Origin of the sequence: Micromonospora sp. Llam0 (genome assembly GCF_003751085.1) — a bacterium.
In the GTDB taxonomy this organism is placed as follows: Bacteria; Actinomycetota; Actinomycetes; order Mycobacteriales; family Micromonosporaceae; genus Micromonospora_E.
Map to the genome: position 1 here is coordinate 3968991 of NZ_RJJY01000001.1, position 57671 is coordinate 4026661.

Here is a 57671-nt window from a genome sequence, read left to right on the forward strand (position 1 = left end):
GCTTCGTCCTCGGGGCCACCGCCGGGCGGACCACGCTCAACGGCGAGGGCCTGCAGCACGAGGATGGCCATTCGCAGCTGCTCGCCGCGAGCAACCCGGCGGTGGTCGCCTACGACCCGGCGTTCGCGTTCGAGATCGCGCACATCGTGGAGAACGGCCTGCACCGGATGTACGGCGAGTCACCGGAGAACGTCTTCTACTACCTGACGGTGTACAACGAACCGATCGTGCAGCCGGCTCAGCCGGACGGGCTCGACGTGGAGGGCCTGCTCAAGGGGCTCTACCGGTACGCGGCGGCACCGCAGGTGAGTCGGGCCGACGGCGGCGAAGCGCCCCGGGCCACGATCCTCGCCTCCGGCACCGGTATGCAGTGGGCGCTCAAGGCGCAGCAGCTGCTCGCCGAGGACTGGGGGGTGGCCGCCGACGTGTGGTCGGTGACCTCCTGGACCGAGCTGCGTCGGGACGCGGTGGCCTGCGAGGAGCACAACCTGCTCAACCTGGGCGGTGAGGCGCGGGTGCCGTACGTGCGCACGGCGCTGGCCGACGCGCCGCAGTCGGTGGTCGCGGTCAGCGACTGGATGCGGGCGGTGCCGGACCTGATCGCCCGGTGGGTTCCGGGCGACTACACCTCGCTGGGCACCGACGGGTTCGGGCTGTCGGACACCCGGCACGCGTTGCGGCGGCACTTCCACGTCGACGCCGAGTCGGTGGCCGTGGCGACGCTGCGGCAGTTGGCGTTGCGCGGTGAGGTGCCGGCCGAGGTGCCGGCGGGGGCCGCCAAGAAGTACGCGATCGACGACGTCAACGCCGCTCCGGTCGGGGAGACCGGCGGCGACTCCTGATCCGCAGCGACCGCGGTCGACGGGCTCCGGCGGGTGACCGCCGGGGCCCGTCGCGTCCGGGGCCGCACCATCTGCGGACCCCGCCGTAGCTGCGGTCGTCGGCGGTCAGCAGACGTTGGTCCGGTCGGCTGCGGTCAGCAGACGTTGGTCCGGTCGTCGGCGTTGGCGGCGTGCCGGGCGGCGGCCAGGTCGGACAGGCGGCCCAGGGACGTCTCCAGATCGGCACCGACCCGGTGCTTGCCGAGGCGCAGCAGGGTCGCGCTGACCTGGCCGGCCGGCCACCGCACGATGGTCAGCCGGACTGCGGTGCCGTCCCCCTCCGGGGTGAGTTCGACCTGCACCTCGGTGCGGGCCTCGGCCCGCAGGCCGGGGCCGGCGGCCCGCTCCCGCCAGGCGATCAGCTTGGGCGGCTGGAACTCGATGACCTCGGCGTCCGCGGCCGCACCGTCCGCCGTGTGCACCCGCATTCGGCGGATGTCGCCGCCGATCACCTCGGCCTGGCGGACACCGGCGAGCCAGTCGGGCAGCAACGCGGCCTGCCCGACCACCTCCCAGACGGTGTCGATCGGGGCCTCCACCCGCCCGCTGCGTTCGATGAGGATCATCTGCCTGCCTGTCTCTGCCTGCTCGTCCTGACAGGCGCAGCCTAAATCACATTCTCCACAAAAGGTGCAGACTTCGCTGTTCACCCAGGGTGCCACCGGACCTGGCCGTCGGGCGGGGATCGGCCGCCCGTAGGCTGGGACCGTGACGGTACGCGTACGCTTCGCCCCATCCCCCACCGGTATGTTCCATGTCGGCGGTGCCCGTTCAGCACTGCAGAACTGGATCTACGCCAAGCAGCACGGGGGCGTGTTCGTACTACGGGTGGAGGACACCGACGCGGCCCGCAACCGCCCCGAGTGGATCGAGGGGATCCTCAGCGCGCTGGACTGGATCGGCATCCGTCGTGGTTCGTACGAGGGGCCGTACTTCCAGTCGGCCAACGCCGGCGAGCACCGCGCGGCGGCCGACCGGCTGCACCAGTCCGGGCGTGCCTACTACTGCGACTGCGCCCGCGCCGACGTGCAGGCCCGCACCGGCAGCGAGTACCGCGGGTACGACGGGTTCTGCCGCGACCGGAGTCTCGACGCCGGGGCCGGGCGGGCCCTGCGGTTCCGCACTCCGGACACCGGCAGCACCACGGTCGTCGACCTGATCCGCGGCGAGCCGACGTTCGAGAACCAGTTGATCGAGGACTTCGTCATCGCCCGGGGCGACGGCTCGCCGGTCTTCCTGCTGGCCAACGTGGTCGATGACATCTCCCAGGGGATCACCCACGTGATCCGCGCCGAGGAGCACCTGCCGAACACCCCCAAACAGCAGCTGCTCTGGGCAGCGCTCGGGGTCAAGCCACCGGTCTGGGCGCACGTACCGGTGGTCGTCAACGAGAAACGCCAGAAGCTGTCCAAGCGCCGCGACAAGGTGGCGCTGGAGGCGTACCGCGACGAGGGGTACCTCGCCGACGCGATGCGCAACTATCTGATGCTGCTCGGTTGGGCGCCCAGCAACGACCGGGAGATCGTGCCCTGGTCGGTGATCGAGGAGGAGTTCCGGCTGGAGGCGGTGAACCCGTCACCGGCGTTCTTCGACGAGCGCAAGCTGCGCGCCTTCAACGGCGAGTACATCCGGGCGCTACCGGTCGAGGACTTCATCGCCGCCTGTCAGCCCTGGCTGACCGGGACGCCGTCGACGCCGGCGCCGACCGGCAGCGGTATCGCGCCGCCGCCGTGGCGGGCGGCCGACTACGATCCGACGACGTTCGCGGCGGTCGCCCCGCTCGCCCAGACCAGAATCGCCGTACTCAGCGAAATCGTCACGAACGTCGATTTCCTCTTCCTCGACGTCCCGGTGATCGACGACGCCGGGTGGGCGAAAGCGATGAAGGACGGCTCAGCCGACTTGCTGGACGCGACGATCGCCGCGTTCGCGGCGCTGCCGGACTGGTCCGCCGAGCCGTTGAAGGCGGCGCTGGAGCAGGTCGGCGCCGAGCGTGGCCTCAAGCTCGGCAAGGCCCAGGCACCGGTACGGGTCGCGGTGACCGGCCGGTCCGTCGGGCTGCCGCTGTTCGAGTCGCTGGAGGTCCTCGGGCCGGAGCGCACGTTGCGTCGGCTGCGTGACGCCCGCGCCCGGCTCGGCTGACGTCGCGACGGTCCGGTCAGGTGGTACGGCGACGGACGAAGAACGCTCCGGCGGCCACCGCGACCAGCAGGACGACGGCGCCGACCAGCCACGGCCACCAGGGTGTGGACTCGGTGGAGCTGGTGGCCTGCGGCGTCGGTGCCGGGGTCGCCTCCGGTGTCGGTTCGGCGACGGTGGGGCTGGGTGCCCCGGTCGGTGACGGATCAGCGGTCGACTCGACACCGACCGTCAAAGTGAAGGTGAGTGTGCCCTTGACCCAGTGTCCATCAGTGGACAACACGTTGTAGTCTACTGTGTACTCTCCGGCGGGGCCGGGACGGAACGGCACACTCACCGCCTTGCCGTCCACTACGGGTGCCCCGGTGGACGCCGCAGCGCCGTCCGGACCGGTCACGCCCAGCTCGGTCTGCTCCTGGCTGAGATTGGCCAGAAAGGTGAGTCGGACCGCCTCGGGGGCCTGCGCAAGCTCCGCGCCGTCAGCCGGATCGCTCCCGGTCAGCACGTTGTGCGCCTGGGCCGGCGATGCCCCGAACAGCACCGCGAGCAGCCCGACGAACACCGCGAGCAACACCCTTGGTACGCGTACCACCCTGTCCCCCAACTGTTGCGATCGCCGGATACGATCGGTCGCCAGACGACGCGCCGGGCCGTCATCGGCCGACCTCCCTGGTTGGTCGGTCACCGGTCGTCGATGGTTCCCGAAAAATCCGTCCAGCGGGTGCAACCGTCCAGGGTCATGCGGAGTCTCTCACAGTGAGGGTCCGCGACCACGCCCGCCGCTGATTACGTCGGGCAGCTATCGGGTAGTGAGCACATCGACTAGGGACCTGACCTCCGCGGGGCGAGGGAGTTGACCATGGGACAGCGGGCAGCCAGCCGTCTTCTAGCGGCCGGTGCGCTGCTCCTGGCATTCGGCACGTCCATGTTGTCGGCGAACCGGGTGTACGCGGCACCACCTGCACCAACGACCGTCACCATCGAAGGTGACGACCTGCCGGAGCCGCTCGCCGTGCACGCCGACACCGACGCCGAGTTGTTCGCGGCGGTGCTCAGCCAGGTCAGCTGGCTCACCGGACCGGGCCAAACCAGTTCCCCGGAGCCGGGTGACCTCGGCCCGAAGTACCTTGTCGTGGTCATGGTGGCGGACGAACCACATCGCGCCTACGAGCTGTATCCGCTGGCCAAAGGCGGTCCCCGCGCGTTCCGACCGGCGGAGCAGCCCGGTAAGGGCAAGACCACGGCCGGCTGGTTCTTCGGCCGGCTGACGATGTCCGAAACATTGCGGGCGGCCGGCGCGCCGCTGCCGGCCCGCCCGGACAGCATCAGCGGTGGCATCGGCGGCGGCGAACGGGTGATCCCGGAGGACGCGCTCAACCCGGGTGAGGACATCGACAAGATGCTCACCGACCTGCGCCAGGTCATGATGCTCAACGCCGCCGTGGTGGTCGGCATCACCCTGGGGATCGCGGGGATCGCCCTGCTGGTACGCCGCCGGACCAGGTGACCGGCTGGGCTGTGCAGGTGACCGGCTGGGCTGTGCAGGTGACCGGCCGGGCTGTGTCAGCACCAGCGGTGCGGCGGGCGTTCCCGACGTACCGCCCGGGAACTTGGCCGGACCCCGAGGTGGCGGTGCGCGCCCGCCCATCCCCGTTGCCCCGCGCAGCAGGTCGACACCGGCCGCGGGTCGGCCGGGCCGCCCCGGTCGGTCCCCTGCCCGGTCAACGTCCGACCGGGTGACGGTTGGTCCCGCTCTCCCGGATGGTCCCGCCCGACGCCATGGTCCCGCCCGACGCCGCCGCTGTGGCCAGCCCCCAGGTACGCCATCACGAACTCCTCACCTCGCACGAGCCGTCCCGAGACGACACCTTGCCAGGTACCGGGCCGGCCGCCGCCGGCCCCCCCGCTCGTGGTGACCACAGGCGGGCGGCCAGCGCCACAGCCGTCACCGCCACCAGGGCGCCGCCGATCACGTCGACCGGCCAGTGCGCGAGCAGCACCAGCCGGGTCGCCGCGATGAACAGCGCGCCGGCTCCGGCGAGCGCCGCCACCAGCAACCGCCCGGTACGCCGTACCCCGGGCCAGACCAGCAGGACGACCGCGAACGCCGCAGCGGCGGCGTTGGTGGTGTGCCCACTGGGGAAGCCGTTGGCCGCGATGGTCACGAAGCCGTCCGCCGGGCGGGGCCGGTGCAGCAGCCACTGCCCCAACATCCAGCTGGCCGGGGCCGCGACGGTGACCGTCGCGCAGAACCAGGCCCGGGGCCGGTCCCGGCGCACGGCGAACAGGGTGGTCGCGGCGGCGCCGGCGGCCAGGAACGACATCGTCGCCGCCAGGTCGGTAGCGATCCGCAGGACCGCCACCAGCGTCGGCCGGTCGGCGGCGTAGGCCCGCAGCCGGTCGGTCACCGGGGCGTCCAGCCGGGCGACCAACGCGGGATCCACCACCAGCACGGTGGTCAGCGCCGCGAGGGCGAGCAGGGCCAGCAGCGGTACGACCAGCGGCGGACGGGCGATCATCCGCACATGTTGGCACGGTAGGCGCGGTCGCGCCCGCCGGCCGTGACACGCTGACGGGGTGGCGACCAAGCGCAACGATGCCGGGCTCACCGCGACCCTGCGTCGTATCGAGCGGTCGGCCGGGGCGCTGGCGACCGCGAGCGTGGCCCGGATGGACGAGACCCTGCCCTGGTTTCGTGAGCTGCCCGCCGACCAGCGTTCCTGGGTGATGGTCATCGCCCAGGCCGGCGTGCGTTCCCTGGTGGAGTGGCTGCGCGACGGCGGCGGCGCGAACGGGAGCCCGCAGGAGGTCTCCGACGAGGTCTTCGCCGCGGCGCCGCGGGCGCTGGCCCGGTCGATCAGCCTGCAGCACACGGTCGCCCTGATCAAGGTCACCATCGACGTGGTCGAGGCGCAGGTGCCGCACCTGGCGGCGACCGGCGAGGAGTCACTGCTGCGCGAGGCGGTGCTGCGGTTCTCCCGGGAGATCGCCTTCGCCGCCGCCCGGGTGTACGCGCGGGCGGCGGAGTCGCGCGGTGCGTGGGACGCCCGGCTGCAGGCGCTGCTGGTCGACGCGCTGCTGCGCGGCGACTCGTCGGACGTGCTGGCCAGCCGGGCCGCCGCGCTGGGCTGGACCGACGCCTCGCCGGTGTCGGTGGTGGTCGGGCGGTCACCGGGCGGCGAGGTCACCGCGGTCCTGCAGATCGTCTACCGGGCCGCCCGGCGGATCGGGGTGGAGACGATCGGCGGGGTGCACAACGACCGGCTGGTGGTGGTGCTGGGCGGGGCGGCCGATCCGGCGGCGGCGACCGGCAAGCTGCTGGACGCGTTCGGCGCCGGCCCGGTGGTGGTCGGACCGATGGTGGCCAGCCTGGACGAGGCGACCGAGTCGGCCCGGGCAGCGCTGGCCGGATACCGGGCGGCACCGGCCTGGCCGGCGGCGCCCCGCCCGGTCGCGGCGACCGATCTGCTGCCGGAGCGGGCCCTCGCCGGTGATCCCGAGGCCCGCCGCCGGCTGCGCCGCGACGTGTACGGAACCCTGGTCCGTGCCGGCGGGGAGCTGCTGGAGACCCTGGACGCGTTCTTCGCCGCCGGGGCCGTGCTGGAGGCGACAGCGCGGGCACTGTTCGTCCATCCGAACACGGTGCGTTACCGACTGCGGCGCATCGGTGAGGTGACCGGACTGTCGCCGTTCGCCGCCCGCGACGCGTACGCCCTGCAGATGGCCCTGGCGATCGGCCGGCTGGATCCCCCGCCGCTGCTGCGGACCTTGCCTGACTGAACGCACTTCCGAGTAACATTTGCGGGCAAAAGACGTGCACATCCGACGATCTTTGTAGGAACCCTCCAACGACGGTAGTGCGGATTGGTATCTCAGCGCACCCAAGTGACCCGTGGGTATCAGGAAGAGTCATAGCCGTGCTCGCCGTACTCTCCCCCGGCCAGGGGTCCCAGAAGCCCGGCTTCCTCACCCCGTGGCTCGACCTGCCCGGTGCCGAGGCCCGCCTGCGGTGGTGGTCCGCGCTCGCCGGGGTCGACCTGGTGCGCCTCGGCACCACCGCCGACGCCGACGAGATCAAGGACACCGCTCGCACCCAGCCGCTGCTGGTCGCCGCGGCCCTGCTCGCCGCCGAGCACCTGCCTGGCGGATCACCGGCCGGACACCGCCGGGGCGGGCTCTACGACGTCGCCGTCGTCGCCGGTCACAGCGTCGGCGAACTCGCCGCCGCGTCGCTGGCCGGGGTTCTGCCCGCCGAGTCGGCCATCACGCTGGCCGCGGTCCGGGGCCGGGAGATGGCCGCCGCGTGCGCGCTGGAACCCTCCGGGATGGCCGCCGTGCTCGGCGGCGACCGGGACGAGGTGCTGGCCGCGATCGACCGTCACGGGCTGCACCCGGCGAACCACAACGGAGCCGGTCAGATCGTGGTGGCCGGAGCCACCGGCCAACTGGAGAAGTTCGCCGCCGAGCCGCCGGCCCGGGCCCGGGTGGCGGTGCTGAAGGTAGCCGGGGCGTTCCACACCCCGTACATGGCACCGGCCGAGCAGGCGCTCGCGAGCGTCGCCGCCGGCATCATCCCGGCCGACCCCACCCGAATCCTGCTGTCCAACCTGGATGGAGCGGCCGTCGACCACGGCCGGGAGCTGCTGCAACGCCTCGTCCGGCAGGTGACCGCACCGGTGCGCTGGGACCTGTGCACGCACACCCTGGCAAACCTCGGTGTCACCGGAGTACTGGAGCTGCCACCGGCCGGCACCCTCGCCGGCCTGGTCAAGCGGGAGTTCAAGGACCGCGGCGTGCCGGAGATCGTCACCGTGAAGACCCCGGACGACCTGCCCGCGGCGCGGGCCCTGATCGCCCGGCACGGGATGGCCCCCAGTCACGAGCCCACCAGGCAGTTCCGGGTCGTCGTATCGGCCAGCGCCGGCACCTTCGAACCGGCTGCCGGACTCGCCGAGGGCGACCCGCTGACCGCCGGTCAGATCATCGGACACGTCACCACCCGGCAGGGTCCGGTCGAGGTCGCCGCGCACGACGCCGGCCTGCTCACCGAATGGCTCGCCCACCACGACGACCCGGTCGCACCGGGCCAGCCGCTGGCCCGGATCAGCGGTTCCGCACTGTGAGCGCGCACCCCGACAGCGCGCCGGGAAAGGCAGCAACCATGACCGGATCGCAGATCGTGGCACTCGGGCACTACCAGCCCTCCCGGGTGGTCACCAACGACGAACTCGCCCAACTGGTGGAGACCAACGACGCCTGGATCCGGGACCGTGTCGGTGTCGTCACCCGCCGGATCGCCGACTCGGAGACCGTCGCCGACATGGCCTCGGCGGCGGCCGAGAAGGCACTGGCCAACGCCGGCCTCACCGCGGCCGACATCGACCTGGTGGTGGTGGCGACCTGCACCGCCATCGACCGCAGCCCGAACGTCGCCTGCCGGGTCGCGGCCCGGCTCGGCATCGCCGCCCCGGGCGCGTACGACATCAACACCGCCTGCTCGGGCTTCAGCTACGCGCTCGGCACCGTCGACCACGCCGTACGGGCCGGTGCGGCACGCAACGCCCTCGTCATCGGCTCGGAGAAGCTCTCCGACTTCACCAACTGGACCGACCGCTCCACCTGCATCATCTTCGGCGACGGCGCCGGCGCCGCGGTGGTCACCGCCACCGGCGGCAACGAGCCGGCCGGGATCGGACCGGTGGTCTGGGGCTCGGTCCCGGACAAGAGCGACGCGGTACGCATCGAGGGCTGGCGGCCGTACATCGAGCAGGAGGGCCAGTCGGTGTTCCGGTGGGCGACCACCGCGCTCGCCCCGTTGGCCCGGCAGGCCTGTGAGCGCGCCGGGGTCGACCCGACGGAGATCGCCGCCTTCGTCCCCCACCAGGCGAACGCCCGGATCATCGACGGCATCGCCAAGCGGCTCGGGATGCCCGACGCGATCGTCGCCAAGGACATCGTCGAATCCGGCAACACCTCGGCGGCCAGCGTGCCGTTGGCGCTGTCGAAGCTGGTCGAACGACGGGAGATCCCGTCCGGCGCCCCGGTGCTGCTGTTCGGCTTCGGCGGTGGACTCACCTACGCCGGGCAGGTCGTCCGCTGCCCGTAAGCTCCTACCGCCCGCTCCGAGGTGGAGCGGGCCGCCCGCCGACCCGGCAGGCATCATTGTTTCAACCGAGAGGAAAGTAGAAAACCATGACCCGTGACGAGATCACCGCCGGCCTCGCCGAGATCCTCGAAGAGGTCGCCGGGGTCAACCCGGACGACGTGGCCGGCGACAAGTCGTTCACCGATGACCTGGACGTCGACTCGCTCTCCATGGTCGAGGTCGTGGTCGCCGCCGAGGAGAAGTTCGGCGTGAAGATCCCGGACAACGAGGTGCAGAACCTCAAGACCGTCGGCGACGCGGTCGCCTACATCGAGACGCAGGCGTGACGATGGTCGACGTCGTCGTCACCGGGCTCGGCGCGACGACCCCGCTCGGCGGGGACGTCGCGGCGACCTGGGAGGCCATGCTCAACGGCAAGTCCGGAGTCGACAAGCTCACCCACGACTGGGCCGCGCAGCTGCCGGTCCGGATCGCCGCCGAGTTGGCGTCCGAACCCGCCGAACGGTTGGACCGGGTCAAGCTGCGCCGGCTGGACCGATCCGAAGCGATCGCGCTGATCGCCGCAGGTGAGGCGTGGACGGACGCTGGGCTGGGCGACGCCGGCGTCGACCGGGAACGGCTCGGCGTCAGCATCGGTTCCGGCATCGGCGGCGCGCTCACCCTGCTCGCCCAGGACGACATCCTGGAAGCCTCCGGGCCGCGACGGGTGTCGCCGCACACCGTGCCGATGCTGATGCCCAACGGTCCGGCCGCCTGGGTCGGGTTGGAGTTCGGCGCGCAGGCCGGCGTCCACTCGGTCGCCAGCGCCTGCGCGACCGGCGCGGAGGCGATCGCGCTCGGCCTGGACATGATCCGGGCCGGCCGGGCCGACGTGGTGATGGCCGGCGGTACCGAGGCCGTGGTGCACGGTCTGCCGATCGCCGGTTTCGCCGCGATGCGGGCCATGTCGACCCGCAACGACGACCCGCAACGGGCGTCGCGGCCGTGGGACAAGGCCCGCGACGGGTTCGTCCTCGGTGAGGGCGCCGGCGTCGTGGTGCTGGAACGGGCCGAGCACGCGGCGGCCCGGGGCGCCCGGGTGTACGCCCGGCTCGCCGGGGCCGGGCTCACCTCCGACGGGTACGACATGGTGCAGCCGCATCCCGAAGGGCTCGGCGCGGCCCGGGCGATCCGGTTCGCCCTCGCCGACGCCGGAGTGTCCGGCGGTGACATCGTGCACGTCAACGCGCACGCCACCTCGACCCCGGCCGGCGACCTCGCCGAGCTGGTGGCGCTGCGCGAGGCGATCGGCGACCACCCGGTGCTGACCGCGACCAAGTCGATGTCCGGCCACCTGCTGGGCGCGGCCGGCGCGCTGGAGTCGATCGCCACCATCCTGGCGATCCGCGACAGCGTCGTCCCGCCGACGATCAACCTGGACGACCCGGACGACCAGCTCGACCTCGACGTGGCAGCGCAGAAGGCCCGGCCGATGGAGGTACCCGCCGCGTTGAACAACTCGTTCGGCTTCGGTGGACACAACGTCGCGCTCGTCTTCACCCGGGTCTGAGCGCCGACCGGGTCACCACGACAGCGGACGGCGCTCCGGCCCTGCCGACGGCGCTCCGGCTCAGGCGGGCCGGAGCGCCGTCGGCGTCTCGTCGACGCGCGTGGTCAGCCGGGGCAGCTGGTGGCGGGCAGGCCGGCCACCGGCACCGGCAACCGGCCGGGCGCCGGTGCGGCACCCCGCAGTACGTCGGCCAGCGCGGACATCGACGCCGGGCTCGACGAGTAGGTGGCCAGCAGCGTCGCGGACCGGGCCTCGGCGAGCAGGTACGGGGTGTCCATGGCAACGGTCACCGCCGCGTCGACGTTCAGGTCGGACGGGCCGTCGCCGTAGCCGACCAGGTGCACGACCGTACCGCCCTGGCCGACCACCTCGACCCCGGCGTCGCGCAACTCCTCGATCAACAGCGTCCGGGTACGCTCCCGGCCGCCCGAGGCGGTGACGGTCACCGGCCCGTCGACCCCGGCGCAGTCCCCCCGCACCTGGGTGACGGCGGCGGCGGCCAACCGCTGGGCTGCGGTGTAGTGGTCTTCGGCGCCGAGCACCGTCATCGGCGGGGTGGTCTCCTCGGCGAGACGCTGCTTGAGGGTCAGCACCCGGGTGACCGCCTGCACGAGTCGCGCCCGGGACAGTGACCCGTCGCGCAGCGCGGCGAGCAGACCCTCGTAGGCGGCCGTCACGTCCGGCGGCATGAGGATCAGGTCGTTTCCGGCGTTGATCGCCGCGACCGCCGCGTCGCCGGGCGACAACGCGCGGGCCGGCGCCATGTTCATCCCGTCGGTGACCACCACCCCGTCGAAGCCGAGTTCGCCGCGGAGCAGATCGGTGAGGACCTTGCGGGAGAACGTCGCCGCCACCCCCGGGTCGACCGCGGCGACGTCCAGGTGCCCGGACATCACCAGGCCGGCACCGGCGTCGATGCCGGCCACGAACGGCGGCAGGTCGCTGGCGGCGAGGGCGTTCCGGTCCTGGTCGAGCACGGGCAGGTCGCCGTGGGAGTCGACAGCGGTGTGGCCATGCCCCGGGAAGTGTTTGAGGGTGGCCGCGACGCCGCCCGCCCGCAGGCCACGGACGGCGGCGGCGACCTGCCCGGCTGCCGCGTCCGGGTCGGCGCCGTACGACCGGGAGCCGATCACCGTGCTGTTCACCCCGAGGACGTCGGCGACCGGCGCGAAGTCGACGTTGACGCCGAGCGCCGCGAGTTCGGTGCCGGCCGCCCGCCAGGCCGCCTCGGTCAGCTCCGGCTGCCCGGCCGAACCGGCCGCCATCGCGCTGGGCAGCAACGTCACCCCCTGGTTGATCCGGGTGACGATGCCGAACTCCTGGTCGGTGCCGATCAGCAGCGGCAGCTTGCCGACGCCGTCGGGCAGCTCGGCGGCGGGCAACCGCCCGGCGGCGTCCTGCAGCCCGGTGGCCAGCTCCCGCACCTGGGTGGGGCTGTCGACGTTGGTGGTGGGTTGGTTGCTGCCGGTCGGGTCGTCGGCCGAGAAGCCGACCAGGATCAGGCCGCCGATCCGGTAACGGTCGATCATCTCGGCCGGGGTGTCGACTCCGGCGAGCTGCTGGTTGCCGGCCGCCGACCCCGGCGAGACCTCGGTCGCGGACGCCCCGTACGCATACGGCATCAGCACCTGACCAACCAGATCCTCGTCACTGAGAGTCGCCGCCAGCCGGGCGGCCGGCGATGTCGTAGGTCTGGCTGTCGGCTCGCCGGAGGGGCCTTCTGGACTGCGGGGACTGCTGGCTTCAGGCCGGTCGCCGGGTCCGGCGCAGCCGCTCGTGACACCGAGGACGGCCAGCAGAACAGAGGCGATGGTTACGCGGGGTGAGGGGAGCACACCGGCCATCCCATCAGGCTACGGTCGCGGCGGCAACCCGTGCCCGGCTGGCGGCAGGTTCCGTGCCCGGCTCACCCGGCCGGATCAGCCGACCCGGGTGAGCAGAGTCACCGGCGCTCCTTCACCGGCGTGCCGGTACGGCTCGAGTTCGGTGTCCCAGGCGGTGCCCATCGCCTTGTCGAGGGCGTGCGCGATCGCTTCGGGGGCCGGCGACGCCGCGATGATCGCCCGGATCCGGTCCTCGCCCAGCTGGATGTCCCCGGCCGCCCCGATGGTGGCCCGAAACAGGCCGCGACCGGGTACGTGCATGAACCGCTCCCCGTCGGCACCGGGGCTGGGTTCCTCGGTGACTTCGAAACGGGTCATCGGCCACTGCCGTAGGGCAGCGGCCAGCTCGGCCCCGGTCCCCGCCCGGCCGGTCCAGCTGCACTCGGCACGCCGCCCGTTCGGATCGAGCGGCTGGGCGGTCCAGTGCAGGTTGACCGGCGCGACGAGGACGCGCGATATCGCCCATTCGACGTGAGGGCACACGGCGAGCGGGGTCGAGTGGACGTATACGACGCCACGCGTTGGCACGGTGACCTCCCGGAGAGCGAGGTGCGTCTTCCCCTACGACCTCGACCACCGGGCGGTGTGACCAATGATGACTGTTGTGACGGGTGGTGCGCCAGTGAATCGGCAAACTGGTCGCGGAAATTGTCGCCGCCCGGCTCCTCGGGTCCGCCCCGCCGCTGGGAATGCCGGGCACGGGTGCCTCGTTGTCCCTGCTGGTCGGCCGGAAACTACGGCCGGGCGCGAGGTGGCCCAGCCGATCTGCGGCCGGCCATCCGGTAAGATGGGGGCGGCGTATGCCCGACACCCTGCGAACCGTTTGTGTGATCAGCCGTACCGCCAGTCCTGTTCGTAGCACCAGCCCTGCCTGTACCACCAGCCCTGCCTGTACCACCAGCCCTGCCTGTACCACCAGTCCTGTCCGTACCGTCAGTCCTGCAAGGGAGTCCCCCCGTGGCGAGCAACACCTCCAAGACCGCGCGCGCGTCAGTCCGCGCCGGCCAGGCCGGTCAGGGTGGTGCCCTGAGCGTCCTCGGCGAGTTCAAGTACCTGATCCCGCTCAACGGCGGCAAGCACGCCTACGTCCGCAACCTCACCAACGGGAAGACCGCTCACCTGCGTACCGACTCGGACGCGTTCGTGGAGGAGATCCGGTCGCTGGCCGGTGCCGGCCACGCCGCGAAGATCCGGTTGGAGATCAACGCGCTGGCGTCCGCCCACCCGGGTCACGGCTGGGAGCTGACCGAGAAGCGGCTCGTCGAGGCCGGGGTCTTCGAGGCCTGAGCATGATCTGACGGGTCGGCGACGACCCGGACCTTGGACGGCCCCGCCGGGCGGCACGCCCGGCGGGGCCGTTTCCGTCGCTGGTGCGGCGGTGGCTGCTCAATCGAGCAGTTCCACCTGGCCGTTTCCGAGGTCGTAGACCCCGCCGGTGACGTCGATCCGCCCGTCCGCGAGCGCGGCGGCGAGCAACTCCACCTGCCGGAGCCGTTGCACGGTCCGCCGCACATGGGCCCGTACCGCGAGGGGCTGCACGTCAGGGTGCCCGACACCGACCTCGGTCACCGCCGGAGCGATCTGCTCCACCAGGTACCCGATGCTGCCGGCCGGGCGACTGCCGGTGCGTTGCGCGCTGATCGTCGACGCCACCGCTCCGCACCGCTCGTGTCCGAGCACGATGACCAGCGGCACACCCAACGCGCCGACGGCGAACTCGATCGACCCGACGATCGCCTGGTCCAGCACCTGGGCGCCGGACCGCCCGACGCAAATCGAGCCGAAGTTCTGGTCGAAGATCGCCTCCAGCGGCACCCGCGAGTCGATGCAGCCGAGCACGAACGCGATCGGATACTGCTCGCCGAGCGCCGCGCTGGCCGCAGCCGCCGACACGTCGTGACCGTGCCGTGGTCGTCCGGTGACGAAACGCCGGTTGCCGGCCAGCAACTCGGCCAGAGCCTCGGCCGGACCGGGGTGATCGGGTGGCGGCGGGCCGGACGGACGCGGTGCCCGGGAATCCGGCATCGGGAACGACGGTGACGACATGGTTGCAGCGTGGCGTGCTACTGGCCGGTCGGGAAAGCAGTTGCGAGTCTTCTCACCGTACTGGTTCCAGATCCGGCCTACCGGGGTATCTCCGAGCCGAGACCGCCAGGGACAGCGGCGGAGGTGACGACGGTGGGCAGGCCTCAAGAGTTCAGCGTCCGGCTGCCGGACGGAGCCGTGCCGCGCGGGCGGTCGAGCGGCCCTCGCGAGGCGGAACTGACCCTCGTCCTGTTGCATGGCTGGACGCTCGACCAGCACACCTGGCACCGTCAGGTCGGGGAGCTGACCGGGACGTCCGGACAGCGGGTCCGGGTGGTCACCTACGACGCCCGCGGTCACGGCCGGTCCACGGCCGCCGGGCTGGCCACGATGACTCTCGGGCAGTTGGGCGACGACCTCGCCGCGGTGCTGCGCCGGATGGACGCCGCCGGCCCGGTGGTCCTGGCCGGGCATTCGATGGGTGGCATGGCGATCATGGAGTACGCGCACCGGCACCCGGTGGATTTCGCCGCCCGGGTCGCCGGGCTGGCGTTCGTGGCCACCACGGCGGAGGGACACACCCACACCGCGTACGGGCTGGCGCCCCCGGTCGCCCGGCTGGTCCGGCTCTGCGAGGTCGCCGGAGCCGGCGTGCTGGCCAGATGTGGCGCCTGGCGACCCCATCCGGGTCTGCTGCAGCCGCTGCGGCCGACCCTGCGGTGGCTGCTGTTCGGCGACACCTGCGACCCCCGGGACCTCGAACTGGCGACCACCGCCGTCGGTCGGACGACGCTACGGGCGATCGGCGGCTACCGCGCTTCGATCGGCGCTCAACGCCGGCTCCGCACGCTGTCGGCGCTCGACGAGGTTCCGGCGGCGGTGCTGGTCGGAGACCGTGACCGGCTGACGCCGCCGATCTGCGCCGAATCGATCGTCGACGCGTTACCCGGAACCGACCTGACGGTCTGCCCCGGGGCCGGACACATGCTGATGCTGGAACGACCGGACCGGGTGACGGCCGCTCTCGTCGAGGTGCTCGACAGGGCGACGCGCTGAAACAGGCTCGGCAGGGCGGAACGTGGTCGCCGAGTGCCCCGGGAGCCGGCGCCGGGCTGGCGCGCGGACGGTAACGTCGTAAGGCTGCCGGGTCAGATCATGTGACGGGGTCACCACGCTCCGCCGTCGCCGCCCGGCGCCGTGACCGTCCGCCGGCGGACCGGCCGCCCTGCCCCGGCCGACCCGCCCTCGCCCAGGAGCCGCAGCGTTGACCGACGCCACCACGTTGGACCAGGAGATCGCCGCCGAGCAGCGGCACGTCGACCGGGTGTACGCCCGGTTGGCGCAGCTACGCCGGGACGCGGTACGCGCCGAGCGGGACGGCTACCGCCTCGCCCGGGTCGGCAACGTCGGGGCGCTGGTGGAGCGCGACGCGATGGTCTTCCACGCGGCCCGGCGGCGGCATCTGCTCGACGCCGAGCACGAAGGGCTGGTGTTCGGCCGGCTCGATCTGCGCGACGGCGCGGTGCTGCACGTGGGCCGGCTCGGGGTGCGCGGTGAGCGGTCCGAGCCGCTGCTGATCGACTGGCGTGCCCCGGCCGCCGCCGCGTTCTACCAGGCGACGCCGGCCCGACCGCAGGGCGTGGTGCGGCGACGCACCATCCAGTCCCGGGGGGAGCGGGTCACCGGCGTCTCCGACGACCTGCTCGATCCGGCAGCCGCGCCGGCCGGGATGCGGGTGGTCGGCGACGGCGCGCTGCTGGCCACCCTGGCCCGGGCCAAGGGACGTGGGATGCGCGACATCGTGGCCACCATCCAACAGGAGCAGGACCAGGCCATCCGGTCCCCCGCCGCCGGGGTGACGATCGTCTCGGGCGGCCCCGGCACCGGCAAGACCGCGGTCGCGCTGCACCGGGCGGCGTACCTGCTCTATTCGGACCGGAGCCGGTTCGCCGGCGGCGGCATCCTGGTCGTCGGCCCGACCGGGGTCTTCGTCGAGTACATCGCCGCGGTGCTGCCCGCCCTGGGTGAGGAGAGCGCCACCCTGAGGTCGCTGGGGTCGCTGCTGCCGGGGGTGTCGGCGACCCGGACGGATCCGGCGGCGGTCGCCGTGGTGAAGGGGTCGCTACGGATGCGGCGGGTGCTGGAACGGGCGGTACGTGACGCGGTACCGGACGGGCCGACCGAGCTACGGCTGCTCTACCGGGGGCAGTTGCTGCGGCTGCGCGGCCCGGAACTGGACGGTGTCCGGGCCCGCGCGCTGCCCCGGGGCGCACGGCGCAACGAGGTCCGGCGGGCCGGTATCGACGGGTTGTTCGAGGCGTTGTGGGCGCAGGCCCGGCAGTTGGTGGCCCCGGCCCGGCTGCCCGGCCAGGCCGAGTTCGAGGACGAGTTGTCGGACCGGGACGATTTCCGGGACTTCCTGCGGGCCTGGTGGCCCCGGCTGCTGCCGCGACACGTGCTGGGCTGGTTGGCCCGGCCGGACCGGCTGCGTCGGTACGCACGGGGCGTGCTCGACCCGGCCGAGATCACGGTGCTGGCCGACGCGTTCGGTGAACTGGCGGACCACGGGCCGACCATCGCGGACGTGGCGCTGCTGGACGAGTTGGACGAACTGCTCGGCCGGCCGCCGCAGCCCCGCCGCCGGCACCGGGATCCGTTCCAGGTGGCCGGCGGGGTCCGTGAGGTGACGACCTTCGCCGACCGGGAGCGGGCGGCCCGCGCCACCGCCCGGGAGCGGCCGGCCGACTACCGGGAGTACGCCCACGTGGTGGTCGACGAGGCGCAGGACGTGTCGCCGATGCAGTGGCGGATGATCGGGCGCCGGGGCCGGCTCGCCTCCTGGACGGTGGTCGGGGATCCGGCGCAGACCGCGTGGACCGGGAATCCGGCCGAACTCACCCAGGCCCGGGACCGGGCGTTGGGGCGGCGGCCGCGGCGGGAATTCCAGCTGACCACGAACTACCGCAACCCGGCGGAGATCTTCGAACTGGCCGCCGGGGTGATCCGCGAGGTCGCTCCGGACGCCCCGTTGCCGACTGCGGTCCGATCGACCGGGGTGGCGCCGCGCCGGGACCGGGTATCTGCGGCGGTGCTGCCGGCTGCAGTCCGCGCCGCGACCGCCGAGATGCTGGCAGCGGTGGAGGGGACGGTCGGGGTGATCGCCGCAGTGGCCCGGCGCGACGAGGTCGCCGGCTGGCTCGCCGAGCAGGCGACCTCGCGGCTGCAGGTGGTGTCGAGCCTGCAGGCGAAGGGCATGGAGTACGACGCGGTGGTGCTGGTGGCCGGTGACGAGATCCGTGCCGAGTCCGAGGCCGGGGTACGCACGCTCTACGTCGCGCTCTCCCGGGCGACGCAGCGGCTGGTCACCATCGACTTCGACCCGGAGTCGATTGCACATATTGCTATGTGAGCATTAGTCTGCTGACGAAACGCCGGGCAACGGAGGGTGGCAGGCGTGGGAGTCGGACACGATCACGGTGCCGGGAGCACCGGCCAGCGACACTACGGGCGCCTCTGGGCCGCCTTCGTCCTGCTGGCGGTCTTCATGGTCGTCGAGGCGGTCACCGCGCTGGCGACCAGCTCCCTGGCACTGCTGTCCGACGCCGGGCACATGTTCACCGACGTGCTCGGCATCGGCATGGCGCTCGCGGCGATCGCCGCTACCCGACGACCGACCGGGGAGCCGCAGCGCACCTTCGGCCTCTACCGCCTTGAGGTGCTCGCCGCGCTGGCGAACGCCGTACTGCTCGCCGGGGTCGCACTCTATGTCCTGGTGGAGGCGGCCCGGCGGTTCGCCGATCCAGAGCCGGTGACGGTCGGCCCGATGCTGGTGGTGGCGGTCGCCGGACTGCTCGCCAACATCGTCGCCTTCGCCCTGCTGCGCCAGGGGGCCAGGGAGAGCCTCAACGTACGGGGCGCCTACCTGGAGGTGCTCGGCGACCTACTCGGCTCGGTGGGGGTGCTGGTGGCCGCCACGGTGATCGCCACCACCGGCTGGTGGTACGCCGACCCGCTGGTCGCCGTCGGCGTCGGGGTGTTCATCCTGCCGCGCACCTGGCGGCTGGCCCGGGCCGCGCTGCGCATCCTGGTGCAGGCGGCACCGGAGCATGTGGAGGTCGACCGGGTCCGCAGCCGGCTGGCCACTGTGCCGGGCGTCTGCGACGTGCACGACCTGCACGTCTGGACGCTCACCCCGGGCATGGAGGTGGCCTCGGCGCACCTGGCCGTGACCCCGTCGGCCGACGTCGGCACGGTGCTGCGGGACGCCCGGACGGCCCTGCACGACGAGTTCGGTATCGAGCACGCGACGCTGCAGATCGAGCCGTTGGCCCCCGCCGACTCCTGTGGACCGGCCGACTGGTGATTAGCGGATGCTTAAGTTTCGTGACCTTACCGCGACGTCGACAGCTACGATCTACGTATATTCCTGATTTTTCTGGACATAACACGGCTATCAATACCGGGACGGCGACCCGGGGAACCGGTAGTCTCGGCCCCGGTCTCCGCTCGGGCGGCGCCCCTCCGGCGCCCGCGGATGCCGTCGCCTAATCGCCGTACGGCGAGCCGGGGAACCACGTACCTGGGGTGCATCCGCGTCACGCGGTAGGGATCTTCCGTCCCGAACCCGTCAGCTAACCCGGTCGGCGGCTGACGGAAGGAATGCACAGTGTCACGCACAGTCCACAGAAAAACCCGATTCGCGTTGTTGGCAGCGTTGACCGCCGCCCTGATGGCCGTCACCGGCACCCCGATCGGCTCGCCGGCCGGAGCCGCCCTGCCCACGAACCGACCCGACCGGGTCGACGACGAGGGCGGCACCGACAGCCTGCGCAAGGAGCTCGATGCGGCCTCGAAAGGCTGGATCGACGCCAAGGCGGCGCTCAACCATTCGAAGGGCCGGCAGAAGAAGCTGTCCGAGCAGCTCACCACGGTCGGTGCCGAGCTGGAGCAACGAAACAGGAACGTCGGGCACATCGTCGACCGCGCGTACCGCAACGGCCGGCTCGGCCCGGTCTCCGCTCTGCTCAACAGCACCTCACCGGAGGGGTTCATCGACCGGGCGGCGGCGCTGAGCGCGGTGACCGCCAACGAGGAGAAGCAGCTCCGCGAGCTGTACCGCACCCGTGACCAGGTGACCAGGTCCAAGGCCGCGATCGAGCATGAGATCCGGGAGCAGCAGAAGCAGGTCACCATCATGGACCAGCGCCGCAATCAGGCGGAGCGGGCCCTGGCCGTCGCGGTCGCCGCCGAGAAGGAGGCGGAGGAGCGGGCGAGGCAGCAGGCGGCGGAGGAGGCCGAGCGGGCCGCCGCCAGCGGATCCTCCGGCTCAGGATCCTCCGGTTCGTCCGGCTCCGGCTCGTCCGGCTCCGGCTCGGCCAGCGCGTCGGCGACCCCGGCCCCGCGCAACGCCAACGGCTCCTGGCCGGCCGAGTCGTGCAACGTCGACGACCCCACCACCTCCGGCTGCATCACGCCCCGTACGCTGCACGCCCTGAACCAGGCGAAGGCTGCCGGCTTCACCCGCTACGTGTCCTGCTTCCGCAACGGCAGCTCGGGCGAGCACCCCAAGGGCCGGGCGTGTGACTTCGCCGCCCAGCCCAACGGCTTCGGTGGAGTGGCGACCGGCGGCGACAAGAGCTACGGCGACAACCTCGCGAACTACTACATCAACAACGCCGACCGGCTCGGCGTGCTCTACGTGATCTGGTACAAGCGGATCTGGCTGCCCAGCAGCGGCTGGAAGACGTACAGCGGCGCAGGCGGCGACCCGTCCAGCGATCACACCAACCACGTGCACCTGTCGGTGTACTGACGTCGCGCATGCGGGGGCGGACGGTCACGTCGGTGGCCGTCCGCCCCCGCACGACCATGATCCGACGACCCCTCCGGCTCGATGGTGATCCCCCGAATCGCCGCAGCGCATTGCCGGAACACGATTCCTGTCAGCATCGATAATCGACGCGCAGGAGCCTCGGGCAGCGCCGAAAGACCGATCGGCATATCGTCCGACGGTCCCTGGCGACCACGCGAGAGCGCTCTATCGACACGCGGTCACATCTGGCTCACGCAGGGAACCTTGCCCCTCCCCTCACCAAGAGAGCGCTCTCACAGAGATATATAGCAGCAACGGCGTAGCTGTCAACCGACCGCCCCGCACCCGTACCGGATGCACGAAACTTCATGTCGGGATATTGACAGAAGCCCGCATCTCTGATGACCTCCTGGCAATAACTCATTAATGGGCGTGAAATTTATCGCGATCGTGGACCGCGCCCTACCCAACCCGGAGGCACCATGAACCTGTCGATCCGTGGCGCGCGAACAGGTCGTACGCCGCGCCGGATCCTGGCAGCCACCACCGTGACGGCGCTGGCCGCCACCGGACTGATCTTCGGCGTACTGCGCACCGCCGACGCCGCCACCGTCGGCGCCGGCAGCTACACCACCACCCGCCCGGCGGGCGCGGCCGCCCCGACCGCCTGCGGCAACATCTCCGCCAACCCCCGGCAGTACGTCACGGGCAACGCCCCGGCGGGCGCGGTGCCGACCAACGACTGGTGGTCGTCGCTGCTGTTCAAGCGGTACGACTGCGCGTACTCCGACCCGCTGCACGCCCACCCGATGTCGGTCCAGCCGACCTCCGGCGGGCTCGGCGTCTCCTACACCACCGAGGCGGCGATCTCCGGCACGTCGACCGGCGTCGGCGAGTACCACTACCCGTACACCCGGGAGTTCACCCTCGGCGTCGCCGGGCTCAACGCCCCGGACGTCAAGGTCGACGGCTGGACCGACTGGACCGTCAGCCCGTACTGGTCCGACGGCGCCCGCACGCTGCGCACCACCGTCGGACACGGGCTGCCGTTCGTGTACGCCCAGGTCACCGGCGGCAACGCACAGCTGTCGTTCCCCGGCACCCCGACGGTCTGGCACCACAGCGGCAGCCGGGTCGGCTTCTCGATGCGCGGCCACGACTACGTCGCCTACGCCCCCAGCGGCGCGACCTGGACCGTCGCCGGGACCACGATCAGCTCCACCCTCGCCGGTCGGGGGTACTTCTCCGTCGCGCTGCTGCCGACCGGCGCCGGCACCAGCGCCGCGCGGCGTACCGCTTTGATGGACAGCTACGGCCGGTACGCCCACTCGCACGTCACCGGCACCCGGGTCAGCTGGAGCTACGACCAGGCCGGCAGCACGGTCGACGCCACCTACAGCTTCACCACCACCGCCCGTGAAGGATCGGCCAGCGGCACCGTCGTCTCGCTCTACCCCCACCAGTGGAAGCACCTCGACGGCGGCAGTCCGATCGCGGAGACCTACGTGTCGGCCCGGGGTCCGATGCGCAACCTGGTCGGCGCGACGTCGTTCCGGACCGCGATGCGCTTCCACGGCGTACTGCCGGAGGTGCCGGCGGTGGCCACCAGCGCCGGTGCCGACCTCGCCACGCTCACCGCCCACCTGGACCAGGCCACGTCCGGCGACCCGCTCGCCAGCTTCGACAACGACACCTACTGGACCGGCAAGGCACTCGGCCGGGCCGCCCGGCTGGCCGAGATCGCCGACCAGCTCGGCCGCACCGCGCAACGCGACCACCTGCTCACCGCGATCCGGAACCGGCTGACCGACTGGTTCACCGCCAGCCCCGGCAAGTCCCAACGGGTGTTCTTCTACGACCAGGCCTGGGGCACCCTGGTCGGCTACCCCGCCTCGTACGGCTCCGACACCGACCTCAACGACCACCACTTCCACTACGGCTACTACATCGCCGCCGCCGCGACGCTGGCCAAGTTCGACCCCACCTGGGCGTCGACCAACCAGTACGGCGGCATGGTCAACCTGCTGATCCGCGACGCCAACAGCTGGGACCGCAACGACCCGATGTTCCCGTTCCTGCGCGACTTCGACATCTACGCCGGCCATGACTGGGCCGCCGGGCACGGCGCGTTCTTCGCCGGCAACAACCAGGAGTCGTCCTCGGAGGGGATGAACTTCGCCAACGCCCTGATCCAGTGGGGCCTGGCCACCGGCAACACCGCGATCCGCGACGCCGGGCTGTACATCTACACCACCCAGTCGGCGGCCATCCAGGAATACTGGTTCGACTCCTCGGACACCAACTTCCCGGCCGCCTTCGGGCACCGGTCAGTCGGCATGGTCTGGGGCGACGGCGGGGCGTACGCCACCTGGTTCAGCGCCGAACCGGAGATGATCCAGGGCATCAACATGCTGCCGGTCACCGGTGGCTCGCTCTACCTCGGCTACCGGCCGGACTACATCGCCACCAACTGGAACGCGCTGGTCACCAACAACGGGGGGCCGCCGACGGTCTGGCAGGACATCCTCTGGTCCTTCCGGGCACTCGGTGACGCCAACGCCGCTCTGACCAGTCTGCGAGCCAATCCCAACTACCCGGTCGAGGAGGGCGAGAGCCGGGCGCACACGTTCCACTGGGTGCGCAACCTGGCAGCGTTGGGCCGGGTCGACACCGGCGTCACCGCGAACACTCCGTTGTACGCGGTGTTCAACCGCAACGGTGCCCGCACCTACGTGGCGAGCAACATCACCGCTTCACCGGTCACGGTCACCTTCTCCGACGGCACCCGGATGACCGTGCCGGCCGGGCGGACCGCCACCACCGGGGCGCATACCTGGAGTGGTGGCAACGCCACCGGCGCCCCGACCAGCCCGAACCCGTCGCCGAGCCTGTCCCCCACGCCGCCGACCTCGCCCACGCCGGACCCGACCACCCCGCCGGTCGCCTCGGACCTGTTCCATCTGCGGTCCGCCGGGGTGCTGAGCAACACCGCCGGGACGAACGCGACGACGGTCACGGTGCCATCGGCCGGCGGCGCGAACTACGACGGCACGCCGCACAACCCGGTCACCTTCCGGGCCTGTGGGTTGACCGGTGCGTACCGGTCGACGGCCACCACGTTCGACCTCCAGGTGGACGCGGGTACCTCGGTCGGTGCGGGTATCCAGGCCCGGGTGTCGTACGACTTCACCGGCTCCGGCAGCTACGGCCGTACGGAGACCTACCACTACTTCGCCACCGACCCGGTGCCCGGCACCGAGTCCTACCGGCAGAGCGCCGGGCTGCGGTCCGCCTCAGGCGAGTTCCGGGCGATGAGCAACGGGTGCGTCCGGCTGGAGTTGTGGAACGCGATCGGTAACGCACCGACCACGGTTCGGGTCGACGCGGCGAGCACCGGTGCCAGCCAGTCGACCCTGCGGGTGCCGTTCCGAATCGGCTGATCCGACCGCTTCAGGAGATCGACTGCCGGAGGAGGAGGAACCCTTTCCCGACGCGCGGCGCCGGGAAAGGGTCCTCGCCGTCGACGATGCCGGACGTGCCGGGGCGACGGAGTCACTTCCCGGATATCCGCCATATCTTGCACAATCCCCCGGAATGACCGACAACTAACAGATCTGGGGCAAAACACCCTCGCTCGCCCTGTCGGTACCGCTGTTGCTGAGGCGGTCGCGGTCGCCGAGCAGGTCCCAGAGCGCGAACGCCGCCTCGACGCTGGTCGGTCGGTTCTCCGGACGCTTGCTCATGCAGGCCCGGCAGAGATCGGCGACGGGACGCGGCAACCCGGCAACCGTCAGCACCGGAGTGGGCGCCAGGGCCCCGGTCCGCACGCCGGTCACCGGCGACCCCGGGCGGACCCCCGGGTACGGCAGCCGCCCGGTCAGCATGTGGTAAAGCAAGACGCCGAGGGAGTAGACGTCATCGCCCGGTCGGCCGGAGCCGGCCACCGTCCCCGGCGCTCGGCCGGCCGCCGACGGTCCCGCCAACCGGGCCAGCCCGAAATCAATGATCTTGGCACCGGACCGGGTCAACATCACGTTGCCGGCGGTGAGATCCCGGTGCACCACGCCTCGCCGGTGGGCCACCGCCAGCACGTCTGCGGCGGTCCCCGCCGTGCGTACCGCGGTGGGCCAGGGCAACGGACCGCCGGTCAGCCGGTCCGCCAGCGACTCGCCGCAGATCAGCTCCATGACGACGTACGACGACGTGCCGCCCCCGGGTAGCGGCAGTTCCCCGACGTCGTAGACGCGAGGCACACTCGGATGCCGCAACCGCTGGGTGATCGCCGCTTCCCGGCGGATGTCATCGCGGGCCCGTTGGTCGCCAGCGGCGGCCGGCGCCAGCATCTTGATCGCGAAAGGCCGGGCCGATTCGACGTCGATCGCCTGGTAGACGACCGACACCCCACCACGACCGATCGGACGAAGAAGGACATAGCGCCGGAGAATGGTGGTACCCACCAGCAACCATGTCACGATGGACCATTTTCCGGTAGGACAGCGCTACCGACAAGATCTACCACCGGGTGTTAACACGGCCCTAATCAGCCGTTCGAGCTGCGGCCGGCCACCACCGACCGGCCGCGAGCTCAGGAAAGCGGCACCTCGCGCTCGACGCCGTCGCCGACGTACGGCTCGGGAGCGCCGAACAGGCCGAGCAGCCCGGTGACCCACAACTGACGGTGCACGAACCGACTCGGCTCGGTCACCACCAGCTTGATCCCGCTCACCTCGGCTGCCTGGAAACCGGCAACCATCGCGCTGATGCCCACCGAGTCGATGAACGTCACCAGCCGCATGTTCAGCTGGATTCGGGTCGGACGGCCGTTGGTCAGCACCGCCTGCACCGCTTCGCGCACCTCGTGCGCGGTATCCACGTCGATCTCACCCTGTGGTGAAATCTCGACCACTGCGCCAGGCAGCGTCGATGTGACAACCGACAGGCTCACGCGAGCACCTCCACTCGCCCATCCGGGCGTCTCGTCAGTACGCGGGCCGCGACCGAGAGTATTCCGGTGCGGGCGTCACCGCCAGCTTTCGCCGGGCCGGATCCGCATCCGACGGGCACAATAATCGCTAACAATCAGACATCCCGCATCATAGCCCCCTGCGCGCTGAGCTACGGCACGGACACCCGGGGCACGATTCGTAGAGGCACGGGCGCCAGAGGTGTTGACCACGAACCTCCGGTGCCCACCGGCCTCCGGCTCCGCACCGGCTGTCGTCCCAACAGTAGCGGCCCGGTACGACAGAAGACAGCCGCAACGGCACGACGACGAGGGGGTTTGCCGCCGACCAGGGCTGGGCACGTGGAGGCAACCGCAGCGCGCCACAGCCCGCCGGGCACTTCCGGCAGCCGTGGCGCTGGAGGAGGTAGCAGCATGTTCGCGACCAACCTGATGGAGCGCCGCCGCCAGCCGCAACGCGTCACCGACCAGGCCTGGACCCATCTGGTCTCGGCGGTCGACTCCGCCGGTGACGCCGCTCGCCTGGCCCGCCGGCACACCTCGAACCTCGCCACCGAGACCGGATCGCGGATGGGCCCGGCCAGCGCAGAGGCGCGGCACCGGGCGCGGGCGGCCGTCGACGCGCTCGCTGGCCGTCGCCGGGCCATGCCGTGGGCGTGGCTCGCCGGTGCGGCGGCGGCCGGAGTGGCCCTCGGCTGGCTGGCCGGGGCGATGACCCGGTCGGTGCTCCGGCCCGGTGAGCGGTCCGACGAGGCCCGGATCGAGTTCGTCGACGTGGACCAGCCGACCGACAGTACCGCGCGACGGTGATCGGCACCGACCACAGTACGGCCGCCAGGGGCGGCGTCGACCGACATCGACGCCGCCCCTGGCCGTGCATCCGCCACCCAGCTCAGTCCGCTGCGCAGCTCACGCCCGCCGGAACCCGGTTACCCGCGGTCCAGTCGGCCAGGAAGCCCAGTGTGGTGCTGGCCCCGGGACCGAGGTCACCGTTCCACGAGACGTTGCGGGCCGTGACATCGTCACCGGTCTGCGTGTGCTGCCCGCCCCAGAGCTGGGTGATCCGCTGACCGTCGGGGAAAGTCCAGGTCACCGTCCAGCCGGTGATCCCGGCGCTGCCGGTGTTGGTCACCCGTACCTCACCCTGGAAGCCGCCCTGCCAGGAGCCGACTACCTGGTAGACCGCCGTGCATCCGCCCGGCGGCGGGGTGGTCGGACCGGGCGTGGGGCTGCCACTCGGACTCACCGACGGACTCGGCCCCGTGGTGGGACTCACCGACGGGCTCGGACTGGCCGACGGGCTGACCGACGGGGTCGGGCCGACAGTCGGTGACGGCGGGGCACCGAGCCGGTCCGCCATCAGGATGCCGCGGCCGTTGGTGCCGAGGTACACCCGGCCGTACACCCGGGGATCGCCCGTGATCGCGTCGCCCATGTTGCCGTACTGATGCTGGTCGTCGTTGATCCGCACCCAACTGGCACCGGTGTCGTCGGAGCGGAACACCCCGGTTACCCCGTCGATCGTGCCGACCAGGAAGACGGCGTGGTAACCGGCCCCGGGTGCGCCCTTGCCGAACCCGACGTTGCGACCGGCGGTGACGCCGGCCACCCGGCTGAACGTGGCACCGGAGTCGGTGGAACGGAACAGGCCGGAGTCGCCGGCCAGCCAGATGTGACCTTCATGGCCGGCGACCGCGGCGAACCGGCCCTGCTCGGCCGGCAGCCCGGTGGCCACCGAGACGGCGAAGCTGCGACCCCCGTCGGTGCTGACATAGAACTGCCCGTCCGCGTAGGCGTAGAACGTCTCGCCGTCGACCCGGTCGGCCTCCACCCGCGCCCCGGCCGGCACCCCGGTGGACGGGCTGAACCCACCGCCGAAGCTGGTCGCATGGTGCACGCCGACGCCGCCCGGACTCCACACCACCGCGCCACCGTCGGCCGCGACGGCGACCGTACCGCCGGAGGTGACGCCGGCGGGCTCGCTGCCGGCGTACCAGTTGGCCCCGGAACTGTACGAATAGGCGATGTGGCTGACTCCGGAGTCACCGTTGCCGACCCGGACCATCTGCTGCGGGTTCAGCTCGGCGTAGTCGATGCTGGTGTTGCCGGAGAGGTTGGGCTGGTCATGCATCATCGCCGGCACGGTGTCCGGGTCGGTGTGCCGGAAGCCACCGATGTCGCCGAGCCCGGAGATCAGGAACGCGTCGCCGGTCGGCGGGCTGACCAGGTCGAGCACCGCGGTCTCCTCCAGGCCCTCGACCATGGTACGGATGGCGACCGTGCCGCCGTCGTCCAGCGCGGTGAGGTTGGTGGAGCCGTAGATGGTGGCACCGGTGCCGTACATGAACCGGTCCGGGTCGTGCGGGTCGATCGCCAACGCCTCGGTCATCCAGCCGAGCTTCGGGGTGACCTCCGGCGGCTGCGGGTTGGCCCCCCAGGACAGCCACGGCGAGTCGCTGATGTCCATGGTGTAGTGGTTGGTCCGGTTCGGATATGCGATGTCGTAGAACGATGTCCAGGTCGCGCCGCCGTCGGTGCTGCGGTAGATGAACGTGTCCGGCCACCACGAACTGTAGCCGGTCACCATCAGCGTGCCCGGGTTGCTTCGGTCCACGCTCAGCCCGGAGTAGCCGTACCAGTTGTTCGCGGTGTCGTCCGACGGCGTCGGGCTGATCCGGGTCCACTCGCCGGTCGCGGTGGCGTACTTCCAGACGTCGCCGTGGTCGCCGGCGTACGGCCCGCCGTTGTCGCTGGTGGCGATGTAGAGCGTGCCGGTGGCGTGGTCGATCTCGCCCTGGTGGGCGATGAAGCCGGTCGGCTGGCCGGCGAGCCGTTGCCAGGTCACCCCGGCGTCGGTGCTGCGGTAGACCGTGTTCTGCAGGTCCGCCACCCCGACGTAGATGTGCGGGGTACGGCTGCCGGCGCTGCCCGTGGCCTCGTCGAAGGTCACCCAGACCACTCCGGGCTGGTGGTCGAGGTATCCGTTCGGGTCGGCGGGATCCTCGGCCCAGTTGCCGGGGTTCGGGAAGCTGGTCACCTCGGCCCAGCTCTGCCCGTGGTCGGTGCTGCGCCACAGGCCGTTGCCGTTCTCGGCGCCGAAGTAGACGACCCGGTTGTCGTTCGGGTCGACCGCCAGCCGCTCCCCCATGCCCCGGCCGGGCATGTTGCCGCCGACCTTGAACGGCAACTCGGTCGCCTGCCAGGTGTCGCCCTTGTCGGTGGAGCGCAGGATCGCGCCGTTGTTCGGATCCCAGTCGTTGGTGTACATGCCGACCGCCGCGTACAGCCGGTTGGTCTGCACCGGGTCGGTGGCCAGGCTGAGGACACCGTTCCAGCCCCAGCGGTCCCAGCCCACCCAGTCCAGTAGCGGGATCCACGACTGGTCGGCCTGGTTCCAGCGGTAGGCACCGCCGATGTCGGTCCGGGCGTAGAAGAGATCGCGTTCGGTCTCGTTGAAGACGATGCCCGGCACGAAGCCACCGCCGTCGATCCGGACGTTGCGCCAGGAGTAGGGGTCAGCGGCGACGGCGCGGGCCGGCGAGGCGACTCCACCGACCATCACCTGGGTGGCGACGGCCATGACGCCGGCGAGCACCACCGCCGCGAGTGTGCCGGCAAGGGTTCTGCGCATGTAACGGGCTTCCTCTCTGCACAGGCAGAAGAATCCTGCGTCGGGTTTGCCGGGGGTGGCCCAGGCCCCCTCTTCCTGCTTGCCGACTCCCGCAACCGGCCGATGTCCAGACGTTCACACACTCCGCGACAGGGTGTCAATAGTTTGGTTGGCAAACAAATAAAACCCCCACCACCGGTCCGTCCGGCGGTGCGCGGCGGCGGTACGAGCGCACCGGACGGCGGCGTCGACAGTAGGCTGGTCGGGTGGGGCAACGGGACCAGCAGGACTGGGCGCGGCAGCGCCAGCGGGCAATCGCCGCCCACGCGGCCGACCAGCAGCGCCGTCGGGCCGGCGAGGCCCAGCAGGCCGCGGATCTGCTCGCTGATTTCGTCGCGACCGCCCGGCGCCACGGAATCGCCGCGCAGCACCTGTCCGCCCAGCCACACCACGGCCGGGGCCGGTACCGAACCGGGCTGCACGGCTGGTATCTGAAATCGGACCGCACCCTGGCCGTCGGTACGGACGGGAACCTCTACCTGTTGACCGTCCCAGCCAGCCTGCGGTCCAGGTTGACCGGCGCACGCGTCTCCCCCACGGAGCCACGGCTGGTGATCGGTGCCGGCGGTCGCGACGGCGAGTCCATCCCGCTCGCCACCCTGCTCGACCGACGGCTCGCCGCCGCTGGCCCCGGACAGTCCGGCTGACCGGGGCCGCACCTGTCCTCGATTGGACATGACCAGGAACTAGTTACTCTCCGCTGTCAAACATAGACTTCAAGTCACTTGCCGTTCCGCTCGGGCCCGGCGGACGGCACCGGTTCCATCCCTTTTCGGCATCCCGCGTCCACGCCGTGGAATGCCAATCTGCGAGGAGTCCCACCATGTCCGAGTCATTCAACGCGGAACGCGACGCCGGCATCACCGAACAGCCGCCGGTGTCCAAGACCGAACGGGAACAGGCCAGCATCGCGCTGGTCCCCGCCACCACGTCCGGAATGCCGCCGACCGCTCAGAGCTTCTTCGCGGTCGTCAACGCGAACGGCACCCTGGCCCGTGGCTTCGGCGCGGTCTCCGCGACCCGTCTCGCCACCGGCACCTACCAGGTGGTCTTCAGCCACAACCTGACCGGGTCGGCCTACGTCGGCAGCATCGGTCTGTCCGGCAGCGTCGGCGCGTCAGCACCGGGTGAGATCACCGTCGTGGGTCGGGCCGGCATCCCCAACGGGGTGTTCATCCAGACCTTCACCAGCGCCGGTGTGCTGGCCGACCGTGGTTTCCACCTGGCGATCCTCTCCTGACCGGCCGGCTCTGTCGATCAGCCCAGAACCGTCGTACGACCGGAACGGCTGCGGGCCCGGACTCGTTCGAGTCCGGGCCCGCAGCTATGGGGATCGTTGCGCTAGCGCACTGGTCAGTTCACGGTGATCCGGACCGAGTCGAAGGCGGGGGTCTGGTTGGCCCGCTCCGACATCGGCAGCCGGTGCGAACCGTCACCGGCCCAGACCGAGCACTGCGCGACACCGGACTGCGGCATGCCCGAAACCTGGATGGTCACCTGGTCCGGCTCGCGACCGCCACCGCCGTCCTCGGTCGCCACGAAGAACTCCGGCGCCGGAGCCGGGTCGGGCGCGACCTCGGTCGACTGCAGCATCCGACACGCGGTGTGGAAGTGACCGCGGGTCAGGCCCTGCTCGTTGAGCAGCGAGCTCTCGACGTAGTAGCCGCCCTGACCCGCCGCCAGGAAGCGGTCCCGGACCAGGTTACGGGTGCTGACCCGGATGGTGAACGGCTCTTCCACGCCGACCTCGCCCGGGAACTCGGTGATCAGCAGCGACGGGTTGTTGGCGGCCGCGCCGACCTCACCGAACTGGGTGTCGACACAACGGTTGCCGACCTGGAAGCCGTCGTGGTCGTCCAGATTGCTGTCGTCACAGCTGTTGGCCAGGATCTCCAGCCCGTTTCCGCCGTCGTTGCCGCCGCCGTCGTTACCGTTGTCCCCGCCGTCGTTACCGCCGCCGTCGTTGTTGCCGGGGCGGTTGACGAGCTCGCAGGTGGCCAGCTCGTCGAGCCCACGCGGACGCGGCGCGACCCGGCCGATGGCGATCGCGATCCGGTCCAGGGTGGCCACCCGCTTACTGGCCAGCGGGCCGAGAATGGCGTTGTTGATGAAGTTCGGCCCGCCCTGGCCAACACTGTTGGCGAGCCGGTTGTTGGCCTCTTCGATCTGCTTCTCCAGCAGACCGAGGTTGCGCTCCACCTCGGTACGCGCCGCAGCGGGGACCTCCGGCAGTTTGTCCGCGACGGACGGACACTCGATGGTCGGAGCCGCGACGAGGGTCGTACCGCTCTCGCACTCCTCGATCGTGGTCTGTCCGTCACCCCAGTGGTGCCGCACCTCGCGACCGTTCTCCCGGGTCACGGTGGTGGTCACGCCGCCTTCAGCCGTGGAACCCGGGCTCGGCGCGACACACTCCGCGGCGGTACGCAGTTGGTCGTTGGCGGAGGAGACCTGGGTGACCGCGACGATGCCCGCGAACACCGTGACCGTGCCCAGGACAGCGATGATGCGTTTGTTGCGGCCACTGACAGTGCGCTGGTTTCGGCCACGCGGGGTCGAACTGCGCCGTTGTGCCGACCTGTACATGGGGGGTTACCTACTCCTTCTCGTCGAGGGCGGCGCGGTTGACAGGCGTCGTCCGGTGGGGCAGCCGTGTTCTGCTAGCTGGTCAAACGGGTGCCTTCAAACGCCCACTTCCATTGCCGGAACGAGTTCGCACCACGTTTACGAGAAGCCACGCTAAAAGTGGGCTCTCCGGGCTGTCAAGCAGCCCGATCCCGTATCCGGGGAGTCTCACGGTTAGTGGAAAATTGGCGGGCGTCCCTCAACCCGCCGACATCATACTTTCGGTCAATGGGCCGGGTTCAACATCGGCTCAAAAATCTTGTTTCAGCAGCTCAGAGCCGCGTGGCGGGCACCGGCCGTATTCACCTCGTTCGACCGACAAGGCGGCTCACGTACCGCAAGCGACCGCCTGGGAACTCAGTGGAATCGCGCCGGGTCGAGCCGATGCGGCAGTGAGAAAATCCACCCGCCGGGCTATCGCAGGGGTGCGCCGCACCGGCGGACCGGTGCGGCGCACGAAAGGGCAGGGGATCGGGCTGATGCGGGTCAGGCAGGCAGGCCACCCACCTGGGTGTTGATCCAGGAGCGGATCGACGGCAGGTCGCCGTAGATCGACGGGCCGGTGGCACAGGTGGAGTTGTTGTTACCGGCGCGGCTGGTGGCACCGATCAGGTACCACCGCCCGGAGACCTTCCGGACCTGCGGACCACCGGAGTCGCCGTAGCAGGCACCGGCGTTTCCGTTGGTGTTGTTGGTACAGATCTCATAGCCGGCGTCGATGCCGAGACACCGGCTGTCCGCCACGATCGAAGTGTCCAACTCGTGGGCGACGGTCGGGGCCGAGCCGCAGCCACGGGGTGCGCAGGTCTGGCCCCAGCCGATGATCCGGGTGGCGGTGCCGACCGCACCGGAGGTGGTCGGGATCGGCGCCGGGGCGTAGCTCACCGAGCTCGCCAGCTGCATCAGCTTGACGTCGATCCGCGGGTGGTTGACCGCGCGGGTCACCCGGACCACCGTGCCGCCGCTGGTCCGGTTGACGCTGCCCACCCGTACCGAGGTCGGGGTCGGGCAGTGCCGGGCGGTGACCACCCAGTTCGACTTGATCAGCGAACCGGTACAGCCGGAGGTGTAGACCATGAACGGGTAGTTCTCGGTGGCCGGACGGCCGTTCACCACCAGGGTGCCGATCTCGTCGGCGGTGCTGGACGGCGGCGCGGCCTGCACCGTGGTGGCCGGCATCGCGAGGCTGGCGGCGGCGAACCCGGTGGCCAGCAGCATCCGGGACAGGAGCGGGAGTGCCTTCATCGTGCGGTGTCCTCATCGTCAGGGGGTACGCGCCGACCCGATGGGCGGCGCGGCGATAGAACAGGTTGTACGGCCTGTCGGACAGGCGCTGCTGGGTACCCGATGCGAACACTATCGACAGATAGCGATACTTCAATGCTTTTGGGGATACCGGTCCTGCCCTATTACCGGGTGATGGCACGCCCGGACGCCAGCTGTCACAGGATGAGGTCGCCCCGGATCGGCCCGGCATACCGGCGGCCCGTGCGACCATGCGGATGCCTCCCGGTGCTGCCGCGCGGAGGTGACCATGCCGGAGGACCGACGTCCCGCACCAGAGGAGAACGCCCTACCCAACCGCCGTGAGCTGCGGATCGCCCTCGCCATGCGCGGCGGCGTCAGCCTGGCCGTCTGGATCGGTGGGGCGGTCGCGGAGCTGGACGTGCTTCGCCGGACCACACCCGGCCCGCAGGGCACCGCGACCCTGCGGCGGGGGAAGTCCCCGGAACGCCCCGCCCAGCAGCAGCGGGCCGAGATCTACGCCAGCATGCTCCGGCTCGCCCGCTACGACGAGGTGAAAATCGACGTACTCGCCGGTGCCAGTGCCGGTGGTCTCAACGCCGTCGTCTACGGCGTGGCTCAGTGCGTCGGCTCGACCGTCGACGCGGTCCGCAACCTCTGGCTCGACGACGCCGACCTGTGGAAGATGATGCGGCAACCCCGCCCGGTCGGTCGGGTACCGTCGCTGCTGGCCGGCGACAAGTATCTCTACCACCGGATCTGCCGGGCGCTCTACCGGCTGCGCGACCAGGGCCACCCCGAGCTCGCCACCGACGACATGACCGTCGACCTGTCCGCCACCCTGCTGGCCCAGGACCAGAACCAGGAACGCAGCCTGGCCGAAGGGCAGGCCCAGTTCCACTTCACCCGCCGCGACGCTCCGCTCGACACCGGGATCACCGACTTTCCCGGACCCGCCGACCGACCGGACGCCACCGACCATCCGTGCGACGATCCACCACACCCGGTCAAGTACCGGCTGGACCGGCTCGCCCTTGCCGCCCGCGCCACCTCGTCGTTCCCCGGGGCGTTCGAACCCGCGTCGATCCACGCCGTCGCCGGTCACCACAACAAGCTGGAGTACGGCGCCGGCACGGACCGGACCTCGGTGCCGGAGATGTCGATGGTCTTCTCCGGACTGCGGTCGCGGGGAACCAGCCTGCACATCGGGTCCGAACCGTACTACGTGGTCGACGGAGGAATCTTCGACAACATCCCGATCCGGCGGGCGCTGCTGGCGATCTGCCGGACCGCGGCCGTCTCCCCCACCGACCGACGGCTGGTCTACCTGGATCCGGACCCGGCGCCGTCCGCTCGTAGTTCCCCGACTCAGCCGGACAGCAAGGGTGCCCTGCACTGGCTCCGGGTGCTGCTGCGGGCGATCGCGTTGAAGCAACGCACCGAGACCGAGGAGGGCGAACTCGGGCACGTCCGCAGCACCAACGACATCGGCCTCGCCGCCCAGATCCGGCAGCACCTGATCACCCAGCAGATCACGCTCACCAGAGCGCGCCGCCGACCACTGGGCAGTTGGCGACCGCCGGCCTGTGAATGCCGAACCTGCCGCCGGGCCATGATCAGCGACCGAGTCATCAAACGTGACGGCGGTCCGCCACCACCGCTACCGGATCATTATCGTGACTACCGCCACTCCGTCGACGCCCAGAAGATCGCCGAGATTCTCACGAAGCCGGCGGAATACTCCATCGGCCGTCCCGCGCTGTCCGGACCGTATCAGGTTCTCGGCGAGTACGAGGCGCTGAACATCCAGGCACAACTCGACGACATCTACCATCAGGGAACGGGAAACGACGAGGAGGAGTTCCAGGACATCGAAGCGGCCTACAGCGCCACCACCATGCTGATCTCCTGGATCCGTGCACTCGAGGAGAAGAATCGCAACTCCGATTACCGCGACGACCGGGCAGCGGGCGACGAGGCAGCCAAACGCCTACGAAAGGTCAAGGGCAAACTTTACCGGCTGCTGGCGCTGGCCGACCATATCCGCGACCTGGCCGGCGCCGAACTGCTTCGGGACTTCCAGGGAGCGGGCGGCGCGCTGGAGAACCCGGACCTGCTGGTCGCCACCCGCAGGGCGCGCGCCCTGCAGCATGGGCTGCCAGGTCTGCCCGACAAACTCCGCCGGGCGATAGCCGACAGGCAATGCGACGATCAACAGTTCAACCGCATGCTGTTCGAACAGTACCCGGCGAAGTACATGGCCAGGGAAGTGGACATGTCGAGCCACGGAACGACCGCGCTGGACGACATCTGGACGCTGGCCGAGGACCTGAGAGTGGAGTTGCTGGAGATTGGCCAACCGATCGCCAGGCGGAAACTGCGCAGCGACGACGACCTGTGCCCGAAGGACCGGCGAGCCTGGTGCGACTCGGCGTTCAAAGACGTCCACGAGTCACTTCTGCGTAAATTGAGCATCAAGAAGCTGCACACCATCTTCGCGGTGGCCGGCGGCGTGCCGGGAGTGCAACCCGTCGTCCATTACCACAAGATCACCGGCAACCAGGAGAGCCCGCTGCAGCAGAAGTTCCGCAACATCGACTGCAGCGAACGGCGCAAGCGCCTGACCGAGCGGCTGCGCACCGGCCGACTCGAGCCAGCCGATCCGGTAATCAACTCCCGTGCCAAGCTGGCCGGTACCACGCTGCACAACTTCGGAGCCTTCCTCCGTCGGTCGTGGCGGGCCAACGACTGGGCCTGGGGCCGGCTGGACGCCGCCGCCGGCATCACCGACATGATCGTCGACAAACTCTGCGGCTGCTGCGACGACAACGAGCTCAACCGCGTCTGGCAGCGATGGGTCCAGGAGCCCGTCCCCGGTGTGTCGGGGCGGGAGTGGCGGCGGATCCTCACGGGCAGCAATGGTGACCTGCCGCCCGCGCCTACCAGAATGAGCCGCCTGCAGCCCGACCAGCGGGAGTGTCTCAAGCGCGCGCTGAAGAGCTGGCTGCAGTACCAGATCCTGCTGGAGGAGGACCAGGAGGCCAGGGAGACGGGCCGCTCCGACGACCCCGACCAACCCCGGCAGCCAGCGGCGATGGACCACTGGGAGCAACTCACCAACCGGGTGTCCCGCGGTAACGAAGGCGTCCGCGACCTTCCGGTCGCCTACCGCTACGGTCTCTCCAGCCGGGCGGTCCACCTCGCCTACCGGGCCCTCTGGCCGGCGGGCAAGGGCTGGCCGACGAGGGTCGGCCGCGCCATGCTGCTGCTGATCCGGCCGCTGATCGTGTTGCTGCCACTGGCCGCCGATCCGGCCCGCGCCACCGCCACCACCCTGCTGGTCCTGCTCGGCTACGCGGCGGTCGCCGACGCGTCCCGCGCCGACGAGAACCGGCCCGGCTGGGCCGCCGGCGTCGCCGCGCTGCTCGCGGCCGCCGCTGTCGTCGTCGGCTGGATCCGGGGCACCCGGGACTGGGCGCGGCTCGACCGCGAGACCGAATCGTGGAGCGAGGAGTGGCATCGGATCGGCCATCAGATGTGGTGCACCGCCCGGCGCTGGCGGGCCCTGGGCCTGGTACTGGCGGTCGTCTTCACCGCAGTCGGGGTCGGGCTGCTCTGGTTGCTGCCGAGCAGCAGCCTGCTCGGCAACCGCCCGGAAACGCTGGCGATCGTCGGCACCGTCACCGCCACCACCCTGTGGTGGCTCGCCCACCGGCACGATCCGGCCCGGATCCCGCTACCCCGCCTGCGACGGCACAAGCAGCCGTACGACGCGGCGTGGAGCGCGGCGAACCACCGTCGTCACGTCCCCGTCCGGCGGGCCGTCTTCGTCTGCGGCATGCTGTTGCTGCTCCTGCCACTGGTCATCTGGAAACAGCCCCGCCGGCTGCTGGAGGGACTGGCGCTCGAGCCGCTGCGGCTGGTGACCCCCCGCGCCGAGGTCACCATGCACGGCGTTCCCGAAGCGCACTTCCCGGCGATCGGGATCGGACTGCTCGCGGTAGCGCTGAGCGCGGTCCTGCTCTGGGGCTGGACGAAACCGTGGCCGGCTCTCGCCGCGATCATCGGCACCGGCGTAGTGGTCGAAACCACCGCGCATCTGCTGTATCCCGGCCGGGTCGCCAGCGGTCAGCTGACCGTGCTGCTCGTCGTCTGGGCGTCCTGCATGGCGGTGGTCACCGTCTTCCTACCTGTTACCGAGCAGTCCCCCGACCGCGTCTGACGCCGCCCGACGCTCACCGGTCAGGGTCCGCCGGACGAACTCCAGCAGCAGCGCCCATTTGAACGCCTGCTGTGCGTTGTCCGCAGCCGCGGAATGCCCGCCCTCGACGTTCTCGTGGTAGGTGACGTCGTGGCCGTACTCGCGCAGCCGGGCGACCATCTTGCGGGCATGGCCGGGATGGACCCGGTCGTCGCGGGTCGAGGTGAGAAAGAGCGACGGCGGGTACGCCGTACCCCGTCGGACGTTCTGGTACGGCGAGTACTCCCGCAGAAACGCCCAGTCCGCCGGATCGTCGGGGTCACCGTACTCGGCCATCCAGGAGGCTCCGGCGAGCAGCTTGTGATAGCGGCGCATGTCCAGCAGTGGCACCTGCCCGACGACCGCGCCGAACAGCTCCGGGCAGCGGGTCAGCATCACACCCATCAGCAGCCCGCCGTTGCTGCCGCCGTAGGCGCCGAGCCGGTCCGGGCTGGACAGGCCACGGGCGACCAGGTCGGTGGCGACGGCGGCGAAGTCCTCGTACGCGCGGAGCCGGTTCTCCCGTAGCGCGGCGGTGTGCCAGCGCGGTCCGTACTCGCCGCCGCCCCGGATGTTGGCGACCACGAAGCTGCCGCCCCGGGCCAGCCAGCCGGCACCGACGATGCCGCTGTAGGTCGGGGTCCAGGCGACCTCGAAACCCCCGTACCCGGTCATCAGGGTGAGCCCGGCGGCCGGCCCCGGCGGGCTGGTCTCGCCCGGTGTGACCAGGAAATACGGCACCTCGGTGCCGTCGGCGGAGACGGCGAAGAACTGCCGGACGGTCATCTGGTCGGCGGCGAAGAAGGCCGGCCCGGTCTTGACCGGCTGCGTCGGGCCGTCGACGGTGCCGTGCAGCAGCGTCGGTGGCCGGATGAACCCGGCGGTGTGCAGCAGGAACTCGTCGCCCCGGTCCGGCTCGGTGTCGGCCACGTCGGTGTGGTCGAATCCGCCGGCGTCAGGCAGCGTGCGACGCCGCCAGCCGTTGTCACCGGGGGTCAGTACGGTGATCTCGCTACGGACGTCGGTGAGGGTGACCAGCAGCAGATGGTTGCGGGTCCAGGCGTGGTAGCTGTAGGCGGAGCGCTCGGTCGGCTCGAAGACCGTGGTCAACTCCCGTTTGCCGGCCAAGAACTCGTCGACCGGGGTGACCAGCACCGCGCCGGCCGGGTAGGTGACGTCACCGGCCTGCCAGTCGCTGCGCAGCTCAACCAGCAGCCACTGCCGATGCAGGTCGATCTCGGCGTCCGACGGCACGTCGACCAGGCCCCAACTGCCGTCGGGCCGCAGCAGGTAGGTCCGGTTACGAAAGAACTCGGTGCGCCGTACCGCCAGATCGCGCTCGTAGCCGGCGGTTGGATCGTGCACCACGGAGACGGTGACGTCGTCGGCCTCGCCGGCGAACGCCAGCGGGGCGTCGGCCAACGCGGTGCCGCGCCGCCAGCGCCGGATGGTCCGCGGGTAGCCGGAGTTGGTGACGGTGCCGGGCCCGAAGTCGGTGCCCACGTAGATGTGGTCGCGGTCGATCCAGCAGACGGTGCTCTTCGCCTCCGCGACATGGAAACCGTCCGGCACGAAGTCGCGGGTGGTCAGGTCGAACTCGCGGACCACCGCGGCGTCCGATCCGCCCCGGGACAGCACCACCAGGCACCGGTCGTACCCCGGACGCAGCACGTGGGCACCCTTCCAGACCCAGTTCTCCCCTTCGACCCGGGCGAGTTCGTCGAGGTCGAGCAGGATCTCCCAGCTCGGCTGCGGCCGCCGGAACTCGTCGAGGGTGGCCCGCCGCCACACCCCGCGGGGATGTCCGGCGTCCTGCCAGAAGTTGTAGAGGTGGTCCCCGCGCCAGGTCGGGTCGGGGATCTTGTCGGCGGAGTCGAGCACCTGCTTGATCTGGTCCCGCAGCTGGGTGAACCCCGGCTCGGCGGTCCAGCCGGCGGCGGTCTCCGCGTTGCGGTCGCGGACCCAGTCCAGGGCCGCGTCACCGAGCACCTCCTCCAACCAGAGGTACGGATCGTCACCGTGTGCCGCCCGGCCGTCCTTCGCCATCCGTCTGCTCCTCCCCCGCCCCCGGCCCGCTCTGCGGGGGTACGCACCAGGATAGGCAAACTCGTCGTACCGCACCGCCCACCAGTGGGTGCCGCCCAGGGCCGGCCGCGAACGTCGCCGCCGGAAACTGGACACTGGACGCTACCGTGACGGTCGGACAAGATTGACGCACGTCCAACGTGCAAACGCACGTCCAGTTCGCAGACGTGCGACCGGTGATCCGTCCGGGCCGGGTGGCGCAGACGGTCGGGGCGGGAGCGGACCGGCGACGATCGGGGCTGACAGATGAGCAGCATGCAGGAGGCGCAGCGGGCACACGCCCAGCAGGTGCACGCCCAGCACCGGGCCCAGGCCTTCGCGTACCAGCAGCATCAGCAGATGCTCTGGGAGGCGGAGAACGCCCGGCAGGCCGCCGAGCAGGCCGCCGCCGAGGACGAACGCCACCGCAAGCGTCTCTACACCGAGGCCCGCGCGGCGAAGGTCGCGGCGGCCAACGCGAACCTGCGGTCGCGGGTGGCCGAGCTGGAGGAGCTGCTCGCCGACACCCTGGCCGTCGACGACCACATCGACCTCGATCGGCTCAAGCGCAGCAGCACCCCACCGCCGTTTGACCCGGGTGACCTCGGCGTACCGCTGGCCGCACCGCAGTGGTCCGACTTCGCCCCGCCGGAGCCGGCCGGTCTGGGCCGGATGTTCGGCGGCGAGGTCCGCCACCAGCAGCAGGTCGCCGAGGCGCGACAGGTGTTCGAGCAGGCTACCGCGAAACACGAGGCGGCGGAGGCGCAGCGGCGCCGCCGGCTGGCCGCGGCCGAGGAGAAGTACCGTCAGCAGTGCGAGAAGCTGGCCGCCAAGGTCGCCGCGCACAATGCGGCGATCGACCGGTTCTCCGCCGTCTTCGCCGCCGCCGACCCGAAGGCCGTCGTCGAGTACTTCGGGCTGGTGCTCGGAAACTCCGTCTACCCGGACGACTTTCCGCAGCGTTACCGGCTGGCCTACCTGCCCGAGTCCCGTCAGCTGGTGGTCGAGTACCACCTGCCGGCGGTGGAGGTCGTCCCCCGGATCCGGGAGTACCGTTACCAGCCGGCCGACGACGAGGTGACGGCGGTCGGCCGGCCGGCGACCGAGATCGCCGAGCGGTACGCCGACCTCATCACCCAGATCACCCTGCGTACGGTGCACGAGCTGTACGAGGCGGACCGCACCAGGCTGCTGGAGACCGTCTGTATCAACGGCATCGTCGAACGGATCGACCCGGCCACCGGTCGACCGGCCCGGCCCTGCCTGGTCAGTCTGCGTACCACCCGGGACGAGTTCGTCGCGATCAACCTGGCCAACGTCGACCCGGCCGCCTGCCTGCGCCGGCTCGGCGCACGGATCTCCGCCCATCCGGTGGATCTGGCGCCGGTGGCCGCCGTGGTCGACTTCGACCAGGTCGACAAGCGGTTCGCCGACGAGATCGACGTCCTCGCCGATCTGGACCAGCGACCGGACCTGCTGACCATGCCGGCCGACCAGTTCGAGCAGCTGATCGCCGACCTGTTCACCAAGCTCGGGCTGCAGATGCGCCAGGTGCGCACCGCAGCCGACGGCACGGTGGAGTGCATGGCGCACGATCCCCGCCCGTTGTTCGGCGGCACGGTCGTCGTGCTGGCTCGGCGCGGCGGCGGCACCGTGGACGTGTCGGCGGTCCGTGACCTGTTCGGCGTCGTCCAGGCGGAGAACGCCTCGAACGGCATCCTGGTGACCACCGCCGGCTACACCTCGGCGGCCTTCGACTTCGCTGCCGGCAAGCCGCTGGAGCTGATCGACGGCTCGGCGCTGCTGCACATGCTCGCCGAGGCCGGTGGGGTCAAGGCCCGCATCGACCGCCGGGCCTGAGCCGGCGACCGTCGCGGGTCAGCGGGTCAGCGGGTCAGCGGGTCAGCGGGTCAGCGGGTCAGCGGGGAAAGTAACGGTCCAGGAAGTCGTTGTGGAACACCCCGGCCGGGTCGTAGCGGACCAGCAGGTCGGCGAAGTCGTTCCACCGCGAATACCTGCCGGCGAGTTCGTCCCGGCCGATGCCGAACAGCTTGCCCCAGTGCGGTCGGGGGGCGTACGGCGCCAGCGCCTGCTCGACCGCGGCGGTCACCGGCGTCACCGCCGTCGCATCCGCGACCCAGGTGAAGTGGATCGCGACGCTGTCCCGCGTGTGGTTCATGCTCAGCCACAGTTCGTCGGCGGCGACGGTACGGATCTCGCAGACCTGCAGCACAGGCGCGATCCGGTCGCGGATCCGGGCCACCGCGTCGAGGGCGTCGACCACGTCGCCGGCCGCTACCAGGTACTCCGACTGTAGTTCGGCACCGCTGCTCGGGGTGAAGTCGAGCCGGAAGTGCGGCAACCTGGTGTGCCACGGACCGGCCACCCCCAGCTGGCTGGTGCAGTTCTCCACCGGCATCCCGGGCACCGGATGGCGGGGGCCGTCGGCGGCGGCGAGCCCCAACCCGTCGGCGTCGACCGGCGGATGGTCCTGGTCGGTGCGCCGTTTCACCCACACCTGGTCGATACCGGTCCCGGTCCAGCCGGTGAACATGCTGACGCTGTAACCGCTGGCCTGGAGCTGCTCCCATCCGGCGGTGAGCGCGTCGCGGGACAGCCCGTGGTAGACGTACTGGGCCACGTCGAAGGTCGGCTCGATCGCCAGGGTGACGCTGGTGACCACGCCCAGCCCGCCGAGACCGACCACCGCGCCGGCGAAATCGGGATGGGACTGGTCAAGCCGGACCAGGTCTCCGTTGGCGGTCACCAGCTCCACCGCACGTACGGCGGTAGCCAGGTTGCCGTTGCCCCGCCCGGAGCCGTGGGTGGCGGTCGCGCAGGCACCGGCGACCGAGATGTGCGGCAGCGAGGCCAGGTTGTGCAGCGCGTACCCGTGGGCGTGCAGGTGTTCGGCGAGTTCGCCGTAGCGGACGCCGCCACCAGCGGTGACCGTCGACGTCTCAGAGTCGACCGTCACCTCGGCGGGCAGGCCGGCGAGCGAAACGAGGTCTCCGTCGGTGTCGGCGATCCGGTTGAACGAGTGCCCGGTGCCGAGCACCCGCAGCCGGGTCGATCTGCCCACGACCTGTCGCAGTTCGTCGACGGTGGTCGGGCGGTGGACGTGACGCGCGGCAAAGGTGACGTTACGCGCCCAGTTGGTGACCGCTGCGGTCATCAGCCGTTCTCCTCTCGCCGACCCGCCTCACCGTACCCTGGTCCAGCGGAAGCCAAGGTCGCGCCGGAGGAGGTCCCATGCGGGTGGCGGTGTTCAGCACCAAGCCGTACGACAAGCGGTTCCTGATTGCCGCGAATGCCGAGGCCGGTCACGACCTGGTGTTCCTGGAACCGAGGTTGTCGGCGGAGACCGCGTCGTTGGTCGACGGCTGCGACGCGGTCTGCGCGTTCGTCAACGACGATCTCAGCGCACCGGTGCTGGAGACGCTGGCCCGCGCCGGGGTCCGGCTGGTCGCGCTGCGCTCGGCCGGGTTCAACCATGTCGATCTGGCCACCGCGCGCCGGCTCGGGCTGACCGTCACCCGGGTGCCGGGCTATTCGCCGTACGCGGTCGCGGAGCACTGCGCCGGGCTGATCCTGGCGCTCAACCGCAAGATCCACCGGGCCTACAACCGGGTCCGCGAGCACAACTTCGCCCTCAACGGGCTGCTCGGCTTCGACCTGCACGGCCGGACCGTCGGCGTCGTCGGCACCGGCAAGATCGGCGTCCGGTTCATTCGGATCATGGCCGGGTTCGGCTGCCGGGTACTCGCCGCCGACCCGTACCCGTCGGACGAGGCGGTCGCCGCCGGGGCCAGTTACGTCCCGCTGCCGACGCTGCTCGCCGAGTCGGACATCGTCACCCTGCACTGTCCACTCACCCCTGACACCCATCACCTGATCGACGAGGAACGGATCGCGCAGATGCGCGACGGCGTGATGCTGATCAACACCAGCCGGGGCGCGCTGGTCGACACCGCCGCCGTGATCCGTGGCCTGAAGAGCGGCAGGATCGGCTATCTCGGCCTCGACGTGTACGAGGAGGAGGCCGATCTGTTCTTCGAGGACCTGTCCGACCAGATGCTGAGTGACGACCTGTTCTCCCGGCTGGTCACCTTCCCCAACGTGCTGATCACCGGCCACCAGGCGTTCTTCACCGAGGAGGCGCTGCACAACATCGCCACGACCACGATCGGCAGCCTGACCGCGTACGAGCGGGAGGGCTCGTCGGACCACATCCAGCCCGACGCGCTGGTGCGCTGACCCGGTGCGGGCGCTACTGGCGGCGCTGCCGATCGCGGCGGTCCTGCTTCTGATGCTCGGCGTCGGCTGGTCGGCGGCCCGGGCCGGGGTGGTCGCCGCGGTCGGCACGCTGGTGCTGGCGGTCGCGGGCTTCGGCTTCGGCTTCGGCGGTGCGGCGGGGCCGCTGCCGCTGCCGGCTGCGATCGGCGGCGTCGTCGTCGAGGCGGGATTCGTCGCGCTCACCGTCATCGCGATCATCGGACCGGCGCTGGGCATCTACCAGTTGCAGGAACGCACTGGCGCGACCGACCGGCTGCAACGCGGGTTGGCCCGGATCAGCGGAGATCCCCGGGTCGCCGCGCTGCTGATCGCCTGGTACTTCACCTTGTTCCTGGAGGGTGCGGCCGGGTTCGGCACCCCGATCGCGCTGGCCGCGCCGTTCCTGGTGGCGGCGGGCTTCCGTCCGGTCGCCGCGGTCACCGCCGCGCTGGTCGGACATGCCGTCGGGGTGTCGTTCGGTGCGGTCGGCACCCCGGTGCTGGCGCAGGTGACGATAAGCGGGGTGAGCGGTCCCGACCTGGCGTGGGCGACCGCGCCGTACCACCTGGTGCTCGGCGGGTTCCTCGCCGCCGCGGTGACGCTGATCATCGGCCGGGCGGTACCGATGGGTCGGCCGCCGTGGGGGTGGGGGGCCGCCGCCGCGGTGCTGTTCTTCGTGCCGTACGGGCTGATCGCCCGCTTCGTCGGGCCGGAGCTGCCGACCCTGGGCGGTGCGCTGCTCGGCGCCGCCGGATTCGTGGCCCTGGTGCTGGGGCTGCGCCGGATCCTTGGCCGGGCGGGCGGGCCGGCCGGCGAAGCCGACGCACCCGCTGCGGAGCCGGGCCGTGCCGGCATGGGGGTGTTGCGCGCCGGTGCCCCCTACCTGGTGTTGATCGCGCTGGTCCTGCTCACCCGGCTGATCCCAGCGGTGCGTGACGGCCTGCAGGACCTGACGGTGCAGTGGCGACTGTTCGACACCTTCAGTGGCGCCATTCGACCGTTGTACCACCCGGCGCTGCTGCTCACCGCCGCCTTCGTGCTCGGCGCGATGGCGCAGCGTGCCGACGTCGCGTCGGTACGGGCGGCGGTGGTGACCGCGACCCGTCAGCTCGGCGTGGTGCTGGTCGCCTTGCTGGCGATGGTCACCATCGCTTTGACGATGTCGTACGCCGGGATGACCGGCGAACTGGCCGCCGCCGCTGCCCAGGCCGGGCCGTGGTGGCCGTTGCTGGCACCGGCGATCGGCGCCCTGGGCACCTTCGTCACCGGCTCGGCCACGGCGTCCAACGTGCTGTTCACCGAGTTCCAGCAGAGCACCGCGGCGGCGGCTGGCCTCCCCGAACGGCCGTTGCTCGGCGCGCAGGGTTTCGGGGCGGCGGTCGGCAACATCGTCTGCCCGCACAACATCGTCGCCGCGGCGGCGACCGTCGGCCTGTCCGGGCAGGAGGGACGGGTGCTGCGTACCACGTTGCCGATCGCCGGCGCGTACGTGGCCCTCGGCGGGATGCTGGCCTGGTGGTTCGTCGGCTGAACTGGGCTGATCCCTACCGCAGGTTGCGATACCACATGCATTTGTTGCTAAATTTCCCAATTGTCCGTCCGATGTATGCCATCGACAGTGGGCTATCGGGCGTCGACTTCATGGGGGGGTGCCCTATGGGTTGTGTCAAGCAGCGAGGCGGGGTTCGTCCGCCGGTGTGGGCTGGTATGGCCGTTGGGTGCGGAGCATGGCGTGGAGGACGTCGACGCGGCGGCGGGCGAGGCAGATAAGGGCGGCGTTGTGCTTCTTGCCCTCAGCGCGTTTGCGGTCGTAGTAGGCGCGGCTGAGCGGGTCTGCCAGGGCGGCGAACGCGGACAGGAAGAACGCGCGTTTCAGCTGCTTGTTGCCGCCCTTGGGCGGGTGTTCACCACGGATGCTGGTGCCGGAGCGGCGGGTGACCGGGGCCAGACCGGCGTAGGCGGCCAGGTGGCCGGCGGTGGGGAACGAGCTGCCGTCGCCGACTTCGAGCAGAATGCGGGCCGCGGTCCTGACGCCGATGCCGGGCATCGAGGTCAGGACCGGGGCGAGAGGGTGCGCATCAAGCATCCCCTCGACCTGTTCGGCGACCTGGTCGCGTTGGCGCAGCAGGTCACGCAGGCTGTCGGCGAGTCGGGGAAGGACGGTTTCGGCGGCGGTGGTGCCGGGGACCACGACGGTCTGCGCGTCGAGCGCGGTGAAGATCTGTTCGACCAGGCGGGCACCCATGCGTGGCGCGCGGGCCTTGACGATCTCGGTGAGTTTCGCCCGGCCGGCCCTGCGTAGCCCGGTGGGTCCGCCGCACCGCGAGATGGCCTCCAGGACGGCGGGGTGCTGCAGTTTCGGTCCCAGAACACGTTCCAGGGGTGGGTGGATCTGGGTGAGCAGGCCCCGGATGCGGTTGCCCACGCGGGTGACCTCGCCGGCGAGGTCGTCGTCATAGCCGACCATCACCTCCAGCTCTGCCAGGGCCTCATCGCCGGTGTCGACCCGACGCAGGGTGTGAGGCAGGGTACGGGCGGCGTCGGCGATGACGTACGCGTCGCGGGCGTCGGTCTTCGCGGTGCCGGGGTGCAGGTCGGCCAGCCGGCGCATGACCAGACCGGGTAGGTAGGCCACCTGGTGGCCGCAGGCGCGGGCGACCGCGACGGGTAGCGCGCCGATTGAGGCGGGCTGGTCGACCACGGCCAGGATCCGGCCGTGCCGGCCCAGCTTGTCGAACAGTTTCCGCAGCCCGGCTTCGGTGTTGGGCAGGGTCGCGTCGTGCAGCCGTTTGCCGTCGCGGTTCAACGCGACCGCGTGGTGTCCTTCCTTGCCGACGTCGAGTCCGATGAAGACGCCGAACCCGTCGTGCACAGCTTGCCTCCTCACGGCGATGGCCTGGCTCGGCCGCCGGTCATAGCGTCGGACTGCCGGCATCCACGTTACGGAGAGACCTACCCCACGGACGGGGTGGCCGGGTCCCTATCAGCGGTCCGCCGACGCCACCCGGCTCGGCGACAACACCCCCCGGATCATGCGTACGACAGGGGCATTCAGTCATACCGAGCCGGGCGACCGAGCCGTCCCCGGCTGGGGACGATCAAAAAGGTAACGGGGAGAATCCGAATGTCCAGCGACGAAACGACCCAGGCCGGTCCGGACGGCACGCGCGGGACCGGGTACGCCAGCGACCGAGCGCACGCGCTGCGGACGTTGTTCCCCGCCGCTGCTTCGAAGCCGGTGTTGCGTCCGGCCTCGGAACTGTCGCAGCCGCCGGCCGACAGGCCAACTGTACGTGGGGGTCCCCCATACCCGACGATCGGGCCGGATGATCAGCAACGCAGCCTGCCGGACCCGCGAGCGCCCGGACCGGGCAGGCACCGTGGCGTCCGGATGGTGTCCTGCGGGGTGCTGATCGGCGTCGTCGCGTCGGCCCTGGCGTTCTGGCTCTCGCCGAACGACCCATCCGGTCAGGCACCGCCGGAATCCTCGGTGACCAGCGCAAACGAGGATGGTGCAGGCAGCGGCGCGCTGCCCACTGCCGCCGGGTCGGTGACCCCGTCGACACCGGCGGCGCTGTCACCGGACGCGACGATCTCGGCACGACCGGACCAGCCGGCGACGCCCACACCTGCACTGTCGCCGTCCGCGCCGGTCCGTTCCCAGCCGACCACCACGGTGAACGTCGGACGGCCCAACCCGGATGGCCGCAACCTGGCCCTCCGTCGCTCGACCGTCGCGTCCAGCGCGGAAGGGCCGCACTTCGCCCCCGCCGGCGCCGTGGACGGCGACCTCGACACCCGCTGGAGCAGCGATTTCAGCGACCCACAGTGGATGCTTGTGGATCTCGGCGAGGTCTGGCGGATCAGCAGCGTCACCTTGTTCTGGGAACGCGCCCACGCCACCGCGTACCGGGTGGAGACGTCGGCCGACGGTCGACGTTGGTCCACAAGGTACACGACGACGGCCGGTACCGGCGGGACCGTCCGACTGGCCCTGCCCGGCACCGATGCCCGCTATCTGCGGATGTACGGCACGAAACGGCACAACCAGTACGGATACTCCCTGCTGGAGATCGAGGTGCGCTGACCAGGTCAGTTCTAGCGGCCGGTTCCCCCTTCCCGCCGGTTCACACCGGTTATCTTCCCGCGTCCGCGGAGACTCTGCACCTTGACGGATGCTCAGCCCGGGCCGGCCCGGCAGCGCAGCCGGCCGACCGAGGGGCAGGAGCAGGAGCGCACCGAGAGTCAGGAGTGACGCCATGGGGTACCTCACCACGCAGGACGGCACCCAGCTCTACTACAAGGACTGGGGTTCCGGCCCCGCCGTCGTGTTCTCGCACGGCTGGCCGCTGAACGCCGACGCATGGGACGGCCAACTGCTCTTCCTCGCCCAGCAGGGTTTCCGAGTCATCGCGCATGACCGGCGTGGGCACGGTCGGTCCAGCCAGTCGCCCGAGGGCAACGACATGAACGGCTACGCCGACGACCTCGCCGCAGTGATCGAGGCGCTCGGCCTGACCGACACCACGCTGATCGGGCACTCCACCGGTGGCGGTGAGGTCGCCCGGTACATCGGCCGATACGGCACCGGTCGGGTGGCGAAGGTGGTGCTCATCTCCGCCGTACCGCCGATCATGGTGCAGACGCCGGACAACCCGGACGGGCTGCCGCTGGCCGTGTTCGACGAGATGCGGGCCGGCCTGGCCGACGACCGGGCGCAGTTCTACCAGGACCTGGCGATCAAGTTCTACGGTGTGAACCGGCCAGGTGCCGAGGTTTCCGACGGCATCCTGCACCAGTTCTGGTCGTGGAGCATGCAGGCCGGGCTGTGGAACGCGTACCAGAGTGTGGCGGCGTTCTCGGAGACCGACTTCCGCGACGACCTCGCCGCCTTCGACGTCCCCACACTGGTGATGCAGGGCGACGACGACCAGATCGTGCCGATCAAGAACGCTTCGATGAAGACTGCCCAACTGGTGTCCGGCGCCCAGGAGGTCTACTACCCGGGCGCCCCGCACGGCATCACCGCAACCCACCAGGATCAGGTCAACCAGGATCTGCTCACGTTCCTGAAGAGCTGAGCCAGGTGCCGGCCGCGTTCGTCGGCCTGCGGGTGACTTCGTTGCAGCAGCCGGGCGGTCCGTTTCACCAGGACCGCCCGGCTCCCCCAAACGGAATCGCGTGCTGCTGGACCCGGGCGACCCGAGCCAGTCTGGCCGCCGGAAGTGGCCCGTACCGGTCGACCTCCTGGCGGTAGTGCGCCATGGCGTCGATCACTCCCGGCGACCGGTGCTGGCGAGGATCCAGGCAACCTCGTCCCTGCCCCGTCGGGCCCGCCCCCGGACGGCAGCAGGCCGATCGACCAACGGCACCGTCTGTCACCAGAATATTAAGCGGCATCCACGATCTGAAGCGGTCCGATGCCGGCGGTCGTACGCTGTTCGACGTACCGCTGGCGACTACCCCGGCCGACCGGTCTACCGCTGGACCGACGGGACGCGGCGGTCTCCCCCCGGGCCGCGCCCGGCGGCCAGATCACCCGCACCGAGATTCCCCGCCGGTTGGCCTCCGCGACCATCTCGGCGGTGCCACCGACGCCGCCCTCGGTGCCGTCCCAGACCGCGAAGAGAAGATCGCAGCGGTCGAGGACCAGCCGGCCCGCCTCGGCATAGGTCCGACTACCGGAAACCGTTCCGGCGTACGAGACCGATCGTGCATGGGAGAGCAGATCGTCGAACGCCGGCCGTCGCACCGGTCGGATGCACCTGGACCGGTAGTCCGGTGCGGGCAACACCACATCGAAGGTTGCGCCGACAGCGACGATCTCCTCGGCGAACAACTGGTCGGCACCTTCCGCGAGGCAGGTCAGCCCGTGGATCGGTCGGCGTCCGGCCTGCCGGTGGACCTCACGCAGCGCCGCTCGCAACGCCAGCCGGACCAGCCGGTCGGAACCGGCGGCCAGCCCGATGTGGCCGGGGACTCCGATCCGCAGTTCACGATGCCCCGACGCGGAACCGGATGCGGTGCCGCCGACGGCGCCGGAGGTGTCGGCGGACCTGGTCGACGCACCGCCCCTCACCGCCGATGCTCCCGGGTCGCCGTCCACCGGGTGACCGGCTCCGGCGCGCCGGTACCGACCCGCACGATCTCCAGCCCGACATCGGCCAGCACACCGGGGATCTGCCGCATCTCGTCGCGGTTCTTCTCCTTGACCTGCTCCGGAAGCTCACGCCAGGGACGCAGGTCCGGATGGGTACGGGCGGCTCGGTCCCGCCGCAGGCCGTGCACCCAGCCGGTCGACCTACGTTCCCGGGACCACCGTTGGTGTTCCAGCACGGCGAGCCGGTCGATCTGCTCCCGGGTCAACCGCACCGCCACGTTCGTCCGGGTCCGTGGCGCCAACGCCAGCCCGAGGATCCGCAACTTCCGACCGATGTCGGCGGCCTGGGCACGGTTCGTCCGACGCAGATCCTCCGGTAGCGAGGCCCAGGGCAGCAACGCCGGGTCGGTGACCCGACCGACCGACCCGACCCGCGACGACAGCAGGTACCGGTCGTGGATCGACCGGCCGAGCCGTTCGACCAGGTCGTCGCCGATCCGATCGGGGTCGCTGGCCGCGTCGACCGTCGGGTAGCAGCGAACCGTGCCGGAGACCGTGTCGAGCAGGCCCGACCGGCCGTCGCCGTCGGCGAACGCTCCGGCCAGGCCGGCGAGCCGGGTGACCGGTACGGTGACCGAGCCCGGCCCGCCCCGCCACAACGACGGTGTGGTCAACGCGATCTTCAACGCCTGTTCCTCGTCGTCGAGGCAGAGCAGGACCCGGTCGTGCGGGACGCGGAACGCCGGGCCGGGCAGCAACGCGTCCGGCTCCCGCTCGTAGCACACGACGTCGCAGACGTCGCCGAGGAACGGGTACCGGTGCACCAGATCGTCGACCACCGACCGGGCGTCCGCGGCGATGAGATCGACACGCAGCCGGCCGGCGGTGTCCGACTGGTGAATCCGCCAGTGCCGGGCCGCTTCGACCAGCACCGCGCGGCCGAACGACGACATCCCGATCACCAGCAGCCGGCTCAGCCGTACGGTCGGCAACGGGTCCTGGCGGAACAACCAGCGGGCGGCGAGCTCGTCGACGTTGAAGAAGTCGAGCCGCAGATCGACGCCGGCCGAATGGCTCAACCGGCGGGCCTGCATCGCCAGACAGAGTTCAGTATCGTGGAGTTGGGCGTAGACTCGCATGCCGCCGTTGTGTTCGTCGCGCAGCATGCCGGCGGTGGTGGCGGCGAGGATGTTGTCCGTGCTGTCGTCGGTGCAGGCGTACACCAGCGCGGCGCGTCCCACGCCAGCCGCCCGCAGCACCTCGGCGGCGGTGGGGTCCCCCGGGTACGGCGTACCACCGGCGACGTAACGGGACCGGCGTGCCCGACGGCAGGCCCACCACGACCACCTTCCGGTCGGCGGCGTGCAGCCGGGCCGCGAGGTTGCGGGCCATGGCCGAATCACCGCACACCACGACGTGCCCACTCGCCCGCCGGGCACGCAACCGGTGCAGTTCACCGGTCAGCAGTACCCGGGCGGTCTCGACGAGAGCGAACACGGTTGCCGCCGGCGCGGTGAACCGGGCGACCTGCAACTGCCAGGGCAGGTCGGCCCGGTCCGCGAGCTGGTCAGCATCGAGAACGAAGAGCTGCAACGTGTAGTAGAGAACGTCGACCGGCGTGGTCGTGCCGCCGGGCTCACCCACGAGCAGCTCGGCGTAACCGACGAATCCCAGGATCGCCGACACCCCCGCCAGCAGCACGAAAGCGATGCGGAGCAGGGTGATCGTCGTTCTGTTCCGGTCCTGGTCCAGGGAAACCTCCCCACCGTCCGGCCTGACGGCCGATGTAACGAGTATCACCCATAGGCGCCAGTTGGCTACCCAGCGCTTGACCATCACATTTCACGGTGAAGTAGGAGGATTCGCCTTGGTGCCACTGGTCCGTCACCGCGCACACCGACCGGATAAGATTCCATCCGTCGCCGGGGCGGTAGCTCAGCCGGTCAGAGCAGGGGACTCATAATCCCTCGGTCGCGGGTTCGAGCCCCGCCCGCCCCACTTGTTGATCTTCCGTGCGAACCTGGCCGGACCACCCAAGTGAGGTACAATTTTCTGTACTTCCCTGGAGGTGGTCATGCGGACCGTGAACTTCACCCAGCTACGGCAGAACCTGGCCGCCGAACTCGACAGCGTGATCAACGACGCGGAGGAAGTGGTGGTGACCCGGTCAGGCCACGATCCCGTGGTGATCGTGCCGCTTGCGGAGTACGAGTCGATGAAGGAAACCGAGTACCTCCTGCGCAGCCCGAGCAACGCCGCCGCGCTGCGCCGATCGATGGCGGAGCTTGAGAAGGGCGACGCGGCCGAGAGGGATCTGATCGACCCGGCCACCGTGCGGGATGTCGCATGAGGCTGGTCTTCACCGCGACGGCGTGGAGCCAGTATCTCAGCCATACAGACCGTAAGTTGGTCAAGCGCATCAATGACCTCATTGCGGACGTGATGCGCAATGGATACCAGGGCATCGGCAAGCCGGAGCCTCTTCTGGGGGAGCTGTCCGGCTTCTGGTCCCGCCGGATCGATCGCGAACATCGGCTGGTGTATCGGATCACCAAGGACGACGTCGAGATCGTCGCCTGCCGTTACCACTACGTTGACCGGTAGCGGACTGGGCTGGAACCAGGAGCATCGGCCGTGTGCTGACCGGCCATGGGTCGGGGCGTTCGTTGGTGGACACGACATCGCCGTGACACCGCCGACTCTACTCGGTCCGGTGACGGTGTCGCCGCAGCAGCTCAGCCACCAACTGGCATCCGGTCTGCCGTTCAGCAGCCACTTACGGGTCACTGCCAGTTTTCCCGGCTCCGCTGCAGACCGTCGAGGATCAGGTCGAGTCCGACGTCGAACTCGGCTGCATAGGAATAGCCGGGCGCCAGCGCCCGGTGGACGATCATCTCGGCGAGATGCGGCAACTCGTCGCGGGGCAGCTGCTCCAGGATCGCGCCCGCCACCTGCGTGACTTCGGCGGACGAGGTGAACGGCAGGCTGAGTTCCTGCAGGGTGAACCCGTAGACGTAGCTGTCCAGCGCGGAGAGCGCGTGCGCCGCGCCAGCGACGGAGAATCCGCTGGCGCGCAGGCAGCCGAGCACCGCGTCGTGGTGACGAAGGGTCGCCGGGCCGGGGTTGGTCCGGGAGTCCATCAGACCGATCGCCCACGGGTGTCGGATCAGCGCCGCCCGCATCGACGCCGCCCGGTCCCGCATCGCGGCACACCAGTCGGTTCCGTCCGCCGGTAGATCGATCTCATCGAAGACGACATCGACCATGCCGTCGAGGATCAGGTCCTTGTTGCGGAAGTGGTGATACAGCGACATCGCCTCGACGCCGAGCCGCTGCGCGAGCCGGCGCATGCTCGGCACCCCCGAACCGGCCTCGTCCGCCAGCGCGACCGCTTCGCGCAGCACCAACTCCTTGGTGAGCGCGGTACGCCGGTTCGCGGGCGGGTCGGCTGGCTCCGTGACCACGTGATCCTCCTGCTGTCACCTCTCGGACTACTTGACAACCTTACACCGCAAGGCTGTACCTTACAGCGTAAGCCGAACGCGATTCGGGGAATCGACAGACGGGAGCGGGACCATGGAACCAGTCGACACCGACGGGGTCGGCCAGCCAGGTGCCGGCCGGCGGATCTGCGTCGTCGGGGCGTCCGGGAAACTCGGGCGGTACATGGTGCGGCACGCGCTGGAGCGCGGGTACGAGGTCGTCGCCGTGTGCCGGGAGAAGAGCGTGCCCAAGCTGGCGGAGTTCGACGGACGGATCACCGTGGTCCCCGGGCCAACCAACTCCCATACGGTCATCGCCCAGGCGGTGCGCGGCTGCGACGCCGTGCTCACGGTGCTGGTGCCGTGGGGCGTGCAGAATTACGCCTCGGGCACCGCGCAGGCGGTGCTCGACCATGCCGAGCCCGGTGCCCGGCTGATCTTCTCCTGCGGTTGGCACATCAGCCACGACGGTCAGGACGTCTACCCCCGGGGGTTCAAGCTCTACACGGCGGTCTTCGGCTGGCTGGCGAAGCTGCTGCGGGTGGTGGACGTCAACGACCAGGTACGGGCCTGCCGACGGGTCTTCGCCAGCGGCGCCGACTGGACCGTCGTACGCGGCAGCGACCTCGAGGAAGGCGACAGCCAGGGCCTGCCGGTGTGGAGCCGGCACGTGGGCGATCCGGTGCTGGCCAGCAACCTGACCCGGCGGATCGACTACGCCCGGTTCATGGTGGAGGCCGTGGACGACGACACCCTCATCCGGGAGGCCCCGGCCATCGTCGGTCGGCTCACCCCGTCCGCCCTCGCCCACGCCGGTCGACCGCAGTGACCGACGCGGTCGACGCGGCCCAGCCGGTCCGGCACGCGCTGAGCAGCACCACCTGGCAGCTGGTCAGATCCAGCCCGGTGATGTCGTCGGCGCGCAGGTACCCGTCGTCGTCGCCGCTCGGGCTCAGGCAGAGCGCACCGGGCGTGACCCCGGTGTCGGCACCGTACATCCCGTGGGTGGCGAAGTGGACAACCTCGCATCCGGGCAGCGTCGACAGCACCGCCGCACGGGTGGCCGCCGCCCCGATCAGCGCTGTCGCGCCATAGTCGGCGGCGACTCGACGGGCCTCCCGCTCGGCATGGGTCAGCGACGGCAGCCGTGGCACCGGTAGGCCGGGTGCGATCGGGGTGTCCGGCGGGCTCGGGTTTCCGACCGCCAGGATCCGGCGGGCCAGTGCCGCAGGTGTAACCGCCCGGCCGGCCAACTCGGCGACGAGCGCGACGGAGGGCATCACGGTAACCGGCCACCGGTCGATGAGGGACTCACCCGGACCGGACCGCAGGGCGGCGAACGGCACTCGGTCGAGTTCGCCGTCGGGCACCACCACCAGCAGTTCGGCCCGGCTCCGGCGCAGTGCCCCGGCCACCGCCCCGATCAGCAGCTGAGAGCAGGCGTCGACGTCCGCGACGGCGTAGTGGTCGGCGAAGTCCGGCACCAGCAGCTCGCGGGTCAGGCCCAGGTACGCGTCGGCCTGCGGGTCGGTGGCCCGAAACGATTTCAGCTCGTCCGCTCCGACCCGGGCGTGCTCGATGCCGGTGGCGTCGACGTACCAGATGTGCAGTCCGGCGACCACGCCCGCCTCCCCGGGGTCGGCGACCGGTCCGACCAGGCTGTACACGAGGAATCCGGTGCTGCGCAAGGCGGCGAGCTCGACCATGGCGGCGGCCGTCAGCGCCGCCGGCATCCGGACCCCGTCCAGCGGGTCCGCCAGGGCCGGCAGTTTCTCCGGAGCCGGAAGTTCGGAACTCGCCGGACCGCCGCCCACCGGCCGGCGGGACCGCAACCGGCGCAGCAGGCTGCGCCCACGCGCCCGTTCGACCGCTTCGAGACCGCCGGCGACGTCGCCGGCGGCGAGCCGGCACGTCTGCAACGCACGGTACGCCTGTGCCTGGCTCTCCAGCAGATCGACATGCTGCTGGTCGTCGACGACGTCACGCCGCACGGCTTCCCAGTCGGCGACCGCGTCGAGCAGAAGAGTCTCCGCGTCCGCCAGGTCGCCCGCAGCCATGGTCAGCCGGGCGAGGTTGAACCGCGCGGTTCCCCGGGCGCCCGAATCCCCGGGTCGACCAGCCGCACCGACCGCCGGGCCAAGGCCCGCGCCCGGGTCAGCCGGCCGGCCCGGGCGTCCATGGCGGCCAGGCTGATCGCGGCCCGCCCGGCCAGATGCGGGGTGCCGCGAGTGAGCGTCTCCTGGTAGACCTGCCGGACCGCCGCCACGGCCCGCTCGTCCTCACCGGTCTCGGCCAGCGCCAGAGCCCAGGCCATCCGGGCCTGGAGATACTGTTCGCGTCGCCCATGCCGCTCGCACAGTGTCATCGCCTGCTCGGCCAACGCCACCGCCGCCGCAGGCTCACCGGCCGCCCGGTGGACCGACGCCGAAGTGACCAGCATGCCGAGACGAACCCGGTCGGCCAGCGCGGGTGCGATCAACGCCGGATCGTTGATCTCGCGGCTCCCGGTCACCACCCGACTCGCCGCGCCCAGCGTCTCGACCGGTCGCCCCTGGCGCAGCAGTGACTGAGCGAGCATGCCGTAGGCCGACACGGTATGTCTCGGATCCCCGATCGGCTCCGCCGCTGCGACCGCCTCCCGGGCCGCCACCTCGGCGTCGATGAACCGGTCCAGCCAGTACAGGGCGTCGGAGTACAGGCACTGAGCCTGCATCCCGTCGGCGCGGGCCAACGGTGTCGCCCACCGCGGCCAAGGTGGCAGCAGTGTCAGCGCGCGTCGGCTCGCGTCGAGCTGCGCCGGCCGGTCCTCCAGCGCCGCCGCCTGCCGGGCGACCTGGCTTCACAGTGAGCCGGCGAGGATCGGGGCGATCGGCTCCCATACCTGTGCCGCGGACCGGAAGGCGGCGTAGGCCTCGGCTGGTCGCCCCGCCGCGTCCAACGCCTCGGCCCGCCGTCGGGCGGCCATCGCCCGCAGCATGTCCCACAGGCCGGGTGTGGGTGACCGGTCACGGTGCCGCATACCGCTGTCTGACGGACCACGAACCGGGGCCATCCGACGTGCGGCCACCCCTGCGCCCGCTGACTGCCACACGCGGTCCGTCAGGTAAGCGGCATCACGAGTCCACCCAGTGGAAGGAGTACGGCGTTGAGCGACGTCAGCACGCGGATAGCCGCAGTGCTCGCGGCCCGGCAGACCTGGCAGCCGACGGTGGACGGGGAGCTGCGGCGGTGGACGGCGGTCCAGCGGCTGCTCGCCGCCGTCGCCGACGCGGTCGCCGACATCGACCCCGGCGGGCCCGGTCCGACCGTCGTCGCGGACGTCGCGGTCGACATCCCAGCCCTGCAGAAGCTGGCGACGGAGTCGGTCGCGACGCTGGCCGCGGTCCGAGCGCGGGTCAACCGCCGGTCGATCAACGTCGGGGTGAGCGGCCGGGCCCGCAACGGCAAGAGCACCCTGCTGCAGTCGCTGTCCGGGCTCGGCGACGAGCAGATCCCCAGCGGTACGGGGCAGCCGGTGACGGCGGTCCGCAGCCGGATCTACCACTCGGGCAGCCAGCGGGAGGCGCACCTGTCGACGCACACCGAGTCGTCGTTCTGCGAAGAGGTGCTCGCCCCGTACCACGCCGCACTCGGTCTCGACCCGGCCCCGCGCAGCATCGACGAGTTCGCCCGGTTCGACTACTCGGCCGCCGGGGCCGCGTTGGCCGACCGGATGGAGGACTACCCGGTACTCGGGCCGATGCTGGCCAGGTTACGGGAGATGCAGGCCGGTCTGCCCAGCTACCGGCCGCTGCTGACCGGTGAACTGATCCGGGTCGAGCTCGCCGAGCTGCGCAGCTGGGTGGCGTACCCGCAGCGCAACGACCCGGCGGCCGACCGGCGGTACCTGGCGGTCAAGGACGCCAGCATCACCTGCGAGTTCCCGATCAGCGAGGTGATCGCGCTCGGCCTCATCGACCTGCCCGGCCTGGGGGAACTGGTGCCGAACGCCGAGGCGCACCACCTCGCCGGGCTGCAGAACGACGTCGACTTCGTCCTCGTGGTGAAACGGCCGGTCGACACCAACGCGCTGTGGGCCAAGGAGGACGGCCTCGCCCTCGGGCTGATCGGGCGAGCGCGGGGCGCCGCCGCGATGAACGACTTCGCGGCGATCCTGGTCAACACCGGCGGGTGCGCCGAGGCCAACGTCCGGGCGTTGACCGACGACATCCGGCAACGCCTCAACCACGGTACCGACGACGCCGTGTACCGGGTCGTCCTCGCCGACGCCGCCGACCGCGCGGCCGTACGAACCGGTGTGCTCGACGTCGTGCTGCGACACCTCGCCGAGGCGCTGCCCCGGATGGATGCCGCGGTCATCGACCACGCGTTCGCGGCCTGTGACGGTAACCGTCAACGGATCCTGGCCGTGGTGGCGGACCTGTTGACCGCGATGCGGTCGATGGTCACCCCGACGCCGATGGAGCTACGCATCGCCCGGGCCAACGGGATGCGCGCCGAGCTCGCCGCCTCCCTGCAGGAGTGGATGCAGCAGTTGGAGAGCCGCATCGACGACAGCTACGAGGACGGCGAGTTCCTCGACCGAATCTCGGCCGTCCAGCACGAGGTACGG

Annotated in this window: 48 protein-coding genes, 1 tRNA gene and 1 riboswitch (2 of these 50 cut by a window edge); of the genes, 28 read left to right on the plus strand and 21 right to left on the minus strand. The window is 70.9% G+C overall.

What is annotated here, in order from left to right; genetic code table 11:
• Positions 1-842, plus strand: partial view of a pyruvate dehydrogenase (acetyl-transferring), homodimeric type gene (gene aceE / locus EDC02_RS17320; RefSeq protein ID WP_123602857.1) — the 3' end only. The gene continues 1921 nt to the left of window position 1, outside the view; only the last 842 of its 2763 coding nucleotides appear in the window; its start codon lies beyond the left edge, outside the window; its stop codon occupies positions 840-842.
• Positions 843-976: 134 nt separating this feature from the next.
• Here aceE and EDC02_RS17325 read toward each other — a convergent pair whose 3' ends face one another.
• Entirely contained in the window at positions 977-1447 is a 471-nt protein-coding gene (locus tag EDC02_RS17325) for an SRPBCC family protein (protein ID WP_123602858.1), read from the minus strand.
• Positions 1448-1589: 142 nt separating this feature from the next.
• Here EDC02_RS17325 and gltX point away from each other — a divergent pair, with 142 nt between their 5' ends.
• Positions 1590-3023, plus strand: coding sequence for a glutamate--tRNA ligase (gene gltX, locus EDC02_RS17330; protein ID WP_123602859.1), 1434 nt, complete (start codon positions 1590-1592; stop codon positions 3021-3023).
• Between the two features lie 16 nt (positions 3024-3039).
• Here gltX and EDC02_RS17335 read toward each other — a convergent pair whose 3' ends face one another.
• Positions 3040-3594, minus strand: a complete 555-nt coding sequence (locus EDC02_RS17335) for a copper resistance CopC family protein (protein WP_233605984.1) — start codon at positions 3592-3594, stop codon at positions 3040-3042.
• A 285-nt stretch (positions 3595-3879) separates the two neighbouring features.
• Here EDC02_RS17335 and EDC02_RS17340 point away from each other — a divergent pair, with 285 nt between their 5' ends.
• On the plus strand, positions 3880-4527 hold the full coding sequence (locus EDC02_RS17340) for a hypothetical protein (RefSeq protein WP_233605985.1): 648 nt from the start codon (positions 3880-3882) through the stop codon (positions 4525-4527).
• Between the two features lie 319 nt (positions 4528-4846).
• Here the strand turns inward: EDC02_RS17340 and EDC02_RS17345 are convergent, their stop codons facing one another.
• Positions 4847-5539, minus strand: coding sequence for a phosphatase PAP2 family protein (locus EDC02_RS17345; protein WP_148083495.1), 693 nt, complete (start codon positions 5537-5539; stop codon positions 4847-4849).
• 58 nt (positions 5540-5597) lie between these two features.
• Between EDC02_RS17345 and EDC02_RS17350 the strand changes: the two genes are divergently transcribed.
• The 5 genes from EDC02_RS17350 (at position 5598) to fabF (ending at position 10675) form a co-directional block, all read left to right on the plus strand.
• Complete coding sequence (locus tag EDC02_RS17350; RefSeq protein ID WP_123602863.1) at positions 5598-6800, plus strand: CdaR family transcriptional regulator; 1203 nt, start codon at positions 5598-5600, stop codon at positions 6798-6800.
• A gap of 137 nt (positions 6801-6937) precedes the next feature.
• Positions 6938-8143 (plus strand): acyltransferase domain-containing protein, encoded by a 1206-nt coding sequence (locus tag EDC02_RS17355; protein ID WP_123602864.1) that lies wholly within the window; start codon positions 6938-6940, stop codon positions 8141-8143.
• 38 nt (positions 8144-8181) lie between these two features.
• Entirely contained in the window at positions 8182-9126 is a 945-nt protein-coding gene (locus EDC02_RS17360) for a beta-ketoacyl-ACP synthase III (protein ID WP_123602865.1), read from the plus strand.
• 86 nt (positions 9127-9212) lie between these two features.
• Positions 9213-9452, plus strand: coding sequence for an acyl carrier protein (locus tag EDC02_RS17365; protein ID WP_123602866.1), 240 nt, complete (start codon positions 9213-9215; stop codon positions 9450-9452).
• Positions 9449-10675, plus strand: a complete 1227-nt coding sequence (fabF, locus tag EDC02_RS17370; protein WP_123602867.1) for a beta-ketoacyl-ACP synthase II — start codon at positions 9449-9451, stop codon at positions 10673-10675. Before EDC02_RS17365 ends, fabF begins: the two co-directional genes overlap by 4 nt.
• A 104-nt stretch (positions 10676-10779) precedes the next feature.
• Here the strand turns inward: fabF and EDC02_RS17375 are convergent, their stop codons facing one another.
• Together EDC02_RS17375 and EDC02_RS17380 are read right to left on the minus strand one after the other, a co-directional pair.
• Positions 10780-12519: a glycoside hydrolase family 3 protein gene (locus tag EDC02_RS17375; protein WP_123602868.1), complete on the minus strand. Its 1740-nt coding sequence runs from the start codon at positions 12517-12519 to the stop codon at positions 10780-10782.
• Positions 12520-12594: 75 nt separating this feature from the next.
• Positions 12595-13086 carry a DUF3145 domain-containing protein gene (locus tag EDC02_RS17380; protein ID WP_123602869.1) on the minus strand — a complete coding sequence of 164 codons (492 nt, stop codon included), beginning with the start codon at positions 13084-13086 and terminating at the stop codon, positions 12595-12597.
• A gap of 429 nt (positions 13087-13515) precedes the next feature.
• On the opposite strand from EDC02_RS17380, the gene EDC02_RS17385 reads away from it, so the two are divergent.
• Positions 13516-13845, plus strand: a complete 330-nt coding sequence (locus EDC02_RS17385; RefSeq protein ID WP_123602870.1) for a hypothetical protein — start codon at positions 13516-13518, stop codon at positions 13843-13845.
• 99 nt (positions 13846-13944) lie between these two features.
• Here the strand turns inward: EDC02_RS17385 and EDC02_RS17390 are convergent, their stop codons facing one another.
• Positions 13945-14583 (minus strand): carbonic anhydrase, encoded by a 639-nt coding sequence (locus EDC02_RS17390; RefSeq protein WP_123604883.1) that lies wholly within the window; start codon positions 14581-14583, stop codon positions 13945-13947.
• A gap of 153 nt (positions 14584-14736) precedes the next feature.
• On the opposite strand from EDC02_RS17390, the gene EDC02_RS17395 reads away from it, so the two are divergent.
• The 5 genes from EDC02_RS17395 to EDC02_RS17415 all read left to right on the plus strand — a co-directional run bounded on the left by EDC02_RS17395 (position 14737) and on the right by EDC02_RS17415 (position 23835).
• On the plus strand, positions 14737-15639 hold the full coding sequence (locus tag EDC02_RS17395) for an alpha/beta fold hydrolase (protein WP_370461462.1): 903 nt from the start codon (positions 14737-14739) through the stop codon (positions 15637-15639).
• 208 nt (positions 15640-15847) lie between these two features.
• On the plus strand, positions 15848-17992 hold the full coding sequence (locus EDC02_RS17400) for an AAA family ATPase (protein WP_123602871.1): 2145 nt from the start codon (positions 15848-15850) through the stop codon (positions 17990-17992).
• Between the two features lie 45 nt (positions 17993-18037).
• Complete coding sequence (locus EDC02_RS17405) at positions 18038-18946, plus strand: cation diffusion facilitator family transporter (protein WP_233605987.1); 909 nt, start codon at positions 18038-18040, stop codon at positions 18944-18946.
• Between the two features lie 168 nt (positions 18947-19114).
• Positions 19115-19245, plus strand: a riboswitch (cyclic di-AMP (ydaO/yuaA leader).
• Between the two features lie 67 nt (positions 19246-19312).
• Complete coding sequence (locus EDC02_RS17410; protein ID WP_370461548.1) at positions 19313-20395, plus strand: coiled-coil domain-containing protein; 1083 nt, start codon at positions 19313-19315, stop codon at positions 20393-20395.
• Between the two features lie 482 nt (positions 20396-20877).
• The gene (locus EDC02_RS17415) at positions 20878-23835 is read left to right on the plus strand and encodes a glycosyl hydrolase (protein WP_123602872.1); all 2958 of its coding nucleotides are present in this window, start codon (positions 20878-20880) and stop codon (positions 23833-23835) included.
• Between the two features lie 165 nt (positions 23836-24000).
• Here the strand turns inward: EDC02_RS17415 and EDC02_RS17420 are convergent, their stop codons facing one another.
• The gene (locus EDC02_RS17420; RefSeq protein ID WP_158632213.1) at positions 24001-24852 is read right to left on the minus strand and encodes a serine/threonine-protein kinase; all 852 of its coding nucleotides are present in this window, start codon (positions 24850-24852) and stop codon (positions 24001-24003) included.
• A gap of 128 nt (positions 24853-24980) precedes the next feature.
• Positions 24981-25340 carry an STAS domain-containing protein gene (locus EDC02_RS17425; protein ID WP_123602874.1) on the minus strand — a complete coding sequence of 120 codons (360 nt, stop codon included), beginning with the start codon at positions 25338-25340 and terminating at the stop codon, positions 24981-24983.
• Between the two features lie 432 nt (positions 25341-25772).
• Here EDC02_RS17425 and EDC02_RS17430 point away from each other — a divergent pair, with 432 nt between their 5' ends.
• A complete protein-coding gene (locus EDC02_RS17430; RefSeq protein ID WP_123602875.1) occupies positions 25773-26168 on the plus strand; it encodes a hypothetical protein in 396 nt (131 codons plus the stop codon).
• Positions 26169-26250: 82 nt separating this feature from the next.
• Here the strand turns inward: EDC02_RS17430 and EDC02_RS17435 are convergent, their stop codons facing one another.
• Positions 26251-28989, minus strand: coding sequence for a cellulose binding domain-containing protein (locus tag EDC02_RS17435; RefSeq protein ID WP_123602876.1), 2739 nt, complete (start codon positions 28987-28989; stop codon positions 26251-26253).
• A 245-nt stretch (positions 28990-29234) separates the two neighbouring features.
• Here EDC02_RS17435 and EDC02_RS17440 point away from each other — a divergent pair, with 245 nt between their 5' ends.
• Positions 29235-29675: a hypothetical protein gene (locus tag EDC02_RS17440; protein WP_123602877.1), complete on the plus strand. Its 441-nt coding sequence runs from the start codon at positions 29235-29237 to the stop codon at positions 29673-29675.
• Between the two features lie 176 nt (positions 29676-29851).
• Entirely contained in the window at positions 29852-30268 is a 417-nt protein-coding gene (locus EDC02_RS17445) for a hypothetical protein (RefSeq protein ID WP_123602878.1), read from the plus strand.
• Positions 30269-30381: 113 nt separating this feature from the next.
• On the opposite strand, the gene EDC02_RS17450 is transcribed toward EDC02_RS17445, so the two are convergent.
• Both EDC02_RS17450 and EDC02_RS17455 read right to left on the minus strand, forming a co-directional pair.
• The gene (locus EDC02_RS17450) at positions 30382-31614 is read right to left on the minus strand and encodes a hypothetical protein (protein WP_123602879.1); all 1233 of its coding nucleotides are present in this window, start codon (positions 31612-31614) and stop codon (positions 30382-30384) included.
• 525 nt (positions 31615-32139) lie between these two features.
• Complete coding sequence (locus EDC02_RS17455) at positions 32140-32832, minus strand: trypsin-like serine protease (protein ID WP_370461549.1); 693 nt, start codon at positions 32830-32832, stop codon at positions 32140-32142.
• 355 nt (positions 32833-33187) lie between these two features.
• Between EDC02_RS17455 and EDC02_RS17460 the strand changes: the two genes are divergently transcribed.
• On the plus strand, positions 33188-37120 hold the full coding sequence (locus EDC02_RS17460; RefSeq protein WP_148083496.1) for a patatin-like protein: 3933 nt from the start codon (positions 33188-33190) through the stop codon (positions 37118-37120).
• Here the strand turns inward: EDC02_RS17460 and EDC02_RS17465 are convergent.
• A complete protein-coding gene (locus EDC02_RS17465) occupies positions 37085-39184 on the minus strand; it encodes a prolyl oligopeptidase family protein (RefSeq protein ID WP_123602882.1) in 2100 nt (699 codons plus the stop codon). The two genes, EDC02_RS17460 and EDC02_RS17465, sit on opposite strands and share 36 nt — an antisense overlap.
• A 285-nt stretch (positions 39185-39469) precedes the next feature.
• On the opposite strand from EDC02_RS17465, the gene EDC02_RS17470 reads away from it, so the two are divergent.
• On the plus strand, positions 39470-41062 hold the full coding sequence (locus EDC02_RS17470; protein WP_123602883.1) for a restriction endonuclease: 1593 nt from the start codon (positions 39470-39472) through the stop codon (positions 41060-41062).
• A 58-nt stretch (positions 41063-41120) separates the two neighbouring features.
• Here EDC02_RS17470 and EDC02_RS17475 read toward each other — a convergent pair whose 3' ends face one another.
• Positions 41121-42377, minus strand: coding sequence for an FAD-binding protein (locus EDC02_RS17475; RefSeq protein WP_123602884.1), 1257 nt, complete (start codon positions 42375-42377; stop codon positions 41121-41123).
• A 77-nt stretch (positions 42378-42454) separates the two neighbouring features.
• Here EDC02_RS17475 and EDC02_RS17480 point away from each other — a divergent pair, with 77 nt between their 5' ends.
• The gene (locus tag EDC02_RS17480) at positions 42455-43459 is read left to right on the plus strand and encodes a 2-hydroxyacid dehydrogenase (protein WP_123602885.1); all 1005 of its coding nucleotides are present in this window, start codon (positions 42455-42457) and stop codon (positions 43457-43459) included.
• 4 nt (positions 43460-43463) lie between these two features.
• On the plus strand, positions 43464-45008 hold the full coding sequence (locus tag EDC02_RS17485; protein WP_199757667.1) for an L-lactate permease: 1545 nt from the start codon (positions 43464-43466) through the stop codon (positions 45006-45008).
• Positions 45009-45143: 135 nt separating this feature from the next.
• Here EDC02_RS17485 and EDC02_RS17490 read toward each other — a convergent pair whose 3' ends face one another.
• Positions 45144-46364, minus strand: coding sequence for an IS110 family transposase (locus EDC02_RS17490; protein ID WP_370461431.1), 1221 nt, complete (start codon positions 46362-46364; stop codon positions 45144-45146).
• A 237-nt stretch (positions 46365-46601) separates the two neighbouring features.
• Here EDC02_RS17490 and EDC02_RS17495 point away from each other — a divergent pair, with 237 nt between their 5' ends.
• On the plus strand, positions 46602-47564 hold the full coding sequence (locus EDC02_RS17495; RefSeq protein WP_123602886.1) for a discoidin domain-containing protein: 963 nt from the start codon (positions 46602-46604) through the stop codon (positions 47562-47564).
• A gap of 172 nt (positions 47565-47736) precedes the next feature.
• Positions 47737-48558, plus strand: a complete 822-nt coding sequence (locus EDC02_RS17500; RefSeq protein WP_123602887.1) for an alpha/beta fold hydrolase — start codon at positions 47737-47739, stop codon at positions 48556-48558.
• A gap of 308 nt (positions 48559-48866) precedes the next feature.
• On the opposite strand, the gene EDC02_RS17505 is transcribed toward EDC02_RS17500, so the two are convergent.
• Genes EDC02_RS17505 through EDC02_RS41650 form a run of 3 tightly spaced genes read right to left on the minus strand, consistent with a single transcriptional unit; the run spans position 48867 to position 51413 of the window.
• On the minus strand, positions 48867-49556 hold the full coding sequence (locus EDC02_RS17505; RefSeq protein WP_148083497.1) for a hypothetical protein: 690 nt from the start codon (positions 49554-49556) through the stop codon (positions 48867-48869).
• Entirely contained in the window at positions 49553-50803 is a 1251-nt protein-coding gene (locus EDC02_RS17510; RefSeq protein ID WP_233606408.1) for a RyR domain-containing protein, read from the minus strand. The genes EDC02_RS17505 and EDC02_RS17510 overlap by 4 nt, the downstream gene beginning before the upstream one ends.
• Complete coding sequence (locus EDC02_RS41650) at positions 50685-51413, minus strand: hypothetical protein (protein WP_233605989.1); 729 nt, start codon at positions 51411-51413, stop codon at positions 50685-50687. The genes EDC02_RS17510 and EDC02_RS41650 overlap by 119 nt, the downstream gene beginning before the upstream one ends.
• Positions 51414-51501: 88 nt before the next feature.
• Between EDC02_RS41650 and EDC02_RS17515 the strand changes: the two genes are divergently transcribed.
• The 3 genes from EDC02_RS17515 to EDC02_RS17525 all read left to right on the plus strand — a co-directional run bounded on the left by EDC02_RS17515 (position 51502) and on the right by EDC02_RS17525 (position 52181).
• Positions 51502-51575 (plus strand) — tRNA-Ile (locus tag EDC02_RS17515).
• Between the two features lie 76 nt (positions 51576-51651).
• Positions 51652-51927, plus strand: coding sequence for a type II toxin-antitoxin system Phd/YefM family antitoxin (locus tag EDC02_RS17520; RefSeq protein WP_199757668.1), 276 nt, complete (start codon positions 51652-51654; stop codon positions 51925-51927).
• On the plus strand, positions 51924-52181 hold the full coding sequence (locus tag EDC02_RS17525) for a Txe/YoeB family addiction module toxin (protein ID WP_123602891.1): 258 nt from the start codon (positions 51924-51926) through the stop codon (positions 52179-52181). The genes EDC02_RS17520 and EDC02_RS17525 overlap by 4 nt, the downstream gene beginning before the upstream one ends.
• Before the next feature lie 179 nt (positions 52182-52360).
• On the opposite strand, the gene EDC02_RS17530 is transcribed toward EDC02_RS17525, so the two are convergent.
• On the minus strand, positions 52361-53041 hold the full coding sequence (locus tag EDC02_RS17530) for a TetR/AcrR family transcriptional regulator C-terminal domain-containing protein (protein WP_123602892.1): 681 nt from the start codon (positions 53039-53041) through the stop codon (positions 52361-52363).
• Between the two features lie 112 nt (positions 53042-53153).
• Between EDC02_RS17530 and EDC02_RS17535 the strand changes: the two genes are divergently transcribed.
• Positions 53154-53888, plus strand: coding sequence for an NAD(P)-dependent oxidoreductase (locus EDC02_RS17535; RefSeq protein WP_123602893.1), 735 nt, complete (start codon positions 53154-53156; stop codon positions 53886-53888).
• Here the strand turns inward: EDC02_RS17535 and EDC02_RS17540 are convergent.
• The 3 genes from EDC02_RS17540 to EDC02_RS17550 form a co-directional block, all read right to left on the minus strand.
• Positions 53848-55116, minus strand: coding sequence for a CHAT domain-containing protein (locus EDC02_RS17540; protein ID WP_123602894.1), 1269 nt, complete (start codon positions 55114-55116; stop codon positions 53848-53850). The genes EDC02_RS17535 and EDC02_RS17540 overlap by 41 nt on opposite strands.
• A gap of 2 nt (positions 55117-55118) precedes the next feature.
• Entirely contained in the window at positions 55119-55790 is a 672-nt protein-coding gene (locus tag EDC02_RS17545) for a tetratricopeptide repeat protein (protein WP_148083499.1), read from the minus strand.
• Positions 55791-55898: 108 nt separating this feature from the next.
• Positions 55899-56078: a hypothetical protein gene (locus EDC02_RS17550; protein WP_123602896.1), complete on the minus strand. Its 180-nt coding sequence runs from the start codon at positions 56076-56078 to the stop codon at positions 55899-55901.
• A 126-nt stretch (positions 56079-56204) separates the two neighbouring features.
• Between EDC02_RS17550 and EDC02_RS17555 the strand changes: the two genes are divergently transcribed.
• Positions 56205-57671, plus strand: partial view of a hypothetical protein gene (locus EDC02_RS17555; RefSeq protein ID WP_148083500.1) — the 5' portion only. It continues 831 nt past the right edge of the window; 1467 of the gene's 2298 nt are visible here — the first part of the coding sequence; the start codon lies at positions 56205-56207; the stop codon falls past the right edge of the window.

Bases quoted from the DNA above. Each gene is read 5' to 3' on its own strand.
- EDC02_RS17325 (WP_123602858.1), bottom strand. From the start codon at position 1,447: ATGATCCTCATCGAACGCAGCGGGCGGGTGGAGGCCCCGATCGACACC.
- EDC02_RS17340 (WP_233605985.1), top strand. From the start codon at position 3,880: ATGGGACAGCGGGCAGCCAGCCGTCTTCTAGCGGCCGGTGCGCTGCTC.
- EDC02_RS17345 (WP_148083495.1), bottom strand. From the start codon at position 5,539: ATGATCGCCCGTCCGCCGCTGGTCGTACCGCTGCTGGCCCTGCTCGCC.
- EDC02_RS17360 (WP_123602865.1), top strand. From the start codon at position 8,182: ATGACCGGATCGCAGATCGTGGCACTCGGGCACTACCAGCCCTCCCGG.
- EDC02_RS17365 (WP_123602866.1), top strand. From the start codon at position 9,213: ATGACCCGTGACGAGATCACCGCCGGCCTCGCCGAGATCCTCGAAGAG.
- EDC02_RS17375 (WP_123602868.1), bottom strand. From the start codon at position 12,519: ATGGCCGGTGTGCTCCCCTCACCCCGCGTAACCATCGCCTCTGTTCTG.
- EDC02_RS17390 (WP_123604883.1), bottom strand. From the start codon at position 14,583: ATGCCGGATTCCCGGGCACCGCGTCCGTCCGGCCCGCCGCCACCCGAT.
- EDC02_RS17410 (WP_370461548.1), top strand. From the start codon at position 19,313: ATGGCCGTCACCGGCACCCCGATCGGCTCGCCGGCCGGAGCCGCCCTG.
- EDC02_RS17415 (WP_123602872.1), top strand. From the start codon at position 20,878: ATGAACCTGTCGATCCGTGGCGCGCGAACAGGTCGTACGCCGCGCCGG.
- EDC02_RS17430 (WP_123602875.1), top strand. From the start codon at position 25,773: ATGTTCGCGACCAACCTGATGGAGCGCCGCCGCCAGCCGCAACGCGTC.
- EDC02_RS17435 (WP_123602876.1), bottom strand. From the start codon at position 28,989: ATGCGCAGAACCCTTGCCGGCACACTCGCGGCGGTGGTGCTCGCCGGC.
- EDC02_RS17445 (WP_123602878.1), top strand. From the start codon at position 29,852: ATGTCCGAGTCATTCAACGCGGAACGCGACGCCGGCATCACCGAACAG.
- EDC02_RS17450 (WP_123602879.1), bottom strand. From the start codon at position 31,614: ATGTACAGGTCGGCACAACGGCGCAGTTCGACCCCGCGTGGCCGAAAC.
- EDC02_RS17455 (WP_370461549.1), bottom strand. From the start codon at position 32,832: ATGCCGGCCACCACGGTGCAGGCCGCGCCGCCGTCCAGCACCGCCGAC.
- EDC02_RS17460 (WP_148083496.1), top strand. From the start codon at position 33,188: ATGCCGGAGGACCGACGTCCCGCACCAGAGGAGAACGCCCTACCCAAC.
- EDC02_RS17465 (WP_123602882.1), bottom strand. From the start codon at position 39,184: ATGGCGAAGGACGGCCGGGCGGCACACGGTGACGATCCGTACCTCTGG.
- EDC02_RS17470 (WP_123602883.1), top strand. From the start codon at position 39,470: ATGAGCAGCATGCAGGAGGCGCAGCGGGCACACGCCCAGCAGGTGCAC.
- EDC02_RS17475 (WP_123602884.1), bottom strand. From the start codon at position 42,377: ATGACCGCAGCGGTCACCAACTGGGCGCGTAACGTCACCTTTGCCGCG.
- EDC02_RS17480 (WP_123602885.1), top strand. From the start codon at position 42,455: ATGCGGGTGGCGGTGTTCAGCACCAAGCCGTACGACAAGCGGTTCCTG.
- EDC02_RS17495 (WP_123602886.1), top strand. From the start codon at position 46,602: ATGTCCAGCGACGAAACGACCCAGGCCGGTCCGGACGGCACGCGCGGG.
- EDC02_RS17500 (WP_123602887.1), top strand. From the start codon at position 47,737: ATGGGGTACCTCACCACGCAGGACGGCACCCAGCTCTACTACAAGGAC.
- EDC02_RS41650 (WP_233605989.1), bottom strand. From the start codon at position 51,413: ATGGTCAAGCGCTGGGTAGCCAACTGGCGCCTATGGGTGATACTCGTT.
- EDC02_RS17520 (WP_199757668.1), top strand. From the start codon at position 51,652: ATGCGGACCGTGAACTTCACCCAGCTACGGCAGAACCTGGCCGCCGAA.
- EDC02_RS17525 (WP_123602891.1), top strand. From the start codon at position 51,924: ATGAGGCTGGTCTTCACCGCGACGGCGTGGAGCCAGTATCTCAGCCAT.
- EDC02_RS17535 (WP_123602893.1), top strand. From the start codon at position 53,154: ATGGAACCAGTCGACACCGACGGGGTCGGCCAGCCAGGTGCCGGCCGG.
- EDC02_RS17540 (WP_123602894.1), bottom strand. From the start codon at position 55,116: ATGGCTGCGGGCGACCTGGCGGACGCGGAGACTCTTCTGCTCGACGCG.
- EDC02_RS17550 (WP_123602896.1), bottom strand. From the start codon at position 56,078: ATGCGGCACCGTGACCGGTCACCCACACCCGGCCTGTGGGACATGCTG.